56 protein-coding genes and 2 pseudogenes (1 of these 58 only partly in view) are annotated in these 57,671 nt (G+C 38.7%); 14 read left to right on the plus strand and 44 right to left on the minus strand.

Annotation, left to right across the window (positions count from 1 at the left end):
• From IYQ23_RS05005 to truA, 10 genes are all read right to left on the minus strand, one after another.
• Nucleotides 1-1,184, minus strand: partial view of a peptide ABC transporter substrate-binding protein gene (locus IYQ23_RS05005; RefSeq protein ID WP_195674278.1) — the 5' portion only. Its footprint begins 796 nt before the window's first position; only the first 1,184 of its 1,980 coding nucleotides appear in the window; the start codon lies at nt 1,182-1,184; its stop codon lies beyond the left edge, outside the window.
• Between the two features lie 197 nt (nt 1,185-1,381).
• On the minus strand, nt 1,382-3,358 hold the full coding sequence (locus tag IYQ23_RS05010) for a peptide ABC transporter substrate-binding protein (protein ID WP_195674279.1): 1,977 nt from the start codon (nt 3,356-3,358) through the stop codon (nt 1,382-1,384).
• Between the two features lie 164 nt (nt 3,359-3,522).
• Entirely contained in the window at nt 3,523-4,206 is a 684-nt protein-coding gene (locus IYQ23_RS05015; RefSeq protein WP_229311949.1) for a B3/4 domain-containing protein, read from the minus strand.
• Nucleotides 4,207-4,439: 233 nt separating this feature from the next.
• Complete coding sequence (locus IYQ23_RS05020) at nt 4,440-6,050, minus strand: CTP synthase (RefSeq protein ID WP_126467591.1); 1,611 nt, start codon at nt 6,048-6,050, stop codon at nt 4,440-4,442.
• A 182-nt stretch (nt 6,051-6,232) separates the two neighbouring features.
• Nucleotides 6,233-6,820 (minus strand): DNA-directed RNA polymerase subunit delta, encoded by a 588-nt coding sequence (rpoE, locus tag IYQ23_RS05025; RefSeq protein WP_003031757.1) that lies wholly within the window; start codon nt 6,818-6,820, stop codon nt 6,233-6,235.
• A gap of 237 nt (nt 6,821-7,057) precedes the next feature.
• Entirely contained in the window at nt 7,058-8,341 is a 1,284-nt protein-coding gene (tig, locus tag IYQ23_RS05030; protein ID WP_195674281.1) for a trigger factor, read from the minus strand.
• Nucleotides 8,342-8,459: 118 nt separating this feature from the next.
• Complete coding sequence (locus IYQ23_RS05035; protein WP_117644837.1) at nt 8,460-9,023, minus strand: TIGR01440 family protein; 564 nt, start codon at nt 9,021-9,023, stop codon at nt 8,460-8,462.
• A gap of 97 nt (nt 9,024-9,120) precedes the next feature.
• Nucleotides 9,121-9,588 (minus strand): ECF transporter S component, encoded by a 468-nt coding sequence (locus IYQ23_RS05040; RefSeq protein WP_117644836.1) that lies wholly within the window; start codon nt 9,586-9,588, stop codon nt 9,121-9,123.
• A complete protein-coding gene (locus IYQ23_RS05045; RefSeq protein WP_195674282.1) occupies nt 9,566-10,339 on the minus strand; it encodes a bifunctional hydroxymethylpyrimidine kinase/phosphomethylpyrimidine kinase in 774 nt (257 codons plus the stop codon). Before IYQ23_RS05045 ends, IYQ23_RS05040 begins: the two co-directional genes overlap by 23 nt.
• The gene (gene truA / locus IYQ23_RS05050) at nt 10,329-11,078 is read right to left on the minus strand and encodes a tRNA pseudouridine(38-40) synthase TruA (protein ID WP_195674283.1); all 750 of its coding nucleotides are present in this window, start codon (nt 11,076-11,078) and stop codon (nt 10,329-10,331) included. The genes IYQ23_RS05045 and truA overlap by 11 nt, the downstream gene beginning before the upstream one ends.
• A 123-nt stretch (nt 11,079-11,201) precedes the next feature.
• Between truA and IYQ23_RS05055 the strand changes: the two genes are divergently transcribed.
• Nucleotides 11,202-11,681: an NUDIX hydrolase gene (locus tag IYQ23_RS05055; RefSeq protein WP_070241968.1), complete on the plus strand. Its 480-nt coding sequence runs from the start codon at nt 11,202-11,204 to the stop codon at nt 11,679-11,681.
• Nucleotides 11,682-11,693: 12 nt separating this feature from the next.
• On the opposite strand, the gene dnaJ is transcribed toward IYQ23_RS05055, so the two are convergent.
• From dnaJ to IYQ23_RS05105, 10 genes and pseudogenes are all read right to left on the minus strand, one after another.
• Nucleotides 11,694-12,830, minus strand: coding sequence for a molecular chaperone DnaJ (dnaJ, locus tag IYQ23_RS05060; protein ID WP_126467599.1), 1,137 nt, complete (start codon nt 12,828-12,830; stop codon nt 11,694-11,696).
• Between the two features lie 476 nt (nt 12,831-13,306).
• A complete protein-coding gene (dnaK, locus tag IYQ23_RS05065; protein WP_195674284.1) occupies nt 13,307-15,139 on the minus strand; it encodes a molecular chaperone DnaK in 1,833 nt (610 codons plus the stop codon).
• A 211-nt stretch (nt 15,140-15,350) separates the two neighbouring features.
• Nucleotides 15,351-15,881 carry a nucleotide exchange factor GrpE gene (gene grpE / locus IYQ23_RS05070; RefSeq protein ID WP_195674285.1) on the minus strand — a complete coding sequence of 177 codons (531 nt, stop codon included), beginning with the start codon at nt 15,879-15,881 and terminating at the stop codon, nt 15,351-15,353.
• 60 nt (nt 15,882-15,941) lie between these two features.
• Nucleotides 15,942-16,976 carry a heat-inducible transcriptional repressor HrcA gene (gene hrcA, locus IYQ23_RS05075; protein WP_195674286.1) on the minus strand — a complete coding sequence of 345 codons (1,035 nt, stop codon included), beginning with the start codon at nt 16,974-16,976 and terminating at the stop codon, nt 15,942-15,944.
• A 266-nt stretch (nt 16,977-17,242) separates the two neighbouring features.
• Nucleotides 17,243-17,938 carry a histidine phosphatase family protein gene (locus IYQ23_RS05080; protein ID WP_195674287.1) on the minus strand — a complete coding sequence of 232 codons (696 nt, stop codon included), beginning with the start codon at nt 17,936-17,938 and terminating at the stop codon, nt 17,243-17,245.
• A 141-nt stretch (nt 17,939-18,079) separates the two neighbouring features.
• Complete coding sequence (locus IYQ23_RS05085) at nt 18,080-18,769, minus strand: histidine phosphatase family protein (RefSeq protein ID WP_195674288.1); 690 nt, start codon at nt 18,767-18,769, stop codon at nt 18,080-18,082.
• Nucleotides 18,770-18,971: 202 nt separating this feature from the next.
• On the minus strand, nt 18,972-20,309 hold the full coding sequence (locus IYQ23_RS05090; protein ID WP_003026211.1) for a PFL family protein: 1,338 nt from the start codon (nt 20,307-20,309) through the stop codon (nt 18,972-18,974).
• Between the two features lie 12 nt (nt 20,310-20,321).
• Nucleotides 20,322-20,588 (minus strand): ACT domain-containing protein, encoded by a 267-nt coding sequence (locus IYQ23_RS05095; RefSeq protein WP_003026213.1) that lies wholly within the window; start codon nt 20,586-20,588, stop codon nt 20,322-20,324.
• Between the two features lie 111 nt (nt 20,589-20,699).
• A pseudogene (locus tag IYQ23_RS05100) lies at nt 20,700-20,871 on the minus strand (substrate-binding domain-containing protein); the annotation flags it as partial.
• 288 nt (nt 20,872-21,159) lie between these two features.
• A complete protein-coding gene (locus IYQ23_RS05105) occupies nt 21,160-21,474 on the minus strand; it encodes a TfoX/Sxy family protein (protein ID WP_018543583.1) in 315 nt (104 codons plus the stop codon).
• Nucleotides 21,475-22,106: 632 nt separating this feature from the next.
• On the opposite strand from IYQ23_RS05105, the gene IYQ23_RS05110 reads away from it, so the two are divergent.
• Entirely contained in the window at nt 22,107-25,328 is a 3,222-nt protein-coding gene (locus tag IYQ23_RS05110; protein WP_195674289.1) for an LPXTG-anchored zinc carboxypeptidase, read from the plus strand.
• 186 nt (nt 25,329-25,514) lie between these two features.
• On the opposite strand, the gene IYQ23_RS05115 is transcribed toward IYQ23_RS05110, so the two are convergent.
• The 4 genes from IYQ23_RS05115 to wecB form a co-directional block, all read right to left on the minus strand.
• Nucleotides 25,515-26,618 carry a glycosyl hydrolase family 8 gene (locus IYQ23_RS05115; RefSeq protein WP_195674290.1) on the minus strand — a complete coding sequence of 368 codons (1,104 nt, stop codon included), beginning with the start codon at nt 26,616-26,618 and terminating at the stop codon, nt 25,515-25,517.
• An 8-nt stretch (nt 26,619-26,626) separates the two neighbouring features.
• Nucleotides 26,627-27,937 carry a glycosyltransferase family 2 protein gene (locus tag IYQ23_RS05120; protein ID WP_195674291.1) on the minus strand — a complete coding sequence of 437 codons (1,311 nt, stop codon included), beginning with the start codon at nt 27,935-27,937 and terminating at the stop codon, nt 26,627-26,629.
• A 143-nt stretch (nt 27,938-28,080) separates the two neighbouring features.
• Nucleotides 28,081-28,869, minus strand: coding sequence for a hypothetical protein (locus tag IYQ23_RS05125; protein ID WP_106384555.1), 789 nt, complete (start codon nt 28,867-28,869; stop codon nt 28,081-28,083).
• A 1-nt stretch (nt 28,870) separates the two neighbouring features.
• Nucleotides 28,871-30,019 carry a non-hydrolyzing UDP-N-acetylglucosamine 2-epimerase gene (wecB, locus tag IYQ23_RS05130; RefSeq protein WP_324253115.1) on the minus strand — a complete coding sequence of 383 codons (1,149 nt, stop codon included), beginning with the start codon at nt 30,017-30,019 and terminating at the stop codon, nt 28,871-28,873.
• A 332-nt stretch (nt 30,020-30,351) separates the two neighbouring features.
• Between wecB and IYQ23_RS05135 the strand changes: the two genes are divergently transcribed.
• Nucleotides 30,352-30,933, plus strand: coding sequence for a TetR/AcrR family transcriptional regulator (locus IYQ23_RS05135; RefSeq protein ID WP_126467623.1), 582 nt, complete (start codon nt 30,352-30,354; stop codon nt 30,931-30,933).
• A gap of 326 nt (nt 30,934-31,259) precedes the next feature.
• Nucleotides 31,260-31,337 (plus strand): annotated as a pseudogene (locus tag IYQ23_RS09725) (site-specific integrase); the annotation flags it as partial.
• A gap of 378 nt (nt 31,338-31,715) precedes the next feature.
• Here IYQ23_RS09725 and IYQ23_RS05140 read toward each other — a convergent pair.
• The 4 genes from IYQ23_RS05140 to abiGI form a co-directional block, all read right to left on the minus strand.
• Nucleotides 31,716-32,087, minus strand: a complete 372-nt coding sequence (locus IYQ23_RS05140) for a type II toxin-antitoxin system death-on-curing family toxin (RefSeq protein WP_151380598.1) — start codon at nt 32,085-32,087, stop codon at nt 31,716-31,718.
• Nucleotides 32,084-32,341, minus strand: a complete 258-nt coding sequence (locus IYQ23_RS05145; RefSeq protein ID WP_106380241.1) for a type II toxin-antitoxin system Phd/YefM family antitoxin — start codon at nt 32,339-32,341, stop codon at nt 32,084-32,086. The genes IYQ23_RS05140 and IYQ23_RS05145 overlap by 4 nt, the downstream gene beginning before the upstream one ends.
• Before the next feature lie 129 nt (nt 32,342-32,470).
• The gene (locus IYQ23_RS05150; protein ID WP_195674292.1) at nt 32,471-33,676 is read right to left on the minus strand and encodes an abortive infection system toxin AbiGii family protein; all 1,206 of its coding nucleotides are present in this window, start codon (nt 33,674-33,676) and stop codon (nt 32,471-32,473) included.
• A complete protein-coding gene (gene abiGI / locus IYQ23_RS05155; RefSeq protein WP_324253116.1) occupies nt 33,677-34,570 on the minus strand; it encodes an abortive phage resistance protein AbiGI in 894 nt (297 codons plus the stop codon).
• Nucleotides 34,571-34,957: 387 nt separating this feature from the next.
• Here abiGI and IYQ23_RS05160 point away from each other — a divergent pair, with 387 nt between their 5' ends.
• The 4 genes from IYQ23_RS05160 (at nt 34,958) to IYQ23_RS05175 (ending at nt 36,742) form a co-directional block, all read left to right on the plus strand.
• The gene (locus tag IYQ23_RS05160) at nt 34,958-35,146 is read left to right on the plus strand and encodes a hypothetical protein (RefSeq protein WP_014713950.1); all 189 of its coding nucleotides are present in this window, start codon (nt 34,958-34,960) and stop codon (nt 35,144-35,146) included.
• Entirely contained in the window at nt 35,139-35,750 is a 612-nt protein-coding gene (locus IYQ23_RS05165) for a Fic/DOC family protein (protein WP_195674294.1), read from the plus strand. Before IYQ23_RS05160 ends, IYQ23_RS05165 begins: the two co-directional genes overlap by 8 nt.
• 471 nt (nt 35,751-36,221) lie before the next feature.
• The gene (locus IYQ23_RS05170; protein WP_195674295.1) at nt 36,222-36,488 is read left to right on the plus strand and encodes a TetR/AcrR family transcriptional regulator; all 267 of its coding nucleotides are present in this window, start codon (nt 36,222-36,224) and stop codon (nt 36,486-36,488) included.
• A gap of 41 nt (nt 36,489-36,529) precedes the next feature.
• Nucleotides 36,530-36,742, plus strand: coding sequence for a TetR-like C-terminal domain-containing protein (locus IYQ23_RS05175; protein WP_324253121.1), 213 nt, complete (start codon nt 36,530-36,532; stop codon nt 36,740-36,742).
• On the opposite strand, the gene IYQ23_RS05180 is transcribed toward IYQ23_RS05175, so the two are convergent.
• The 3 genes from IYQ23_RS05180 to IYQ23_RS05190 all read right to left on the minus strand — a co-directional run bounded on the left by IYQ23_RS05180 (nt 36,739) and on the right by IYQ23_RS05190 (nt 38,613).
• A complete protein-coding gene (locus IYQ23_RS05180) occupies nt 36,739-37,497 on the minus strand; it encodes an SDR family NAD(P)-dependent oxidoreductase (RefSeq protein WP_195674296.1) in 759 nt (252 codons plus the stop codon). The two genes, IYQ23_RS05175 and IYQ23_RS05180, sit on opposite strands and share 4 nt — an antisense overlap.
• Nucleotides 37,490-37,864, minus strand: a complete 375-nt coding sequence (locus tag IYQ23_RS05185) for a carboxymuconolactone decarboxylase family protein (RefSeq protein WP_195674297.1) — start codon at nt 37,862-37,864, stop codon at nt 37,490-37,492. The genes IYQ23_RS05180 and IYQ23_RS05185 overlap by 8 nt, the downstream gene beginning before the upstream one ends.
• Nucleotides 37,865-38,037: 173 nt before the next feature.
• Entirely contained in the window at nt 38,038-38,613 is a 576-nt protein-coding gene (locus IYQ23_RS05190; RefSeq protein ID WP_195674298.1) for a helix-turn-helix transcriptional regulator, read from the minus strand.
• Between the two features lie 152 nt (nt 38,614-38,765).
• Here IYQ23_RS05190 and IYQ23_RS09575 point away from each other — a divergent pair, with 152 nt between their 5' ends.
• The 5 genes from IYQ23_RS09575 (at nt 38,766) to IYQ23_RS05215 (ending at nt 42,550) form a co-directional block, all read left to right on the plus strand.
• Nucleotides 38,766-38,978 carry a hypothetical protein gene (locus tag IYQ23_RS09575; RefSeq protein WP_229311944.1) on the plus strand — a complete coding sequence of 71 codons (213 nt, stop codon included), beginning with the start codon at nt 38,766-38,768 and terminating at the stop codon, nt 38,976-38,978.
• Nucleotides 38,979-39,488: 510 nt separating this feature from the next.
• Nucleotides 39,489-39,911, plus strand: coding sequence for a hypothetical protein (locus tag IYQ23_RS05200; RefSeq protein ID WP_195674299.1), 423 nt, complete (start codon nt 39,489-39,491; stop codon nt 39,909-39,911).
• 2 nt (nt 39,912-39,913) lie between these two features.
• Nucleotides 39,914-40,942, plus strand: coding sequence for a replication initiation factor domain-containing protein (locus tag IYQ23_RS05205; RefSeq protein WP_195674300.1), 1,029 nt, complete (start codon nt 39,914-39,916; stop codon nt 40,940-40,942).
• A 59-nt stretch (nt 40,943-41,001) separates the two neighbouring features.
• The gene (locus IYQ23_RS05210; protein WP_195674301.1) at nt 41,002-41,262 is read left to right on the plus strand and encodes a helix-turn-helix domain-containing protein; all 261 of its coding nucleotides are present in this window, start codon (nt 41,002-41,004) and stop codon (nt 41,260-41,262) included.
• A gap of 70 nt (nt 41,263-41,332) precedes the next feature.
• Nucleotides 41,333-42,550 (plus strand): site-specific integrase, encoded by a 1,218-nt coding sequence (locus IYQ23_RS05215; RefSeq protein ID WP_195674302.1) that lies wholly within the window; start codon nt 41,333-41,335, stop codon nt 42,548-42,550.
• Between the two features lie 109 nt (nt 42,551-42,659).
• Here the strand turns inward: IYQ23_RS05215 and rpsI are convergent, their stop codons facing one another.
• The 11 genes from rpsI to pnp all read right to left on the minus strand — a co-directional run bounded on the left by rpsI (nt 42,660) and on the right by pnp (nt 52,691).
• Nucleotides 42,660-43,052, minus strand: a complete 393-nt coding sequence (gene rpsI, locus IYQ23_RS05220; RefSeq protein ID WP_003035124.1) for a 30S ribosomal protein S9 — start codon at nt 43,050-43,052, stop codon at nt 42,660-42,662.
• A 19-nt stretch (nt 43,053-43,071) separates the two neighbouring features.
• Nucleotides 43,072-43,518, minus strand: a complete 447-nt coding sequence (gene rplM / locus IYQ23_RS05225; protein ID WP_003026230.1) for a 50S ribosomal protein L13 — start codon at nt 43,516-43,518, stop codon at nt 43,072-43,074.
• A gap of 181 nt (nt 43,519-43,699) precedes the next feature.
• Nucleotides 43,700-44,569, minus strand: a complete 870-nt coding sequence (locus IYQ23_RS05230; protein ID WP_195674303.1) for a DegV family protein — start codon at nt 44,567-44,569, stop codon at nt 43,700-43,702.
• Nucleotides 44,559-45,083 (minus strand): NYN domain-containing protein, encoded by a 525-nt coding sequence (locus tag IYQ23_RS05235; protein WP_126467627.1) that lies wholly within the window; start codon nt 45,081-45,083, stop codon nt 44,559-44,561. Before IYQ23_RS05235 ends, IYQ23_RS05230 begins: the two co-directional genes overlap by 11 nt.
• Nucleotides 45,080-45,808: a 23S rRNA (guanosine(2251)-2'-O)-methyltransferase RlmB gene (gene rlmB, locus IYQ23_RS05240; protein ID WP_195674304.1), complete on the minus strand. Its 729-nt coding sequence runs from the start codon at nt 45,806-45,808 to the stop codon at nt 45,080-45,082. Before rlmB ends, IYQ23_RS05235 begins: the two co-directional genes overlap by 4 nt.
• Nucleotides 45,809-45,963: 155 nt before the next feature.
• Nucleotides 45,964-47,094: an ABC transporter ATP-binding protein gene (locus IYQ23_RS05245; protein ID WP_195674305.1), complete on the minus strand. Its 1,131-nt coding sequence runs from the start codon at nt 47,092-47,094 to the stop codon at nt 45,964-45,966.
• Nucleotides 47,095-47,206: 112 nt separating this feature from the next.
• Nucleotides 47,207-48,079 (minus strand): helix-turn-helix domain-containing protein, encoded by an 873-nt coding sequence (locus tag IYQ23_RS05250; RefSeq protein WP_195674306.1) that lies wholly within the window; start codon nt 48,077-48,079, stop codon nt 47,207-47,209.
• On the minus strand, nt 48,066-48,470 hold the full coding sequence (locus tag IYQ23_RS05255) for a Mini-ribonuclease 3 (RefSeq protein WP_024052737.1): 405 nt from the start codon (nt 48,468-48,470) through the stop codon (nt 48,066-48,068). The genes IYQ23_RS05250 and IYQ23_RS05255 overlap by 14 nt, the downstream gene beginning before the upstream one ends.
• Complete coding sequence (cysS, locus tag IYQ23_RS05260) at nt 48,463-49,806, minus strand: cysteine--tRNA ligase (RefSeq protein WP_195674307.1); 1,344 nt, start codon at nt 49,804-49,806, stop codon at nt 48,463-48,465. The genes IYQ23_RS05255 and cysS overlap by 8 nt, the downstream gene beginning before the upstream one ends.
• Before the next feature lie 70 nt (nt 49,807-49,876).
• Entirely contained in the window at nt 49,877-50,461 is a 585-nt protein-coding gene (gene cysE, locus IYQ23_RS05265; RefSeq protein ID WP_049514575.1) for a serine O-acetyltransferase, read from the minus strand.
• Between the two features lie 49 nt (nt 50,462-50,510).
• Nucleotides 50,511-52,691, minus strand: coding sequence for a polyribonucleotide nucleotidyltransferase (gene pnp / locus IYQ23_RS05270; protein WP_195674308.1), 2,181 nt, complete (start codon nt 52,689-52,691; stop codon nt 50,511-50,513).
• Nucleotides 52,692-53,139: 448 nt separating this feature from the next.
• Between pnp and pepF the strand changes: the two genes are divergently transcribed.
• The gene (gene pepF, locus IYQ23_RS05275) at nt 53,140-54,939 is read left to right on the plus strand and encodes an oligoendopeptidase F (protein WP_195674309.1); all 1,800 of its coding nucleotides are present in this window, start codon (nt 53,140-53,142) and stop codon (nt 54,937-54,939) included.
• A 227-nt stretch (nt 54,940-55,166) separates the two neighbouring features.
• Here pepF and IYQ23_RS05280 read toward each other — a convergent pair whose 3' ends face one another.
• Nucleotides 55,167-56,213 (minus strand): ArsR/SmtB family transcription factor, encoded by a 1,047-nt coding sequence (locus tag IYQ23_RS05280; RefSeq protein WP_195674310.1) that lies wholly within the window; start codon nt 56,211-56,213, stop codon nt 55,167-55,169.
• Between the two features lie 65 nt (nt 56,214-56,278).
• The gene (locus tag IYQ23_RS05285) at nt 56,279-57,547 is read right to left on the minus strand and encodes an MFS transporter (RefSeq protein WP_195674311.1); all 1,269 of its coding nucleotides are present in this window, start codon (nt 57,545-57,547) and stop codon (nt 56,279-56,281) included.
• Nucleotides 57,548-57,671: the final 124 nt, after the last annotated feature.

Below are 57,671 nucleotides of genomic sequence, written 5' to 3' on the forward strand. Positions count from 1 at the left end.
CTTTCATCGTAGCCAATCAATTTTTCTTTGACCATTTCTCCAAAGCTCTTGTCATCTGTTTGAACAAACGTTGGTGGTACAAAGAGATTACGGAGCATCTTCGTCGCACCGTCTTTACCATTCACCTGTGATGCATAAGCAGTGCGGTCAAATGCAAAGGTAATCGCTTGACGGAAATCCTTGTTTAGCAAAGCTTTCTTAGTAGAAGTTTTTTGAGCATCTGTTGTCTTTGAAGTGTGATTGTAAGATTGACGATCAATATTTGTAGCTACTAAGTAAGTTGTTGCATCTTGTGGAGTATAAACGATGTTGTTTTTGTATTTCTTGCTGACAGAAGCATAACTTGGGCTAGTTGGAAATACTTTAGCATTGGTAAATGAGCCATCACTAAATCCTTTAGCAAGTTTGTCTTGGTCTTGACCATCATAGTAAGACAGCTTGATGTTGTCAATGTGCACATTTTTCTTATCCCAGTAGTTTGGATTTTTAGCAAATTCAACAGACGATTTCGCTGTGATAGATTTCAGCAAGTATGGACCATTATAAAGAAGACTAGATGGGTCTGTTGCTTGTGCAAATTTATTGCCTTTTGATTTCAAAAATTCTGCATTAACTGGTGCTAGAACGCCCATTGTTGTTTTAGAATTCCAAAAGCTTTCTGGTCGATTAAGCGTGTATTGAACCGTGTAATCATCAACTGCTTTGATACCGACAGAAGAGAAATCTTTATTTTCACCCTTCATGTAAGCATCCAAGCCTTTAACAGAATCTTGCACCAAGTAAATAGCATCAGATTTATTATCCGCAGCATATTTTAAGCCTGTCACAAAGTCTTGTGCCTTAACTTCTGCATACTCTTCACCCTCTGATGTGTACCATTTCACACCCTTACGAAGTGTATAAGTATAAGTCAAGCCATCCTTGGAGACTGTCCAATCCTTCGCTACAGAAGGAACTAGATTTCCGTAACGGTCATTTTCCAAGAGTCCGTCAATGACATTACTGGTAAGATTTGCAGTAGCTGCTTTCCCAGTTGTCAAATAGTTCAGGTTATCTGGATCTTGCTCATAAATATATGAGAATGTTTTGTTCCCCGAGCTTGTTTTAGAGCTAGAACAAGCTGCTAGAGCTCCTGTTGCAAGCAAGGCTAGCGCTGCAAGGGTAATGATTTTACTTTTCTTCATGAATATTCCTCCCAAAATCATTATTTTTATACATTCTAGCACACAAAATATAAAAAGTAAATAGAATTTTCTAAATTTTATGACATATTTTTTTAGACCTAGTATCAAAGGGATTATATTAATCTTACAATTTTATAGATAGAAAAAAGCAGATGAAACCCACTTTTAAGTGAGTTTTACCTGCTTTTATAAATGTATTATTTTACATGATCAGCTAATTCATCTTGAGCTTTTTTATTAGACTCGGCTTTTTCTTTTTGCCATTTCTTCTTAGCTGCTTCATAGTCTTTCTTAGTGACAGTATCGTTACCGACTTTAATGTATTTGAAGTAGGTTGAGCTACCTTTACTACCTGTTTGCGCAAATGCACCTGAGAACGGTTGAATGCGTGACACAAAAGTTCCGGCACCTGTTGAAGCCATTGTTGGTAAGACAAGTGAACTGTCTGTTAACCAAGCTTGTGCTGCTGCATATTTTTCATAACGTTTTGCAATGTCTGTTGTTTCTGCACCTGCTTCATCGACTAATTTATTATATTCGTCCAAGCCAACTGCTTTAGCACCAGCATTTTCACTACCAGAGTCAAATCCAAACCAAGTTTTCGTATTATCAGAAGCTGTTGATTTCAAAATGTCAAGATAAGTAGATGGATCTTGATAGTCGGGATTCCAACCAACAGCGCCTGAGATATCCCAGTCTTCTCCAGCTGCATTTGGAGCATAGTAAGTGACGTTGTTAAAGTCATCTTCTGACATCATGTTCAAGTCCATGACAACATTTTCTTTACCAAGTACTTTTTCAACAGACTGTTTCAAAGATTGCATACGAGCAACATAGTTCTTAGAAGTTTCTACAGTAGGAACATCTAAATGGATTGGGAATTTCACACCTTGAGCTTGCAAAGCTTCTTTTGCTTTTGCAAATTTTGCTTTTGCTTTTGTTGGATTGTACAAGCCATTTTGTGAATCAGCTAGTTTGACACCCTTCCAGTCATCGCCATAGCTTGCTAATTTTTCTTCTACAACATCACTAAATGATTTTTCACCAACTTGAACAAAATTTGATGGTACAAACATGTTACGGATTGCTGTGGCAGCGCCCTCTTTACCATTGACTTGTGCAGCGTAAGAGTCGCGGTCAAGTGCAAAGTTCAAAGCTTGACGGAAGTCTTTGTTCAACAATGCCTTTTTCGTTGAATTTTTTTCTTCATCTGTTTTCTTAGCCGTATGGTTGTAAGATTGACGGTCAATATTAAGGGCTAAAGCAGCCGTTCCAGAGCCTGCTTCTGCTGTATAGATATTGTCCTTGAATTGTTTTTCAAAAGTTGCAAAGTTTGAACTTGTTGGGAAGAGGCGTGCGTATGAGTATGCCCCATCTTTGAAATTACGAGCCAATGAGTCTTGGTCTTGACCATCATAGTAAGCAAGTTTAATGCTATCAACTTTTACTTTATCTTTATCCCAATAATGTTTGTTTTTAACATATTCTACCGCAGATTTTGCTGTGATAGCTTTCATCAAGAATGGTCCATTATAAAGGATTGAGTTAGGGTCTGTTGATTGGCCAAATTTATTTCCTTTAGATTTCAAAAATTCGGCATTGATTGGCCACATAATGGCAGAGGTTGTCTTAGAATTCCAATATGGTTCTGGCTTGTTCAATGTATACTGAACAGTATAATCATCAACTGCTTTCACACCTACCGTTGAAAAGTCTTTTGTTTGACCATTCACGTAAGCATCTAAACCTTTAATTGAGTTTTGAACCAAATAAAGCGCCTCAGATTTTTTATCGGCAGCATGTTTCAGTCCAGTTACAAAATCTTGCGCCTTGACTTCAGCATATTCTTCACCTTCTGATGTGTACCATTTGGCACCCTTACGAAGTTTATAAGTATAGGTTAAACCATCTTTTGATACAGTCCATGACTTAGCCATTGATGGTACAAGATTTCCATATTTGTCATTTTCTAACAATCCGTCAACTCCATTTGTCACAAGATCGCTAGTGGTTGCTTTTCCTGATGTTACATAATCCAAAGTTTCTGGATCACTAGAATACACATAACCAAATTTTGTTTCAGCTGAGTTCGATTTCGAACCCGAGCAAGCAGCTAAAAGACCAGACGTTAAAAGAGCTAGCCCCGCAACTGCGATGATTTTACTTTTTTTCATAGTTACCTCCGAAAAGTATGATATATTCTAATTATACTATAACTTAACAAAAAGTAAAGAATTTTCAAACAAATCTTTTACTAAAAAATGTGATTGTATTCCAAATGCTTTCAAACAACGGACTCACTTCTCGTATCCTATTGATGGATACATTGCTTTTTAGGTTATTTCCCCTCTGGGTGAATGACATACGTTTCAAAATCCAGATTTGGCATACATTCTGCCAAATCGTTCTCAATGCGCTTCAGTGCTTCTAAACGCATTTCAACAGATGTATGAGCATTTCCTTGAATGATAAAAATAGCATTCTTTGTCTCGTCATCAAATTTATAGTTTTCTCCGTCACGAACATCTAGCCATGCTAAAATTCCTTTTTGATCACGATAAACATAATCAGTCTGTGAAACGTGTTTTTCCGTAGATAAAATCGGTAGAAACACATCTTCTTTTTGACTAACCGTAAATTCAATTTGCCCTGCTATTTTGTCCAAATCATGCCCACCGATGGCTAATAAAGAATGTAAAGATTCAACATTATAAATATCAATAATACTATTAATATGCGGAATAGAACCACGATGTCGAATATTCCGAATAAGCGCTAAAACAGTGGGAGGATTCTTCTTGACACTGCGACCAACACTTTGCAACAAATCTTTGTAGCCCTGAATGACTGCATCATCAGACACCTCTTCCACGTCGCATTTCAAGGCCCACTTTTCCATTTCTTTTTGCTTTTCCAAAAATGAAGCGGATAAAGGCGCATGTGGATCTACATTTTTGGCAATGCCAATTACCACATTTTTAATTCCAAGCGCTACGAGACTTTCATCAAGTATAAACTTCATCATGATCTACCTCCGAATAATAATTTAGGGAATTGATTAACTATTAAATCCTTTGCAAAAAGTCTTATTTTATTGCTAAACCACCGCTTTTTATGACAATCTAGTTGTAGATTTCATTTAAAATCTTGCACCAATTTGTTATACTGATAAGACTTTCTATTTATAAAAGATATTAAAAAGACTAGAATAGGCTCCAGATTGTGATACCAATCATGGAAGCCTGTCCCATTCTATTATTTTTCACTATTTTCAACCGCAGCTGTGACAAAAGCCGTATAAAGTCCTTCTGGACGATTAGGGCGGCTGGATAATTCTGGGTGGTATTGACACGCAACGAAGAATTTATTTTCTGGAATTTCAACAATTTCCACCAGACGATTATCAGGTGAAACTCCTGAGAAGACAAATCCTGCGTCTTCAAATTGTTGACGGAATTCATTGTTAAATTCATAACGGTGGCGGTGACGACGCTGCACAACTTCTTGATTGTCATAAGCTGCAGCGGCTTTGGAACCACGTTTCAACTTAGATGGATACAGTCCTAAGCGAAGCGTTCCTCCCATGTCTTCTACATCAATCTGATCACGCATCAAATCAATAACAGGATGTTTCGTATCAGGATTTAATTCTGAAGAATTAGCATCTTCAAATCCTAACACATGGCGAGCAAACTCAACACAAGTCAACTGCATACCAAGGCAAATTCCAAGCATTGGCACATCATTTTCACGCGCATATTGAATGGTCGCAATCTTTCCTTCGGTTCCGCGATGACCAAATCCACCTGGCACAATAATACCGTCTGCATCTTTCAACAATTCGGCGACATTTTCCGTTGTGACATCATTCGCATTGACCCAATTCAGCTTGATTTCTGCATCATTGGCATAACCAGAGTGCTTGAGAGCTTCTACAACAGAGATATACGCATCTGGCAACTCCACATATTTCCCAACAAGCGCAATTTTCACTTGTTTCTTCAAGTTCATGACTTTATCAACCATAGCAGACCAATCTGTCATATCTGCTTCTGGCACGTCCAACTTCAAGTGATCACAAACGATTTGGTCCATGTTTTGTGCTTGCAAATTCAGCGGAATTTGATACAAATGTTCCACATCTAGCGACTCAATCACTGCTTCTGGTGCTACGTCACAAAATTGCGCCAATTTATTTTTAATATTTTGACCTGCTGGCTTTTCAGTGCGAATGACCAGCATATTCGGTTGAATACCCAGACCACGCAATTCTTTTACAGAATGCTGAGTGGGCTTCGTTTTCATTTCCCCAGCAGCTTTCAGATAAGGAAGCAAGGTCGTGTGAATATACATTACATTATCTGCACCGACATCTGCCTTCATTTGACGAAGCGCTTCTAAGAATGGCAAGCTTTCAATATCTCCAACAGTTCCTCCCACTTCTGTGATAATCACATCCGAATCGGTTGTCGTTGCAGCACGTTTAATCTTTTCTTTTAAAGCGTCTGTAATGTGTGGAATGACCTGGACAGTTGCTCCAAGATACTCACCTTTACGTTCTTTGCGAAGAACTTCACTATAAATCTTACCTGTTGTGACATTTGAATATTTATTTAGGTTAATATCAATAAAGCGTTCATAGTGCCCCAGATCCAAGTCTGTCTCTGCACCGTCGTCCGTCACAAATACTTCCCCGTGTTGGTAAGGACTCATCGTTCCTGGGTCGATATTGATATATGGGTCAAACTTTTGAATGGTTACCTTAAGACCACGGTTTTTCAAGAGACGACCAAGACTTGCTGCCACAATCCCTTTACCGATCGAACTAACTACACCACCTGTAACAAAAATATATTTTGTTGCCATAAATACTCCTTATCTAAAATACAACGTCCATTGCTTTTTAAGACGTGTTCATGAATAGCAAAACAAAAATAGCTCCCTAGAGCTAGGGAGCTTCGACTTCTTAAAAGAAGTGCCCGATATTATAATATCGCAGAATAAAACTTTTGTCAAATAAGAAAATAAGAATATATCATTAAATTTGACTATTCTTCATCTTCTCCATCTACTTCATCGTCAGAATAATCTTCGTCCTCTTCATTGAGTTCGACTTCTTCACCTAAATCATCAGGTGCGATTTCATTGATTTCAGCATCATACGCTTCAACTTCACTCTTCTCGTCGTCCGGATTGTCCTCGTCGTAACTTAGAGCAGGATCAGCTTCGTATGAGTCTTCATCCTCTGGATCATCATCACTGTAATCAATAGCATTTTCATCACCGTCCATAAAGGCGTTCACACGTTTCTTCTTCCGTTTCTTCGGAGTTTCTTCATCGTCTTCTTCAAGTGTGATAATTTCTTCATCCACCTCGTCAATCGCATACCATGAACGCAAGCCCCATTTGTTATCTCCAAGAGGAATGAAACTGCCGTCTACATTTAGCTCTGTATAAAAAAGTGGCAAGGCTTCACGAATATCACTATTTGATTTTTCAAGGTAATTTTGAATTTCATTGACAAGATCATTAAAATACATTTCATGATTGCGACCACGTGTTTCTAAGATAGCACGCGCTACTTCAATCATAGAAAGTTCACTTTTTTCTTGTCCAGCAAATACTTCTAATTCCAAAGTCGATCTCCTTTTAAGTCTGAGGGCTTCTGCCCTGTTGGCTCTCAAATATTTAATTTATTGAATTTTTCGCTACTTTTTATTGTACGATAAAAATCTTCTTTCGTCAAAAGAATTTTATCCTCTATTCAAGAAAATCACCATTTTTACCAAAATGACTTCCGCTTTTATATAAAAAGAAGCAAAAAGGCAATTCAGCCAATTCTCTGACTGAACTTGCCTTATGTTATCGCTCGATTATTTTACTTTTGCAGTACTTGTAATCAATTCAACGGCTTTTTTAATCACAATATCATGTTTCAACATATCTGCTGAAAGAAGTTGACGAACGCGTTCTACTTCCATATTGTAATCAGCGGCAAGAGAAGCAATTTCTGCTTCAATATCTTCATCACTTGCTTCAAATCCTTCTGCTTTCGCAACAGCTTCAATCACAAGGTTTGTCTTAGTACGTTTTTCAGCGTCAGCTTCATGTTGTTTGTGAAGATCTTCTTGCGTTGTACCAGTGATTTGGAAATACATATCTGGTGAAATACCTTGACGTTGCATGTTTCCAAGGAATTCATTTACAGAGCGGTGAACTTCTTCGTGAACCATTTCTTCTGGCAACTCAACGATTTCTGCATTTTCTACTGCAAGATCAAGCGCTGCAGATTCGACTGCGTCATCAAAAGCAATTTCTTTTGATTCAGCTAATTCTTTGCGGTATTTTTCTTTTAATTCGTCAAGTGTTTCAACATCTTCATCAATGTCTTTCGCTAGTTCATCATCTAGTTCTGGAACTTCTTTTTCTTTGACTTCGTGAATCGTAGTCACAAATTTAGCATCTTTACCTGCAAGGTCTGTTGCTTGATAGTCTTCTGGGAATGTCACGTTTACTTCTACTGTTTCACCAGCAGCATGTCCAACTAATTGATCCTCAAAACCTGGAATGAATTGACCGCTTCCAAGTTCAAGTGAGAAGTTATCTCCTTTACCACCATCAAATTCAACACCGTCAACTGTTCCAACAAAGTCAATCACAACTGTGTCGCCATTAGCAGCCTTGTCTTCTTTCAATACAAGCTCTGCTAAATTGTTGCGTTCGCGTTCAACTTTTGCGTCTACATCTGCGTCAGATACTTCTTTAGAGACATCAACAGACACTTCTAGATTTTTATATTCACCTAATTTTACTTCAGGTTTTGTAACCACTTCAGCGGTAATAGTCCAATCTTGACCTTTTTCCATAGAAGCTACGTCAAATTGTGGTTGGGCAACAACTTCAATTTCTGCTTCTTTAACTGCAGCTTCATAAGCAGCTGGGAGAAGGGCGTTCAGTGTGTCTTGGTAAAGAGCTTCTTCCCCAAATTTTTGGTTAAACACCGGACGAGGAAGATGACCTTTACGGAAACCTGGTACATTCAGAGTTTTCTTAACTGAGTTAAACACGCGATCCAATTCTGGCTTGATTTGTTCTTGACTGATTGTAAATGTCAAAACTCCGCGATTTGTTTCTTTGTTTTCAAATGATACAGACATTCTGTCATTTCTCCTTAAAATTTATTGAATACAATCAATTATACCATAAATACACGTTAATTCACAAATTTTCTAATGAAAATTTAATGATTTTCCATCAACTTGTTTATTTTTCTCTTTATGCTTTCCGAATTTTATCTTTTTGGTAAGCAGCTCGCGCTCCACCAATTAGCTTCGGACGACTGGCAAGCGCAGTCACATGCGCTTCTCCTAGTTCTCGTAAAATTGGTCGTACTGGAATTTGGACGTGCTTAATATGCATACCAATTGCTGTATCTCCGATATCCATCCCTGCTTGAGCTGTGATAAATTCCACTTCAACTGGATTATTCATATATTTAAATGCAGCCAATTGACCGCTTCCACCGGCATGCAGAGTCGGTAGGACGTTGACAATTTCTAGGTTTCGTTTTTGCGCCAATTCTTTCTCCACAACCAAAGCGCGATTCACATGTTCGCATCCTTGAACAGCTAAGTAAAGACCACGCTCGGATAACAACTCCAGCATAGTTTTTACAATAACTTCTCCCACTTCTTGGCTGGAATTTTTTCCAATATGTCCTCCAATCACCTCACTGGAAGACAAGCCCAGTACAAAAATATCACCGGAAGAAAGAGCTGATTTTTCTAAAACATCTGTTAAAATGATTTGTGTTTGTTCTCTAAGTTTTTGTAAATTCATGATCTCACCTCGTTTTAATTGTATTATAAATGATTTTTATTGCTTTTACAAACTGAAATTCTTAAAAGTAAAAAGGGCACAACGTCCCTTATTTACTTTATTTTTTCAAAATATCCACCAACAGTTTATTTAAGATTGCCCCGACGACCATTCCTAAGGTATTTTGGCAAAAGTTAGGAAATATTTCTGGAAAAGCTGCTCCCCAACCATGCATGATTGCGGAAGCAAAAGCATAACCTCCTACCATAACAAGCGTCGCCAATACTAAACCAAGATAGCGGCTTTTCCCTTTAAAACCAGCAAAATAGCCTTGCAAACCATGGAAGAACAAGCTAAAAAACATCCACTGTGGATAACCCGAAATCAAATCAATAAGAAATCCGGCTAAACCGCCAACAATTGCTCCTTCTTTTCTGCCAAAATAAAAGGCGGTAAAGAAAATTCCTGCGTCAAGAAAAGTTAAAATTCCTGTTGGGGTTGGAATTTTTAAATAATATCCCAAAACAACTGTCAAAGCAGCAATCATAGATAAAAGGACAAGTTTATGCGTCTGATTCTTTTTCATATTGAACAACTCCATATTGGTCTGAATGTTGGATAGCTTGATAAACAAATTTTTTTGAAATTTGAACAGCTTCAAAAGTTGATTTTCCTAGTAATAGCTGACTGGCAATGCTGGAAGCAAAGGTGCAGCCAGCGCCCGTGTTATTGTTTTCTAAAACAGGTGATTCCAAAATTTGAAATTGTTCGCCGTCATAAAAAACATCTATCGCTTTTTGAGCATCTAAGCGATTTCCTCCTTTGATAACAACGGATTTAGCCCCCAAAGAATGGAGATGTCTAGCTGCTTCTTTGACATCCTCCAATGTTCGCAACTCTTTTTGAGCCAAGAGTTCAGCTTCTGGTAAATTAGGCGTGATAATGTTTGTATAAGGAAAAAACTTGATGAGCTCATCTCGAAGTGCCGAAACCTCCACATCATGGGTTTCCTTGCAAACCAAGACAGGATCTAACACAACAGGAATCTCTGCATGAGCTTTCACAAAATCCAAAGCCAAATCTGCCACTTTTATATTTGGCAAAAGCCCCAGTTTAATGGCTGAGAAAGGCACATTCTTGAGAGAATTGAGCTGCTGAGCAAAGACGGTCGTGTCTACAGGAATAACCTCAAAACCTTGCTCTGTCATAGCGGTCAAGCAAGTCACCGCCACAAAACCATGCAGTTGGTTGACCGTGTAGGTTGCTAAATCAGCATGCAGTCCGCCACCACTAAAAATATCATTTCCTGATATAGCTAAAATAAAGTTATTCTTCATATCGTATCTCCTTTAGATAAAGTCCGTTTGGTGCTGCAGTCGGCCCAGCCAAATGACGATCTTTCTCTGTTAAAATTCTATCAATCTGCTCAACTGGCATTCGACCGTTGCCGATCTTCAGCAACGTTCCGACCATATTGCGGATTTGCTTATATAAAAATCCATTGCCAGAAAAAGTAAACATCAGAAAGTTGCGTTTCTCATCAAAGTCTAAGCGTGCTTCTGTAATCGTCCGAACTTTATTTTCCACACTAGTCCCTGAAGCTGTGAAACCTGTAAAATCGTGGGTTCCTTCTAACTTTGCAATAGCTGCTTCAATCAAACTCAGATCAAGCGGATAAGGATAATGGGTTGCATAATGGCGCATCATAGGATTTTTAGGGCGTCCAACATCTACTATAAATTCATAGGTCTTACTATGTTTCCAATATCTAGAATGAAAATCCTCATCCACCTCTTCTACACTGATAAAATCAATGTCCTCTGGTGTTTGCGTATCGAGTGCAAAACGCAGCTTTTCTTCGTCTCTTTTTTGCGGCAAATCAAAATGAATAACCTGCTCCAAAGCATGAACACCGCTGTCTGTGCGTCCAGCTCCATGAACGATGACAGGCTTTCCTCTATTGATTTTAGTTAAAGTCTTTTCAATCTCTTCTTGGACGCTGCGAGCATGAGGTTGCCGCTGAAAACCAGCAAAATCATGACCGTCATAAGAAATAATCGCTTTATATCGTGTCATGTGTTTATTGTAACAAGAAAAAAAGCCCCTCGCAAGACTGTAAAAACAAAACTGTCTGGGTACAGATTGGGTTTGACAAGACTGACAAAAGACTATACACTTAATTAGCTAAGGAGGAGCCAAATGGCAGAAGATATTAGTTACACAAACGGGCATCAACGCTTTCGCTATCGAGCAGCCGCTATCATTATTGAAGAGGGAGCTATTTGCTTCATGAGCAGTCCTTCCGAAGACTATCATTACTCCGTTGGTGGAGCTGTTCAATTTGGCGAAACAACCGAAGAAGCTGTTCTTCGAGAGGTTATAGAAGAAACTGGACAGCAATATGAAATTGACCGCTTGGTCTGCTTTCACGAAAATTTCTTTTCAAATTCAAACGGTGTCTTAAGAGGGTTAGATTGCCATGAAATTTGCCTATACTATCTTATGAAACCAAAAGGAAAACAATTCCAAAGTCAAATAGAGGACGAAACAGTTCACTGGATTCCTATTCAAGAATTAGAAAACCACAGGGTATTTCCAACCTTCATTCCACAGATTTTAAAAGGATTAGATATGGGAATACAGCATATCATTACAAAAAATGGAGAACAGAAAAACTGATCCCCATTTATTTTATTCTCCTTCAAAGGCATCTTTCATTTTATCAAAGAAGCCTTTCTTTTTAGGAGTAACGGTTATATTTCCAGCAGCAGCGAAATCTTTCAATGCTGCTTTTTGTTTGTCATTAAGTCCTGTCGGTGTCACAACGTTGACCGTGACATATTGGTCTCCCATGCTACCACCACGAAGGCTTGGCGCTCCTTTTCCACGAAGACGGAATCGTTTGCCTGTTTGCGTTCCTTCTGGAATGGTTAATTCCACATCTCCGTGAACAGTCGGAATTTCAACGCTATCACCTAAGGCTGCTTGAACAAAGTTGAGGTTCAGTTTGTAATAAATGGTAGAGCCATCCCGCTCAAATTTATCACTTGACTCCACCTGAACGACAACATATAGATCTCCGTACGGTCCACCATTGAAACCAGCCTCACCTTGACCAGACAAACGAACTTGTTGACCAGTTTCAACACCTGCAGGGATTTTCACATGAACACTATGGGCTTGTTTTTCATGCCCTGTCCCATGGCAGGTTTGACAAGGGTCTTTGATTTCTTGTCCGCGCCCATGGCAGACATCACAAGTGACTTGACGACGCATCATGCCAAGTGGAGTTTGCGTGTCCACATTGATGACACCAGATCCGTGACAACGACTACAAGTTATTGGGTTAGTTCCTGGTTTCGCACCCGAACCGTGACAAGTATGGCAAGTCGCCTCACGATTGTATTTAATTTCTTTATCTGTACCAAAAATCGCTTCTTCAAACTTAAGGTTGACCCGATATTGAAGGTCATCTCCTTGACGAGGTGCATTGGGATTGCGACTTGCACCACCCCCACCAAAGAAGCTAGAGAAAATATCTTCAAAGCCACCAAAGCTAGAACCATCAAAGCCACCGAAACCGCCAGCTCCACCGCCAAAGCCTCCATTAGCACCCGCAGCACCATATTGATCATAGGCTGCCCGTTTTTGCTCATCACTCAAGGTTTCATAAGCCTCTTGGACTTCTTTGTATTTCTCTTCAGCACCCGGTTCTTTATTGATGTCTGGATGATATTTTTTTGATAATTTCCGATAGGCTTTCTTAATCTCATCCTGAGATGCATTTTTAGAAACGCCTAAACGGTCGTAAAATTCTGTATTGTTCATAATATAAGATACAAAGGGCGTTAAGCGGGCACAGCCAAAATAGGAGTTTTGACGAAGAATCCAGAGATTCTAGGAAAAACTATCTTTTTGGCACAGTCCGTAGCCCGTGTTCAGTTACGAACACTCTTTGTTCCTTTCTGTTATTGTTACGAAACGAACCAATATTTATGTCGGGTTCAGTTCCTCTTTATCCAAAAACAGAGGTTGGTTTATCAACCCCTGAATTTATCTGTTACAAATCGGCTACAAGTAAGATTGAGCAAGCACTAAATTATAATCCGCAATCGTTCTTTCCAAGATGTGACAAAGGAGGTTTTAGGATTTTCCTGAGGCACTCCCATCTCATCGTTACGACGGGAGAAGACAAAGACGATTTTTTCTTTGTTTTCGAGCTAGTAAGCCGCCTAGCTCGACCGCCTTATAGTGGCAAGCGTTAGCAGATGAACTGCTTCGAGTAGCCATTTTGCTTTGGCGTCTTATTTCTCAGTAAACTCACCGTCTACGACATCATCACCTTTGTTGTCGCCTGTATTTGTTTGACTGGCTCCTTCTGCTCCTGCTTGAGCTTGTTGGGCTGCAGCCGCTTGTTCGTAAAGTTTCACAGCGAGGGCTTGAGCTTTTTCATTGAGGGCTTCAAGTTTTGATTTCATGTCATCCAAGTTGTTGTTTTCTTGGGCTTTTTTCAATTCATCAAGAGCAACTTGAGCAGCGTCACGTTCTGCATCAAAGCCTTTGCCTTCTGTTTCTTTGATTGTTTTTTCAGTTGCAAAGATAGCTTGATCCACTTCGTTACGAAGATCTACTTCTTCTTTACGTTTTTTATCTGCTTCGGCGTTTGCTTCTGCATCTTTCATCATACGGTCAATTTCTTCATCTGTCAAACCTGAATTCGATTGAATGACGATATGTTGTTCTTTTTGCGTACCAAGGTCTTTAGCCTTAACAGACACGATACCGTTTTTGTCAATATCAAATGTTACTTCAATTTGAGGGATACCACGAGGTGCAGCAGGAATGTCTGTCAATTGGAAACGTCCAAGAGTCTTGTTATCTGCTGCCATTGGGCGTTCCCCTTGAAGAACGTGGATATCCACAGCTGGTTGGTTGTCTGCTGCAGTTGAGAAGACTTGTGATTTAGATGTTGGAATCGTTGTGTTGCGGTCAATCAGTTTAGTGAAGACACCACCCATTGTTTCAATACCAAGTGACAATGGTGTTACGTCAAGCAGGACAACGTCTTTGACATCACCAGTAATGACACCACCTTGAATAGCTGCACCCATAGCAACTACTTCGTCAGGGTTTACAGATTTATTTGGTTCTTTACCAGTTTCAGCTTTTACTGCTTCCACAACGGCTGGGATACGTGTTGAACCACCAACAAGAATAACTTCATCAATTTCTGACAAGCTAAGACCAGCGTCAGACAATGCACGACGAACAGGTTCTTTTGTGCGATCCACAAGCTCACGAGTCAAGTCATCAAATTTCGCACGTGTCAAGGTCATTTCTAAGTGGAGAGGTCCAGCTTCTCCCGCAGTGATGAATGGCAAGCTGATTTGAGTAGAAGTTACACCAGAAAGGTCTTTCTTAGCTTTTTCAGCCGCATCCTTCAAACGTTGAAGAGCCATCTTGTCAGTTGACAAATCAATACCGTTTTCTTTCTTGAACTCTGCTACCATATAGTCGATAATCTTTTGGTCAAAGTCATCACCACCGAGTTTATTGTCCCCTGCAGTTGCTAGCACATCAAAGACACCGTCGCCTAATTCAAGGATTGACACGTCAAATGTACCACCACCAAGGTCAAATACAAGGATTTTTTCTTCTTTATCTGTCTTATCCAAACCATAAGCAAGAGCCGCTGCTGTTGGTTCGTTGACAATCCGTTCTACTTCAAGGCCAGCGATTTTACCAGCGTCTTTGGTTGCTTGACGTTGCGCATCGTTGAAGTAAGCAGGAACTGTGATAACTGCTTTGGTTACTTTTTCACCAAGGTAATCTTCAGCATAGCCTTTCAAGTATTGAAGAATCATAGCTGAGATTTCTTGTGGAGTATATTCTTTTCCATTTGCTGAAACTTTTTCAGAAGTTCCCATTTTTGATTTAATGGAGATAATCGTATCAGGGTTTGTCACTGCTTGACGTTTTGCTGCGTCACCAACGATGATTTCACCGTTTTTGAAAGACACAACTGACGGTGTTGTACGGTTACCTTCTGGATTTGCGATAATTTTGCTTTCAGTTCCTTCAAGAACTGCAACTGCTGAATTTGTTGTACCTAAGTCAATACCAATAATTTTGCTCATTATTTTTTCCTCTTTATTTAGAATTTCTTTTTTGATACTCTTCTTAAGTGGCGACGCCATCAGAGCTTGACTAAGTCAATCTCTTTATTAAAGTTTGTGCAGAGAGCGCCACGGCGAAGAGTATCGCCAATTGTTCGCTTCGCTCACGGTTTAGCAGAGCGAAAATATATTTTCTTTCTTCATAGTTTACCGTCGTTTCGGACGAGATTTTTTATTCTGCTACTACTACCATAGCTGGTCTTAGGAGACGTTCATGGAGTTTGTAGCCCTTTTGGAAGACTTGTGCGATGCTTCCAGCTGGGTGATCATCATCTGCCGGCACCGTCTGAATAGCCATATGGAAGTTGTGATCAAACTCACCGTCTGTCGGAACTTCTTCAATTCCTTCATCTTTAAGAGCGGCAATCAAGCTTTCTTGAACCATTTCCAGGCCTTTTTTGACATCCTCAGTCAATCCCTCAACAGCCAAGGCGCGTTCTAAGTTGTCCAACGAAGGAAGGATTGCTTTCCCTAAGTCTTGGCTACGATATTTCTGCAATTGCTGACGCTCTTCATTTGCTCGGCGCTGAATATTTTGCATTTCAGCAGCTGCACGAAGATATTTGTTTTCAAATTCGTCTGCGCGCTCATTCGCCAAGTCCAATTCGGACTTCTCAGGAGCTACCTCTGTTATTTCTTCAGACATTTCTTCTACCGAAACGTCCTCTTTTTTTGCTTCTTCTTGCTGTTTTTCTTCTGCCACTAGGCACCTCCTTATGGTATTTTAAGTATTTTTCTATCTATAACTATCAGCTCTGTCGCCTTAATGCACTTCATAATGATTGCTACTCAGATATCTATAAAAATCTGTGAGCTTCATCGTTAAAACGCGATTGACAACATTGAGTTGACTGACAACTCGCTGATAATCTAAATTGACTGGTCCAATGACCGCTAGCATGCCAAATCCTCGGTAAGGAATGAGAAATTTGCTAGAGATGAGCGTCAAATTCGCCAGACTGCTTTCTCTGCTGTCTGCCACGCGCACCGTCTGCATTTGATCTTCAGCTAAACTATCTCGAATTTCAAAAGCCACTTTTTGCAGTTGATCAAAGAATTGATAACTCTTTAGATCTGAAAAATTCAGCAACTTCACCTTACCAGATACAATGACATTTTCTTTGAAAATATCACTAAAGATATGCTCGAAAAGATCCATAACATTATCGGTCGTTGTAAAATAACGCTGGATAATTTGTGGAATCTCTGTCCGAATCTTATAGTGAATATCAAGAACTGTCTGTCCTAAGAAACGCTCTTGTATCAATTCCTTCAGCTGAATCAAATCAGCTCGCAAGAAATTACGGGGAATCATGAATTGACTGGTAATCGTATTGGACTCATCCAAAGTAAAGACTGCTAAAGCTGTATGCTGGCTGAGAATCACAATGTCAAAAGCCGTCAAGCGTTGTTGACTTGGTTCTACATCAAGTGCTACCACCGTACATCCACTTAGCGTTGAAAGAACGTCTGCTGCCTGTTGAAGAACATCCTCTAATTTGAAGAATTCATGGTCAAATGCCTTAATTACTTCGTAGAGTTCATTTTCAGCAAGACGATCAAAGGAAAGGGAATGTTTGACAAAGTATTGAAAACCTGCCACACTGGGTTTGCGCCCGCTTGATGTATGTGCTTTTTCTAAAAGACCTTGTTTTTCAAGAACAGCCATGTCATTACGAATCGTCGCGCTGCTAGACTGGATTGATTCTTGTAGGGATTTGGAGCCGACTGGCTCATGGGTCTTTGTAAAGATGTCAATGATCAAGTTTAAAATCTCATTCTGACGTTCCGTTACCATGACATCACCCCTTTCAGCTTTCAGCTGGAATATGAGATTTTCTTTTTAGCACTCTAAACACCTGAGTGCTAACTCATGATTCTATTATACACGGTTCATTTTTAAAGTCAAGGCAAAAACTCAAAAAATTAGCACTCTTTTTAATAGAGTGCTAAAAATCAGTCTGAGGACCTACAAAATATCTTATAGAAGATGTTATAAATCTTAAGCTTTCCTCAATGTTAAATAAAACCGTAGCAAATTCACACGAATTGCACTACTAAAAACTACTCTTGCTCACCGTCATCCAGTATTTTCTTGCCAACCTCACGATAAGACATATCTCCAATGCAGTCAACTGTAAACTGACCATTCTCGTATTCAATGACGGTCACACTACCATTGTCTAAACCATGCGGTCTTGTTTGGTCAATGAGGTACACAAATGTTCCAATGGTCATACCGTGGCTAACAATCAGTGCATTGCCACCACCAGCAGCTTCGATTTCTTTGGCAATATCTGAAAATCCTGCCCAAATGCGGCTGCTCAATTTTTCCCAGCTCTCAGCCCAACCAGCTGTATCAACCTCTACCAGACCCTCAGCCAACTCAGGATAACTCAATTGATGAACATGCTCTACATTGAAAACACGGGGCATCACTCCCATAAACAGCTCACCGTCGTAAGCTCCATCGAAACTACCAAAACACCATTCGCGAAGTCGTTTGTCTGTGCGATAAGGAATGCGTCCGGTTAATCCGAGTTCCTCTAGCATAATTCCCATGGTTTGAATCGTCCGCCCGCTATCGCTAGAAAAAGCTTTTGCAAATTGCAGCCCCGACTCGCGAAGTCCAATTCCTAGCTCACGAATTCCACGTTCTCCCACAGCGGTCAAAGGCGTATCAGACCACCCTTGTGCCCGACCGATGGTATTAAACATGGTTTTCCCATGGCGAACAATGTATAATCTTGTTTTTGCCATATTTTACCTCCGTTTTTCTTACTATATTATATCATTTTTTTGCAGAGAAGCATTTGAGAATGAAAGAAAAATCGGGAGTAAGACAAAAGTCACCATTCGTAAAAAATAACTTTTCTCACATTCCTGTTTTTGCGATTATTTCTATTCTTCCAATATCTTAGCACCCACTTGGCGATAAGCCATGTCTCCTAACGCTTCAATGGTGAATTTCCCATTTTCATATTCCACAACCGTTACACTGCCATTTTGCACACCAGGATTTAAAATGATAGACGGATCAATCAAACAAGCAAAGGCACCGATTGTCATACTGTGGCTGACGACAAGAGCATTGCCCCCACCAGAAGCCTCTACATCTTTTGCAATGGCTGTAAAACCTTCTAAAATACGTCCACTCAGCTTTTCCCAAGGCTCTGCCCAGCCAGCTGTATCCACTTCGACTAGACCGTCTGCCAATTCCTGCAAGGTTAGTTTCTTATAGTCTTCTACATCCAGCACTCGTGGAATCACGCCATGAAACAGATCGCCACCATAAGCACCGTCAAAACTGCCAAAACACCATTCACGAATCCGTTTGTCAAAGGTATAAGGAATTTTGCCGGTTAAGCCGAGCTCTTCAAGGACAATCCCCATGGTCTGAATCGTCCGCCCAGAATCGCTAGAAAAAGCTCTTGTAAATGCAAGTCCTGATTCTCGCAAACCAATTCCTAATTCATGAATGCCACGTTCCCCTTCAGCCGTAAGCGGCGTATCACTCCAACCTTGCGCCCGACCAATTGTATTAAACATCGTTTTTCCATGACGAATAATGTATAATTTCGTTTTTGCCATTTCAATCCCCCTTTTCAAAAGAAGAAGCTGGGACAAAAGTGCTCAGCTTCCTTTGCTTATATAGTCATAATTATAAGACGCAGTGGCTGAGTGGACTCTAATACGTTGATAAATCAACTTTTACAACCCTACTCAACCGTGCAGAGGTGGGACGATGAAATCAAGTTTCTACGAAACTACTGATTTCTGTCCCACTCTCATTTTAATTTTTAAAACTATGAATCGGTGCTGGAATTTGTCCACCACGCGCAATAAAATCAGCTGATGAAGCTTTATTGACTCTCATCACTGGCGCAGTCCCTAAAAGACCTCCAAACTCAATCATGTCGCCTTCTTTTCCTTTAGGAATAATCCGTACCGCTGTTGTTTTCTGATTGATAACCCCAATAGCGGCTTCGTCTGCAATCATAGCTGCAATCGTTTCAGAAGGCGTGTCAGCCGGAATGGCAATCATATCCAATCCAACCGAGCAAATCGCGGTCATGGCTTCTAATTTTTCTAAATTGAGAGATCCGTTTTGAACCGCTGCAATCATACCTTCGTCTTCTGAAACTGGAATGAAAGCACCAGATAAACCGCCAACTTGATTACAAGCCATAACACCGCCTTTTTTCACTTGGTCATTGAGTAGAGCCAAGGCTGCCGTTGTGCCATGCGTACCGACTGTTTCCAAGCCCATTTCTTCCAGAACACGGGCAACAGAGTCGCCGACAGCAGGTGTTGGCGCCAAGCTTAAATCAACAATCCCGAATTTAACACCCAGCCGCTCACTAGCCATCTGTCCGACAAGCTGACCGATCCGAGTGATTTTAAAGGCTGTTTTCTTGACTGTTTCCGCCACTACATCAAAACTTTCGCCACGAACTTTTTCAAGGGCACGTTTGACGACACCAGGACCAGAAACGCCTACATTGATGACGACATCAGCTTCGCCAACGCCATGAAAAGCACCCGCCATAAAAGGATTATCCTCGACCGCATTGGCAAAAACAACTAATTTCGCTGCCCCCATGTCAGAAAGTTCTGCAGTTTCCTTGATGACACGTCCCATATCTGCAACTGCTGTCATATTGATTCCTGACTTGGTGGATCCAATATTAACAGATGAGCAAACCTTATCAGTCTCCGCTAAAGCTCGCGGAATGGAGCGGATGAGGATTTCGTCCCCTTTTTGATAGCCCTTTTGCACCAGTGCAGAAAAACCACCGATAAAATCAACACCGATTTCTTTTGCTGCTCGATCCAGCGCTTTTGCTAGAAGCACATAGTTATCACTATCTGTCGCAGCACCAATCAAGGAAATCGGGGTCACCGATACACGTTTGTTCACGATGGGAATACCCAGCTCCGCAGCTATTTCATCACCAACTGCCACCAAATTTTTAGCTTTCCTTGTGATCTTTTGATAAATTTTTTCTGCTGCTCGCTCAATATCCGTATCAATACAGTCGAGAAGTGAAATCCCCATGGTAATCGTCCGAATATCAAAATTTTGCTCCTCAATCATGGAAATGGTTTCAGTAACTTGCTTTATATCCATTTTTCACCTCTATTAGATATTGTACATAGCGTCAAAAATTGCTGCACTTTGAATGTTAATTTTAACATTGAGTGTATTGCCAAAGGCTTCAAATTCATTGCGCAATTCTGTAAAATCTTTCTTCTCTTCACTAGAAACAACCGCCATCATAGTGAAAAATTCATCTAAAACAGTCTGTGATATATCATCAATATTCAAACCAAGCTCTGCAATTTTGCTCGAAACTCCTGCCACAATCCCCGTTCTATCCTTGCCAACAACCGTAATAATTGCTTTCATTTTTTACTCCAATCAACATGCTTTTCCCTATTGTAGCATAAGTAAAGGAAATTTGCATAAACTGAAAGAGAAAAATACGACTTTTATCCCTTAAGCTCTGCCTAATCGTTATCAATTGATTGTTGATTCTTTCCAATGAACACTACAATCCAGCACTTGTTGTTTTTCTTCTTGATGACGCCCCTCAATCTGGTCAATCAAAATCTTGGTCGCTTGCTGGCCTTCTTCAAAAGCTGGTTGGCCTTGTCGTGATACTCGGCGAAGATAAGCTCGTCATCTCGGTCAACGGACTGAACGAAAACTCGTTTACTTCGTCTGAGGGTCGGACAGTCTGACTGAAAACTGGTTTGCTTCGTCTGAGGGTCGGACAACTTGACTGAAAACTGATGTGCTCTGTCCTAAAGCGTTTTGTCAAGTATCTTTTTGATTTATTGATGCTTTTTCTTTTGACCTCATTCCCATTTTGAGCAACAAAAAAACAGCAAACCTATTTTGATTTACTGTTTTGTAATTTGCTATATTATTATTTTTATTTAATTATTTAATTTCAACAAACTGAAGTTTGTCAATCTCATTTGGCTTTCTTAGGTTTCTTCTCGGGCAGTTCCGTATACATTCCTCCCAGTAATCCTACAATCAAATTCGCATCCTCAAATTTGTCGAATACGTGCATCAGGGTCTTTGACCCTTCATACGGATAACGCAGTTCTGAATCTGCAAGAAGTCTGTCCGATGTCGGCGTTCTCTTTAAAAACAGTTCATTATTACAAATGTCACCTATCAGCTTACCATTAAAATATACAAGGTATCCGCCCATCATGGATTTTATGGCAATATCACCAACTGTAGAAAAACATTCACGTACATATTCGTTAAATTCATTCACTATGATTCCTCCCACAAATTCTAATTTATTTACGCCGCTTCACTATTACTTCTTTATTGATTGCTGTCAACTCTAAAATCGAGAGTCATACCATACTATTTTTTCACATAGTGAATTTCTCATGATATTCAACCTTCCTAAAATCTTTAATATATGATATCATACCACTTTTAAGACAATTTCCCCATCGTCAAATTTCCTACTCACTCCCAGAAATCGATACAAAAACAACCTACTTTTTCTTCATTCTTTTCAAAATATCTTACCTTTAACAACTTGTCTTAAAAGGTTTCCTTTCTCTAGGGATTAAAGAATATTTCAGTTGCAAAAGTCTTACCTCTAACCTTCTTCGTTAGAACATTGTCAGACTTTCGAGGTGAAGTTTATTCTTTGATAGTCTTTAGTGTGTGCTTTGAGATTTTCTGCCATTCAATTCCCACCAAAATTCATTACATATCTATTTATTTTGATATATTTCTATTTTTTGTCTACACTTTTGATTGAAACCGTTTACACTTTCTGGTATACTATCTTTGTATACTTCAAATAATAAGGGGAGAAAAATAACAGAGAATAACTAAGAGCTATTTTCGTTATTTTTGCTGCCCTCAATTTCATAAAGGAGGTTTCTTATGAAAAATTCATATAAGAAACGATTGTACACAAATGTTCTCAGCTTGTCAGCTGCCGTTCTTGTTGCAGTTTTAACGCAAGGAAATGCTGCTGCAGATACGCAAGATGGCACGGAGACACAGCCTATTACTAACAAGACAGAAACGGTAGTCCCTGCCGAAAAGTCAAGTGCGAAAACAAACGCAACAGAAGCAACAGAAGCGACAGCAACGCCAGATTCTTCACCAGCTGAAGTTCAGCTTCCCACAACAACCAATCAAGAAGAAGCACAAAAATCAGAAAGCGCTCCTTCAATAGACAGTTCGACTTCTACTACAAACGAATCCGAAACAGTGACTCCTGCAACACCTGCAAAAACAGAAACACGAGCAGCTGGAACAGAAGAAAAGAAGGTTCAATTAGCTGATAGTACAGTCCATATGTCTGAAAAAGCTACCATTACTGAGACTGTACAGGAACAAGGAGCCGCTGCTGGCAAGGTGACTTGGAAATTAGATAATAAGCCAATCGCTGAATGGAAAACTTGGAATATGGAAAAAGGAGACTTTTCAGGAGATTCCTTTGTCACCATTGAGGAAACAACTAATGGTTCTGACCTCAAACTTTCTCTCAAATTTAATGAATTATTTGGAAAGGATTTAAGTCTTCGGACGCCAAATAATATCCGCAGAACTTATCGGCAATTTATCGGAAACCATGAACTCGTTGGAACAAACGAAAAATCCGGTCTGACGATTCGAAAAACACTTGTTTTCCGACCGTATGAAAACTTCCATACCCATGATGAAATGCTGGCAGCTATCGAAAAGAGCCGGCAGGATGCTAAAACGGATCGTCTTGTCAAAATCGAAACGACTGGTAAAAGCGCTCAAGGACGCGATGTTAAACTTGGTATCATCAGTTCCGATCAAAAGAGCATTGACGACTATCTCAATACAACCAATCGACTCGCTCTCACTAAACCAGATGAAATGTTAGCAGCTCTGAAAAATGGCACACTGGACTATAAACTGCCAGTCCTTATCAACAATACCCACGCCGATGAACAACCTGCTATCGACATCATCACTGGACTCTTCAATACTTTTGCGACCAAAGATCAAATTTCTTTCCAAACCACCGATGCCAATGGCAATGCTAAGACTGTCACACTCAGTGTCAAAGAACTCCTCAAGAAATTCATTTTCCTCTTTGACTTTACTGAAAATCCTGACGGAGATGTTGCCAATACCCGTGCCCTAGCTAACGGAATCGATCCAAACCGCGATACTAGCTATCAGGCCAACCCAGAAACCCGGACTGTTGCTGGACTCATCAACAAATGGAATCCAATTGCACTTTACGACATCCACGGCTTTGTCAAGGACTTCCTGATTGAGCCAGCTACTCCACCGCACGATCCAAACTTTGAATATGACCTTTTGGCAAAAAATATGTTGGAAAATGCCCACCACATGGGCCGTGCTGGTGTTGCCAATTCCAAGTATGACCACTACATCATTCCTAAACTAGACTGGGGCGATGGCTGGGATGACTCCTTCTCTGGCTACACTGGTGTCTATGCTATGTACCACGGAATATTAGGACATACCGTTGAAATCCCTGAGGGCAATCAAGAATCCTATAAAGCTGGTTATCACGCTGTCCTTGGAGGTGTCTCTTACCTGTCCCAAGATCCTGATAAACTCATGGAAATGCGCCTCAACTTCTATCTTCGCGGTATAAACAAAGTAGAAGATCCAAAAGCTGAAAATGAATTAGTTGGACCAGATGGTAAAGTGGTCGGTCGTATCAAACATGGACAAAAGAAATTCTTCCCCGATTATTATGTGATTCCAATGGGACTTGATAAGAGCAATGACTCCCAACAGGCCTATAATATGATTGAATACTTCAAGAGAAACGGCGTTGTCGTTCAAGAATTGAAGGAAGACACTGGCGGTTATAAGAAGGGTGATTTGGTTGTTGATATGGCACAAGCTAAACGTGGCTATGCCAACCATATCCTCTACAAGGGCTCCAACGAATCTGCTTGGGCCGCTATGTATGCAGAATTGCTGGTTAATTTCCCAGATATGAGGGGATTCAAAGCAGTAGCAGTCTTTAAAGAAAAACTCTTTGACGGTAAACTCGGTGAAGTAACTGCTCTTCGTGCTACTCGGACTAGCGAAATTGACCACAAAGCACCATATTATGTCATTGCCAATACTTCAGAAAGTGCCGTTCGCGCTGTCAATCGTGCAATCCGAGACGGTAAGAAAGTTTATTTGACAGACGATGGCTACATCGTGGATACACCTACTTTTGCCAACCTGCTGAAAAACTATGCAATCTATGGAGATGCCCTTTATAAAACTCCTCAAGGGCAAACCTTAAAAGCTCTAAAAGTTTATGCACCGCCTCATCAATACTATTGGGCTGGTGTGGATACTCCTGCTCATACCGCTCTTGCTTTGAAGAATTTAGGATTTGACATTGTCAATACCCCTGAAGAAGCTGATGTGATTGTTTTAGAAAGTGACAACTTTGACAAGTCTCTCCTTGGTCTGAAGCCAACCATTGTAGTTGGCGGAACTGCTATGCAACGCCTTGAAGAACTCGGTGCGGTTGACGGCTTTGACGCAGAACAACTCAAAAATGGTAGTGATTATGAAGGCCTGATGAAAGCTATCATTGATGACAAAGATCCGTTGACTAGTGGTTACAATAAGAATGATCTTTTCTATTCTAATTCTGGAAACTGGATTGCTAAGGTACCTGCAAATTTCAAGACATTAGCTTCGATTGCTGGCAGTGATTATTATATCGCTGGTTGGTGGCCAGGTAATGAACAGTTAGCCAATAAGATTGTAGCTATTTCTGGTAGCTACAAAGAACAACCACTCTTTATTTATGCTGGCAACCCAACAAACCGTCTTCACACGATTCATTTCTACCGTTGGGTATCCAATGCTATCTTTGGCAGTCAATTAGCTCAACTGAAAGATCTTGAGAAAGAACAAAAACCTTCTACTGAAGTTGTTGAAATCATCAATCAAAAACCTCAGGCTGGTCAAGCTACAACCCTACGCTACACTCCTCAACCTCAAATCATGAACGCTACTCGAAAAGCTCAACTTCCACAAACAGGAAGCAAAGAAAATCAAAGCAGCTTGGTTATTGCTAGCATGTTCATTCTTGTCAGTGGCTACTTGCTCCATTTAAAGAAAAAAGAAGAATAGAATACTCTACTAGTAAAAACGAGTCTGAGACAAAAATGTCCCAGACTCGTTTACTTTCTTCTAAAATAAAACTCAATATGCAGTAGTTAAGTAATCCCTAACTAATACCACCAACTCAACCCTACAGGGTGGGGCGACAAAATCAATTTCTTACGAAATACCAATTTGTGTCCACTTCTATTTAGTTTATAAAGCATCTAGTGCAACAAGGGTAATCATGGCTGCTTCGTAATAATTTTCCTTTGACAAATCTTGCATAAAAATATATTTATTTTGCTGAACCAGTTTTCGATATGCTGAATTTCGGCTGGCTGCATAGAAAATCGGAGCGCCAAAACTAGCAGACTGATAATGACTTAGAGCCTTGCCTTTTAACGTATAACCAGCATAAAGCACTTCTTGTTTCATAAAGAAATTCATCATTTTATTCAATATCTTTCGGCTTTGTTTATCCCGACTTTGCGCTAAATTATATGGCAAGCGACAAGCATTATAATAATAATCACCGTCATACTTAGAAGCAACAGCTTTTTTCTCAGCTGCCCGAACTGTATCTGCTTCCACCCAAAGGAAATCAGGAAGTAGACCTGTTTTTGATTTAGCACTCATCATTTCCAATTTAGATAGCATGTTTGATTTGATATTTAACCATTGCCTATTACCTGTCAACTTGTAAAAAGCTTGGAATTGAGCTGGAAGAACATCTGATGTTCGCATTAAACGATAGTATTTTGAGTCTGATGTTGCCCAGTTCCCAACTGTCAACACTCCTGTTGTACTATTGTAATTATAAGTCAAAATATCCTTTAAGATTGCCCTAGCCTGTGTATGATATGCATCAGCCTTCTGTGGCCATAATTTAGCTGCTTGAATCAGAGCATACGCAATATAAAGATCGCCATCTGTTGCATTATTGGTTTCGGCTGTAACGACACCATTCTTGACTGTTTGTCGCCATGACATCAGCTGCGTATTTTTCATACGATGTGCCAAATAATAATTGTACAAACGTTCAAAATCTTTCTGGCTGGCATACCCTTGCTTTGCCGCTTCAACCGCAGTCACCATTCCATAGCCCTGCGATTCAGACAGCACAACATTTTTTTTCTTATCGTTCGTTGTTTTGACGTAGGCCTTGTCTTTTTGCTGAACTACATAATTTTTTGACCATTGTTGGTAAATCTGATTCTTCAAATGACCTGTACTATTGAATCTAACATAAGTAAAAATAGTAATGATTGCCAATAAAATAGCAACTAACCAAACATATCTTAAATTTGTTCTTTTCACGTTTCCTCCTATCCTGCAAATCGCTTTGTTTTAACCCATTTGGTTCCGTCACGATGGAAGAGTTTGTCCAAGGTCACAGAAGTTACAGCATCAATTGAAACAATGATGAATAGCTGCGAATAAGTAAAGTAAGAAATCAAAGCTAACCAAATCTGCTTAGAAATCGCTTGACCAAATTGGGAGGCTAGAGCGATATTGATTTGTAAGAGATATAGCATAATCATCAAAAGCCAATTAAACAACATCAATTGCGCAATGTAAATATTACTTGAATCAAATGTAAAAGGAATATGAACACTTGGAACAAATAGATGAACAATAATAGCAATCACATTTGACAAAAGGACAATATCTGATAAAATTATTGCTGCATTAAACCAGAAGAAAACACAGGAATAATATGCAACTTCTAATTTCACACGCCAATTGCTCTTGTCAAACAAATGCTTGAAATTTGAAATAACAACTTCATAATTTCCTTTAGCCCAACGTTTCCGCTGCATATAATAGCTTTTAACTGTCTCTGGTTCTTGTTGGAAAGCTTCAGAATTATAAGCCAAAGCAATCAATTTCCCACTTTGCATAATTTTAAAAGAAATATCCGTATCTTCTGTCAAGGCGCCATTTCGCCACCCACCAATGCTTTTTACAAATTCAGTGTTGATAATAAAGTTTGTGCCAGGAATGCGACCAATTTTAAACATATGCCACATACCAACATGCTGAATTCGTTGCGTCACGACAATCTCTTGATTGATACAACGTGTTAAGAAATTTTGATTCGCATTTCGCGTCTTATTTCGCCCAAAAGATGCCACGTGGCGTTCTGGATCTTCCAGAACTTTCTTAACCAGAAAATAAAGAGCATTTTTCTCTGGCATAGCATCTGCATCATAAACGCAGATATATTCACCCTTCGCCATTTTCAGAGCATCATTTAAAACGCCTGCTTTTCCGCCAGTCCCCTTCCGGTCTGTAATGGTAATATCTCGTGTAGCATATTCTGGCATCGCTTTTACTTTTAACATTTCTTGATAAGTAGTATCTTCACAATTGTCCGCAAATAAAAGCAATTCCACTTTGTCATGTGGGTAATTCATATCCAAAATAGCTCTTGTTGTTTGCGCAATGACCACATCTTCATTATGGGCTGGTACCACAATTGTAACCATCGGATAGCTCTCTAAAGGACTAGTATCTACTTTAAAGTCGCTATGTTTTAGCCAAAAATGAACACCTGAACTCAAAGTAACTAAACTCCAAACCAAGGATAACCAAATGGATACCAGAGTGATAATCATAATCAACTGACTAATCATGTTTCACCGCCTTAAAGTTTTTATTCACTCTGTTATAAATGACTAAATAACAAATAAACAGCACAACAAAGCATACAGCAAAAAAGATACTAATTGCCAATGCTACTCCAAAAAATATATTGGTTATGATCACAGATTCCCTCCTAGTATTCTACAATAATGTCTGTCTCAAGCTGTCTTTCTAGATTTTTCATAAAGTCATCAACATCAGAAAACTTTTCATAACTCTCTGAATCAATCAGCAAATAGCCTGATTTGTATTGAACTTCTTGCACACTCTTACTGGTTTTAAAACGCAACAGTAACAATTTAGCAAGCATGCTGTGCTGAAATAATTCTACTAGAGACTGTCCTTCTCCTGAAGATAAAATGAGAAAATTTCCATTTGAAAGATAATAAACTGTTCCTGTTTCTTGCATGCATTTCTTTAAAGTTGCATAGAGGCGCACCAACATCCAACGAAATTCTTTTGGATAAATTTGTTGAAAATAATCATTATGCGCCCAATGAACTAATAAGGCTTGAAAGCTTTCTTCCCGTCCATCTCGAACCGCCTGTAAATGGCTTTCATACAATTCTTTTGCTTGCTCACTATAGTCTTTGACAATAGAAAGATAGGTTCGTCGATGAATATTAACTTGCTTGGCTATTCTCAGAACTACTGGAAAAGTAATCAATAATAAGAAACGCTGATTTGCTGGTATATACACAACACCTGCCACTAAAAACAAAGTTGCTAATACAACGCTAAAAATTAACAGCCAAGTCAGCAACATATCTGGTAAGACAAATACACTCAAGATGGCAAGAACAATCAAAATAATTTCAACATAAAAAATACTACTCGCAAAATAGAAACTATAACCAACAATTGCTAAAATTACGATAATTAGTAAAGCAATTGTCCATTCCAGTTCTTTTTTTCGATACATCTTATTCTCCTATCACAAAATTTTTTGGTCTGGCTGCATAACCAAAGTAATGCGCAATCGCCTCTACAATTCGCTCAGACGCTCTGCCATCACCATACGGATTGCCAGCTTGAGACATTTGATGATAAACAGTCTCATCTGTCAACAATGTCTCCATAGCCTCGCGAATATTCTCACTTTCTGTTCCAACTAACTTCAATGTCCCAGCAGTCACGCCTTCTGGTCTCTCTGTCGTATCACGCAATACAAGTACCGATTTTCCTAAAGAAGGGGCTTCCTCTTGGACACCTCCAGAATCAGACATAATGAAATAACTTCTCGCTGCAATATTATGAAAATCCACAACATCTAAAGGCTCAATTAGATGAATCTGCGGATGATTGCTAAGAATTTCCTTTGCTGCCTCTTGAACGGCTGGACTTAAATGAACAGGATAAATGACCTCAACATCATCATGCGCTTCGACCACTTGCCGCAAGGTTCTAAACACACGACGCATTGGTTCTCCTTGATTTTCACGACGGTGCATGGTAACAAGAATCAGCCGATGATTTGATGGTATTTGCTCCAAAACATCATGATGATAATTCTCTTGAACAGTCAATTTTAAAGCGTCAATCGCTGTATTCCCTGTAACAAATATGTTTTTTTCATCATGATTTTCCTTAATGAGATTTTCTTTACTTTGCATCGTTGGAGCAAAATAAAGATCTGTTACAGCATCTGTCATTTGACGATTCATTTCTTCTGGAAATGGAGAATACTTTTCCCATGTCCTCAAACCAGCTTCCACATGTCCAATTCGAACTTGATTATAAAAAGCTGCCAAACTTGTTGCAAATGTTGTCGTTGTATCTCCATGTACCAAAATGATGTCAGGTTTCACTTCTTTTAAAAGTTTGTCCAGTTGGTTTAAAATTTTTACCGTAATATCCGTTAATGTTTGACTCCTTCCCATGATGTCCAAATCAATATCTGGTTCAATGTTAAAGTTTTGCAATACCTGATCTAACATTTGTCGATGTTGGGCAGTCACAACTGTCATGGTTTCAAATTTTTCTGATTGTTTTTTCAATTGAAGAACAAGTGGAGCCATTTTAATCGCTTCGGGTCTTGTTCCAAAAACGACCATTACTTTGATTTTCCTCACGACTTCCTCCTTAAAATGAAATACTGTAGGCAAAATAAAAGTGTACAACTACAATAAGAAAACCACTTTTATTATACATCAATATTTTATAGCCCCAAATTTATAATGTCAATATTTTAGCATACATTCTCTATGATTTTGTCCTATTATTTATGTAAAATTTATCCTCTTATTCAGAACTATTTTATAATAATAAAATTATTATGCATTAAAAATAGTGCACTTTTACTATTACATCATAATTAGACTATTCTATCAATATTTTTGTTTATCCTATTCTTGCAATCTTTTTCTCTTTTCATTATACTAAAAAGAGAGAGGAGTTGTTTTATATGGTAAAAGGTAATCAACAAAAGATTTTGGATGCTTTCTATGACTTAGCAATGCAAAATCCCAATGAAGCCAATCTCTCAATGAGTGACCTTGCCAAAAAAGCTGGCATTTCACGTCAAGCAATTTACAAACATCATTTCAATAGTGTTGACGACATCATTGAATCCATTCATGAGAGCATTGATAAACCTGTTTATGAGGCTTTTTTAGAATACAATACACTAACAAATAAAGACCCATTTCTTTTCATTGCAGATAACATTTTCCCTATTCTTTATGAAAATCGAAAATGGCTAAAAATGCTGTATTCTAGCTCAACAGATCCTTATTGGACCAATTATTTAAAAAAGATTTACACAAAATGGGCACTTGAAAATATCAAACCGAATCAATCACTTGTTGATTTGCCAGATGACTTTATCATCTCTTTACTGGTGCATTATGTGATTGCCAACATTGAAGTATGGATAGCCCAAGAAAAGCCACTCCCACCACAAGTCTTCAAAGAAAAATTTTTAACCCTTGTTCATTCTTCTCTTGACCAATACATCTCACTAGACGAAGATGATCATATAGACTAGAAAAAAGAACCCGAAAAATCGAGCTTTTAGAATATAGCTATTTTTCCTAGCTGGTAATTTTTGACAGAATAGCCCATACAATCAATATGTTTGTAGAGGCTGTTTTTGTATCTCTTTTTCCTTGGTTTGTAACAGCAACATTTAAACAGTGCTCTGACTTTCATATAATTTAGAATTCAACAAAGAAAGAAATGATTTATCTACTTTTGAAGTAATCATCAGACTACAATTTACTACTTATATGACTGATGATGACAAACATTAGCGTAAAAATAGTGTGTAAAATAGGAAGCACTCTGGTAAAACTTCATAAATACAACTGCATAACTAAAAACTACATCAATACCTCTAACATCGTTCCAATGGCTGTTGGAGAGATTGCTTACCGTAACTTGAAGAAATGATGGTGGGAGAATGGTGGGAATTTTTCTCAAGGAACATTAAAAAAACACCCCTTGGTGGGAACCAAGAGATGTTCGAAACGTTGATATAATCGTATTAATTAACGTTTTGAGAATTGTGATGCTTTACGAGCCTTTTTAAGACCTGGTTTTATAAATATGTATTTGAATAAATTTCAAAAAGCCTTTAAAATCAACGTTTTCAATAGTTTTCAATACTTGAAATTTCATTAAATTTCAACTAATTTCATCTGAATGGTGTGAATTTTACCCCAAAATTACAAAGAATTGAGCTAAAAATACCAAAAGTTCACACCATTATTATCTTCGAATAATTAAAAAATAAAGCAAGTGATTTTTAGTAGTCACTTGCTTTTTGTATCAATGATTTTTTACAAAATCTAAAATATCTTCGTAGGTTAATTCTGATGCTGCTACACCTAATCCAAGATGAACTAACTCTTCATCAGTACAATCAAGCACAATATCGTTAATTTCTAGTAGCACAAGCATCGCAAAAATACCAATGCGCTTGTTCCCGTCTAAAAAAGCATGGTTCTTAATCAAAGAATAACAAAGTCTAGCTGCCTTCTCTTCAATAGTTGGATATTGATCAACTCCAAAATAAGTATCAAAAACATTAGAAAGCGAGGACTCAACTAACCCCTTATCTCGTACACCACCCATTCCTCCAGAAGCTATAATCAATTGACTATGTAAGGCAACAACCTGTTCAACGGTTAATCGCTTCATTTGGCTAATTCCTTAAAGGCTTCTAGGTGGCGTGACAAGATAGAACTTGCCACCTCGTCAACACTAGCTTGATCAGCAACAACAGCTTCTGTCTGTTCTTCTTGAACCAAGGTATTATAGTCAACTAAAACATATTTCGGTTTATTGTTTTTCAAAATAACAGCTGTACCTTTACTATCAACCATACGAGCAACTTTAGAGAAATTCTGATTTGCCTCCGTGATTGGAACTAAATTTTCAAGATTAATTTGCATTGTCATCGCCTCCTTTTGTTTATCATACCATTTTGAAGCAATAAAAGCAATAAAATAGGATGGATTTATCCTATGTTTGTAATAGAATAATTCCAGAAAACTTTCTTCAGGTAGAAATATACAAGTCCATTATTTTTCACTTAATGACTGAAAATCAATCTTTTCAATATCAATCGCAGCATCAGTTAATTCAAATAATTTTTGACCAGCAGTTGTCATGTCAAAATTTTCTATTGAATCTAATGAGTCTAAAATAAAATGATTACTCTCCTCGGGTAATTTAAATATCAACTTAATTTCATCTTGATCGTTATCTATTGAGTTTTCAAAAATTATTCGCGGATAGATGCTATACTCTAAAAATCGTAATTCAACCCCAAATATCTGTAGTGTTACTTCTCTTGGGATGACTACACCTAATGTCTCTCCTTTCTTTAAAACATGTTCTGATGGATCAAATTTCTCTTTTTCAAATGAAAAACTTATCTGACTTTTATTGTTAATTGCCACCATCCTACTATTTATAAAGGATTCAAATAATATCTTTGTAAAATAGACGTCATCCTTGTTTATTTTCTGAGGAAAATTAAATTTGACAGAAAAATAATCTTGCAGTTTATTAAGTGCATTTAAAAACTTATGGTTTTGCTCAAATACCTCAATTTGATTTTTGTCAGGTTTTATAATCTTATTGAATATTTTTATTCTACCCTTAAAAAAAGAACGGATAATATATAAGTTCTTAAAATAGTTGTCTAAGGTCACTAAATTATCATAGTTAAGTTTCATCATCAGGTTGGCATTGCCTGATTTCTCGTTTAATATTAGTTCTAAATCAATCAAATGATTTCTATCAGAGACAATTTTTATTTCAGTTAAACTTGGATATGCGATTCTCTTAATAGGTAAATAAACTTGCTGTTTATCTACTTCAATTTCCAAAGGTTGCAAATCGGGAAATTTTTCCATAGAACCTATAAATTGATTAATTATGCCAGAACTCCCTAAATGTATAATTGTAGGCGGATCATTTTGTAACGATTGATCCAATTTAAATACTTTTTGCGTTCTATACATAGCCTCAAGCAATTCATCAAGGTTATGAATTTCCATTCCTTCAAACTTCAATGGAAACTTAATTCTGACTTGAAAACTATTTTCCTTACGATTTTTTTTTGATCGCAAGACATACATATCTTCAGTCCCTTCCATCAATTCATAAGAATAGCCTTTAGGAGCCTTCAAATTCAATTTTTTTCTTAACGCACTTGGTGCCTTAATCGTTTTAGTGTTGTTCTTTTTAGAAAAGACTGAGTTAAACTTTGAATTAACCACTCACCAATCCTCCTTTAATTCATCATACACCATTATTTTAGAAATTAGGATATCTTTATCTTGACGGGAAAGTCGTTTCCCCTTTCGCTTCCCTCTAATAAATTTTATTAGCTTATCTCTATTTTGAACAGTGTCAACAAATATATATCTTACATCATCAACATTGAAACTCAGCACTCCCTCAGCTGTCCACGGTATACTATCTGTATAGATCTTATTTACTTCTTCTGCAAGAATATCCTCTTCATTAATCAACATTAATGGAAGCTCATCCGAATCTAGTTTTGGTATATATCTCCATTCATGCTCATCTTGAAAATTCTTTCTTACTACTTGGATATTATTATCTTTATCCCTACGTTTCATATTACCATAGTAAGGTTTTATAATTCTAATATATTCAAAAATAAAATTTGTTAGAATATCATTAGTTTCTGAAACTTCATTTGTTAAATCAGTAAATTGATTCAACAACAAATTCATTGTATTTGTTAGTTCTTTAACATTGATAGATTTTTCATTTAGATAGTGAATTGGTTGAATTCCTTTTTTGATACCAAAACTTTTATGAAATGCTATTGAAAATTTACCATAACCTTTATCATCAGGAGATGATAGATTCCCCTCTGCATGATAACTAATTTGATGTAATGGTATATCGCAGAAACAAGTCATTGGAATATACCACTCAGTTAAATCTTTCGAATTATATCTTAATTTTAAATAACTTATATCCTCAGGATAATATCTAGGAAATATAGACATATTTAACAAAATCTTTTCTAAAAAAGAATATTCTTTCATAAAATTAAATAGTGCATTAGCTGTTATTTTTGAGTGATTAGTTTCAACATTATCTAATGTTTCTTTAGCTTGATAATTTCTTTTTTCCACTGATTTCTCCTTGAAAGCATTGGCATCCTTTTTTATTATACCATGATGATGATTCTGAATTAAGATAAAGAATTGCAGCTTTACCATAATTATTTTGATTTTCATGTCGAAATCGAACAATCAAAGTCGGTTGTATTTCATCAAAACTGTACTTTATTCTTAACACCTATTTGTTGTAATATTCAGATTTTGGATAAATCCCCACTGCTCTTACTAAAGCTTCTGTAATATATGGCTCTATGCTACACCTCTGTTATTTCTTTTTATAATAAAACTATTTTATCATAAATCTACATTTAATATGATATATCTTTTGGTCTCTATCCTTTAGGTGAAAATACCGATTTTATGGTATAATGGAGATAACGTTGTACAAGGAGGTACGCCATGACTCTTGATGTAAATAAAGAAGAATTAACAATTTTAGGGATTCCCTTTGATAACTTTTCAGATTTTGATACCGTCTGGTATGCTATTGGGTCATCAATGATTGAAAATTATGAACCTACTGTTCAAGATGTGATTGATTTAAAAACTTATGTTATCAACAGACGAAAGGAATTGAATATTGGTTAAAAATCAATACGAAGGCTACGAGTACATTGACCCTAATCACCAATATACCTATCCAAATTCTACAGTCTTAATCAACAAACAAAATATTACAAATATTGAAGAAGCCTACCGGAATGAGCATTTATTTGTTACTAGAAGGCTTGCAGACTTGCGCTTGAAAACTATTGAAGTCTGTTCTATTAATGATATTTTAGCCATTCATAAATATTTGTTTCAAGATGTCTATGCTTGGGCGGGACAATATCGCAAGGTGAATATCTCGAAAAGTGGTAATTCTTTTATGCCAATACAATCTTTCAGTACTGCCCAAGCCTATATAAACCGCCTTATTCATACCTATTATCAAACTGCTAATTCAAAAGATGAGATTATTAAACAATTAGCCAAAATTCTTGATAATCTTAATTACTTCCATCCTTTCCGAGAAGGGAATGGACGAACTCAACGAGAAGTCATTCGTTCCTTAGCATTATCAAAAGGGTATTCTGCACAAATACGAGTGGAACAAGATGATGAAGTTTACAACCTTTATATGGATGGAACAGTCTATGGAGATTTAGGAAAATTAGAAGAATTATTTGATAAAATATTAAAAGAATTATAGAGCATAATTTTAATAATTACCAAAATGAAGTAGATATTCAATACACGTCGGTTGAAGCGAAAAGCCTTGATTTTGCACCTATTTGGGTATTCCCCCTTGCTATGCTTTGTGCAGCTAGCCTAATTATTGGTCACCGCTTCAAAAAGAAATAACCTTAAAACGATACAGTTTCCGCTAACGTGATAAGCCATGCTTATCTTTGGTTTTCAATCTTTCTGTTTCTTTTTTTGTTTACCTTGATTAATATGATTTTTCAAGAGTAAATTTATTAAATATAGTGGATTAAAATAGGAATAAGACAATAAAATTTCCAACATTTTATTGTAAATGGTTAATCTTCCTGCAAACTAAGGTGTACTATTGTTGTTTCAATCAACTATATATCACCATTTGTAATGCTGTTTTTTAGTATAGTATATTTCTATTTTCAAAGAGTAAAAGGTCATTTGACTAGAATTAGAGGTTATACCCATGAATGATATCGTCAAAAATCAAAAAGAAACGCTAGCCACGAAAAAAATTACAAGTGCTCTCCTGCACTTGTTAAAGACCAAAGATATAGCAAATATCTCTGTGACTTTATTGTGCAAAGAGGCACAAATCAATCGCTCTACCTTCTATGACCATTATTATGATATAGTAGATTTGACAGAAACGATTAAAGTGGAGTTGGAAAATCGTTTTGACCTTGTCTATCAGGAACAGCTACACAATAAAAACTCCGAGCATGTTTTTTAGATTTATTCTACCACATCAAGAAACATCAAAAACTTTATCAGATTTATTTCCATTTACATGGAGACTTAGATTTGGATTTTACTTTTTACGATAGCAAGGGAACATTGATTGCCTATGATGAGGAGATGTATCAATACGATACCGCCTTTTTTAGAGCAGGGCTTTTAGCAGTTGTCAAAGAATGGTTAAAAGAGGGGTGTTTGACCCCTCCTGAAAGATTATATCATTTTGTAATGACAAAATATAAGACTTAATAGGCATTCCAACCACCATCAACAGAGATAGTAGCACCGTTTATAAAGCTAGCATCATCACTGGCTAAGAAAGCCATTATCCCTGCAAATTCAGTTGGCATGCCAACACGTGGCATGAGACTCATACCTTTGTGGAAGATTTCATTACCTTCAGGATCAACCTGTGGTGATGTTTTCATGATATTAGTTGCGACACCACCAGGAGCGATAACATTAACTCGAATACCTTTGTCAGCATAGGAGAAAGCGACATTTTCTGCTAGACCAATGACAGCACGTTTTGAGGCAGTGTAGCCTACACCAGAGCGCCCACCACCTAAACCAGCTGCTGAGGCAACGACAATGATACTGCCTCCCTTACCTTTTTGAAATTCAGTAACGGCACGTTTCATTTGGAGCATAGGAGCTTTGACATTAATCGCAAAAGTATTTTCCCACAAATCCTCATTCATATTTTCAAGTAAGGTAAAGCCGTCAATAACACCTGCATTACAGATAAGGACATCAACTTGTCCATAGGTACTTAGTGCAACATCAAACATTTTATCATTATCTTGGGCATTTCTTACATCAACCAAGGCACCTGTTACTTCCCCTAGTTTTTTCAGCTCTTGAACACTTGTTTCAAGAGCTTCTTTGTTAAAATCAGCAATAACCACCTTAGCTCCGTCTGTCAGATAGCGCTTAGCAGTCTCTTTTCCGATACCTGAGGCACCTCCTGTGATAATAGCTACTTTGTTAGTAAGGTTAGTCATGTTTTTCCTCCTTTTTCAGTACAGTTTTTGCGACATTGGCAGCCTCTGATGCTGCTGGAAAACCTGCATAGGCAGTCGCATGATAGATAACTTCATCAATTTCTTCCTTGCTTAGCCCATTAGTCATAGCGATTGGGAAATGAAAGGATAATTCCTTAGAGGCTCTAAGAGCAATCAAAATCCCTAAGGTTACCAAACTACGAGACCGTCTGTCTAGCCCCTCTCTACTCCATAGTGTTCCAAAAGCGTATTCTAGACTAAGATTACCTAGCTCAGGAGCTATGCTATCAGGGGATTGTTGACCAACATTTTGTACATCGGGCAACAATTCATGAAAAATATCTAAACCAATTTGTTGTCTATCCATATATAGTCCTCCTCTTGCTTGATAATTCTAGTATAAAACAATCAATACTAAGAAACAACCAACACTTTTACTTGAAGTGTTGGTTATATAGTTATTTCATTTTATACTCATCAAACATCAAAAATAGAAAACTATAAATAGTTGGTACTATAGCGTTTTCTTTCATTAATTCTTTATAAACTTGTCTTTTCAAATCGAATTACATCAAGTTCTTTATTTGATTGGTCTTTATACAACGAGATGAGATTGTCGGTTTTCTTCTGAATGTCTTTTTCATATTTAAGTTTGATGAGGTCTATTTTATTCTCATCAGACATGGCATTGTTGCTTTCCAATTCCAACGCTTGATTGAGTTGCTCTTTCGTATAAGTTTTTTGTTCCACTTCTCGCTGAAATTTTGAGTAATTAAAAAGACTTTGTAACAGCAATTCTTCTTCTGCCATACGAGCATACTGAAAGTTATTTGCCAAACGTTCCAAATGTTCTGCCCACTTTAAATCCCCCTTTTTTTCTCCAAGTTCACTATAAGGAAAAAGATCATCTATATCAATTTTCAAGGCTTTCGCTATATCTTCAAGGCGCTCCCAACTTGGTTCGGTAGTGCCTTTTTCGTAGTTAATAATCGTCTGTTTGGTTACACCAAGAATTTTTCCCAATTCTTTTTGGGTCATTCCTGCTTTTAAGCGAGCAGATTTAATATCCAACTCTCCAGCTCTTAGAACAGCCGTATAATTATATAAAGGAGCCATTAGTATCTCACTTTCTAGGTAAAACCTATTTTTACTTTTTGGTTGACGAGTAAAATTTTATTTTGTATAATAAAGATAATTAAAGGTAAAATAATTATTTACCTCTTAATTATATAATATTTTACCCTAAAAGTAAATGAAAGAAGGTAGCTATGACTCTCTTTTACGATTATTCCCAAACGATTGAGCTTGTCTCTGGTTTGAACTCTGTCTCAACCTTAAAGAAGTGGCGCTTAAAAATTGAACAGTTAACAGGACATACCTTTCAAGAAGATAGGATACAAACAGGGAAACGTTCCTATAGTAAAATATTTCTCTTTACAGCTGATGATATTGAAAAGCTCCAACGAATTGCAGATACCTAAAGAAGTCTTGGACTTGATAAGGCAATCCTAAAGGCTTATGCACCGACTAGAGCATCTCCACTATCCATTAACCAAAAAATTAATCGCTTAACTGTTCAACTAAAAGGATTAACCAAAAAAGTAACTGACTTAACACAGCAGGAACAGCTATTAGCTATTCGTATAGAGCAGTTAAGCAAGCAGATTGAAGATTTGGAAAAACCAAAGAAGAAAAAGTTATTTGGGAAGTGAGCACGGTTAGAAGCACAACGCCATGGGCGAGTGTGTGGAAACACGGTAGCCCATAATGGCGTGCCCGTGCTTGGACGGGCGAACTTCCCTTAAATCGATACCCCATTACTAATAGGGGGTACGAATGTACATGAAAAGTGGGCTGAACCCTTGATACGTATGGGATTAAAACCAATCAGTTGAAGTCTTCGCTGAAATCCCTTGGGGGAGTAAGGTTCAAAGCTAATTCTGCGTACATTTAGAAAAGATGACTATTTAAAAAACACAAAGGAGAATACTATGACAAACTTAACACTAACTGACACAACACTTAAACTTGGCGAATTGAACCTTGATAAAAGTCAATTCATGCTACCTAAAAAGGTGGTGGTGCTCTCTGCTCGTATGAGTTATAAGTATCAAGAGGTAAATGGCGAACAAGTCCGAACAGACGAATCATCCAAACTAGTTTGTAGCGTTCAAGATGCGGATAAAATCAAAGTGTTAAAAGAAATGAACATTGCCATTGAGGAACTCAAAGTGATTACGCTTGAAATTCATGACAACCTCAACAAAATCACGAAACTGGCAGAAAACGACGGTTTACTTGATAAGACCGTTGAACTCGTCAATCCTCAAGTCCGTCTCATGTGGAACATGTCTCGTAGTAACTGGTCTGGAGTAAAACTGGTAGCCAATGACCTTAAAATCATTGGGGATTAAACATGGAAAACAGCGTAAGAATTGACTACTTCGCTGTAACCGTTAAAGATGTCCCACCAGAAGAGGTATTAGAAGATATATTGCTCATTCCCAAAGATAAGTTTGCTCTTAATGCTTGGGGAATAAACAAGTATCAACGTCACTATGCCTGTTCAGACATCAAGGTTTACTTTAACCAAGCTCTAGATAGTATGGGGGTCTATTTAGAACTAAAAGGTCAAGGTTGTCGACAATATGAGGAATTTATGGCGGGTAACGCTAACAACTGGGTAGCTCTGGTCACACGCCTTTACTGCTATCAGGTCAACTTTACCCGAATTGATATTGCCAACGACATCTACGATAACGCCTTATCGGTTCAAACTCTCTATGCTTACTGTAAACGGGGCTTGTGTATCACCAGAGCCCAACACATGGACTATCACGAGCGTTCAATCCTTGAAACAGGGGAACGGGTTGGCGAGACCGTCACCATAGGCGCACGAGGAAGCCAACAATGGTGTGTTTACAACAAACTCATGGAACAAACAGGCAAAGGTAAGATTATTGATAAGACAAGCGCTTGGGTCAGGGCGGAGCTACGTTGTTGGCAAGGCAAAGCCAATATTATCGCCCAGCAAATGGTTCTTAAAAGACCTCTGACAGCCATTTACTTTGAGGCTATTAATGGACACTACCGCTTTGTCAGACCTAATGACAGGGATACCAACAAACGCAGACGTCAATCTGTTAAATGGTGGCTGGATTACCTCCAGACGGAAATCAAAACACAATTGAGTGTTGAACGCACCAAGCCAACGCTTAGACAATCGGAACAATGGACGGAAAAACAAGTCTCAAAGACCTTAGCAAAACTCTATGTGGCTAAGTACGAAACAAGCACACTTGAGGGAGCTGACCAATTTCTCCAAGACCTCTTGAAATTGGGACTATCGAAATTTACTAACAGCGATGAAAAGGAGATTGACCAATATGTCCGTGAACATCAGAGTTCCGACACTTGGGGCATACAAAAAGACGACTTGCCTTAAACAAATCGCCTTAGAAATAATAACTACTAGTAGTATATCATGAAAGGACAAAAAAGGCTATGCAAGTGACTTTACCAGACGAACAAATTCATCAGCTACAACTGTTAATTAGCCGGCTTATAGAAAATGAAATAAAAAATAAATTGGATAGTAACAACATTGAAAGTCCATTCTTGAATAAGCAACAAGCTTGTAAGTATCTAAGAATTGCCAATAATACGCTTGATTCTTGGATAAAAAAGGGGTTACCAGTTATTCGAGTTGGAAAAACTGTCCGCTTTGATAAAGCCGAACTCAATCACTGGTTACAAAATCAGTAGCATTCTAACCGTGGTTTGATATAATGAAGCCACGGTATTTTTCTAGCTCAATTCAAAAAAGGAGAATACTATGTCAATTACAAAAACTAAAAACGGAACTTATCGCTTACGTATCTATGTCCCAGAAGAAGTCAAATCCTCATTGGGAATTAATAAAAAAATGATTGAAAAACGTTTCAAATTAAGGAATGAGGCTAAAAAATACGAACTTGAATTACAAAACAGGATTGATAAAATTTTAAGCGGAGATGCAACCTCATTGGAAACAAATGGTTCAATCCTCTTTTCCGATTTTTATCACAATGTTTGGTGGGAATCCTATAAAGCAGGTCAAACAACATCTACCACAAAACCACCTTCACAAGCTACTATTGGCGGTACAGAAATTGTCTTTAGAAAACATATCCTACCCTTGCTTGGAAATTATTCTATTGATTTTCTCAATCAAAATAAGCAAGTTGTTTTGAACCTATTGACCCAAAAAGCAGAAGAATATGCCAACTTCAAAGTCATCAGAAGTTATGTTAGCTCTATTTTTGATTGGGCTGAGGAATTAGAATATATCGAAACTAATCGTCTCTCTAAAACCATTAGCCGTATTAAGGCAACTAAAAAAATTAAACTACAAGAGGGTAAAAATGATGAAGATTTGTATCTGTCACAATCAGAACTTCAAGCATGGTTCACCGCTTTTGAAGAAGATTTAGAAAACGACAAGCTCCTATTCAAAGATTATGTGTTATTCTATACAACTTTTTTCTTAGGAGATAGAAAATCCGAAAGTTACGCTTTGCAATGGAAACACATTAACCTAAAGAAACAGGAAATTCAGTTAGTGAAAGCCTTGGACAAGTATAAAAATCCAAAATCAACCAAGGGAAATAAAAGGACAACTTTCCATATTCCTATTGAACTAACTGATTTACTCCGTGCTTGGAAAAAACAACAAAAATTGGAATTGGCAAAATTCAATATTATCCAATCTGATGAACAGTATGTTTTTACTTATATTGATACAAAAGGGAATGTTAATAGTCCCTTACACGCTGATTATCTTAATAATAAGATGAAGTCAGTCGAACGCCGTCATAAGGAACTAACACACGCCACACCTCATAAATTACGTCATACGGGTGCAACTCTTGCCAAACAATTTGGCACATCACTAGAGGACATTTCAGAAGCTCTAACGCATAGCGACACTCTCACAACTAAGACCTATGTCAATACTTCAAATGTCATACCAATGGCTGTTGGTGAAATTGCTTACCGTAACCTTAAAAAGTAATGGTGTGAATTTGGTGTGAAAAGTGGTGTGAATTTTGCTAAAAATCACTAAAAAAACACCCCATGGTGTGAACCATGAAGTGCTGTAAAGTCTGTATTGTAGCTGGTTCTTAACGTTTTGAGAACTGGCTAGCTTTACGTGCTTTCTTAAGACCTGGTTTCTTACGTTCTACCATACGGGCATCACGTGTAAGAAGACCAGCGCGTTTGAGTGAGTCGCGGAAGTCTGGGTCTACTTGAAGAAGGGCACGGGCGATACCGTGACGGATAGCTCCTGCTTGACCAGCGTAGCCACCACCGAGAACGTTTACGAGAACATCGTATTGACCAACAGTTGAAGTAACTGCGAATGGTTGGTTGATGACAAGGCGAAGATCAGCATGTGGGATGTATTCTTCAACATCTTTTTTGTTTACAGTAATTTTACCAGTTCCTGGAACAAGGCGAACGCGTGCAACAGCGTTTTTACGACGTCCAGTACCTGCATATTGTGCTTGTGACATAGCTTATTTGTTCCTTTCCTTAGATAAGTCCTGAAATATCAAGAACTTCTGGTTGTTGTGCAGCATGAGTGTGCTCAGCACCTACAAATACTTTCAATTTCATACCTTGAGCACGGCCAAGAGTATTATGTGGAAGCATACCTTTAACTGATTTTTCGATCAAACGAACAGCGTTCTTAGAACGGAGTTCACCAGCAGTAATAGATTTCAATCCACCTGGGTACATTGAGTGAGTGTAGTAAACTTTATCAGTTGCCTTTTTACCAGTTAATTTTACTTTTTCAGCATTGATAACAATCACAAAGTCACCTGTATCAGTATGAGGTGTGAAAGTTGGTTTATTTTTTCCACGAAGTACGCTTGCTACAACAGCAGAAAGGCGTCCAAGAGGTACATCAGTAGCGTCTACTACATACCATTTACGTTCAACTTCACCTGGCTTAGCCATGTATGTTGTTTTGTTCATGATTTCTCCTATATGAATATCGTTTTTGTTTACAAGGCGGATGTTCCGGTCCGCAAGTTATTTGGAAGGTTCCGGGGCCTTACAAATGGGGTAAACAATACCGTTTACTATCATACCAAATTTTAGGGGTAAAAGTCAATATATTTGATAAATTATTTATGAAAGAACGGTTTCATTTCGCTTAATCTTGATTTTCATAGGCAATACTGAATAGGCCCAAAGTTCCAGGACCCGTGTGAGTGGAAATGACTGGTCCTAATGGTAAAATTAAAACTTCATTGACTTGCTCAGAGGCAAGAAGCTGATTTTTTAAGACTTGAGCCACCTCTTGGCTGTCTGCTCCTGCATAGGCAATTACCACGCGCGGATCGGCAATATCTTCCAAGGTCATGCGCACCACCTCAGTTTGAGCCTTTTTCTTCCCACGGACTTTAGCCACAGAATCCAGCCTTCCATCTCCCTTAACTGCAATTACTGGCTTAATATTGACTAAACTTCCCATAAGAGCTGCGGTCTTTGAAATTCGTCCGCCCCGCATGAGGTGATTTAAGTCATCTACTAGAAAATACGTTTTCACTTTTGGCACTAAAGATTTTATTAAGGCTACTACTTGTTCCAAACTTTGACCGACAGCTTTCGCTTCCACCGCTTTCATCACCAGAATACCTTCTCCCATAGACGCCGCCTTGGTATCAATAATCTGAATAACCGCTTCTGGAAAATCTTCTAAAACCATATCCCGTGCCATGACCGCACTCTGATAAGTTCCTGACAAGACTGAAGCAAAAGCAATATAAAGGACTGGCATGCCGATCTCAGCATAGTGACGAAAGATAGCTTCAAACTGACCGACATTGATTTGGCTGGTTGTTGGCTGGCTCCCTGCTTCCATTTTAGAGAGGAGCTGCTCACTCGTCAGTTTCTTATCCCCGACCGTTTCATAAGTTATTCCGTCCAACTGAATAGTCAAACCAAGGATTTGAACATCATTTTTCAAAGCCCAGCTTTCTGGAAGGTCTGCGGTTGAATCAGTTAAAATTTTAAAAGTCATCTTTCTTTTTCTCCATCATTTTCTGTAAATCGCGCAAGGTTGGATTGTCCATAGGACGCAAAGGTGGTTTTCCCATTTGAAGCTGTTGACTCATTTGATTCAGATCCGACTTTGTAACAGCTACTCGTTTTTCTAGTTCACGAGCCGAAACACGCAAAGCCCCTTGAGCAAAGACAGTCCACTGCTCATTTAAGTCGCTCGTTGCCACAGATACCTGATTTCTAGGATTGTTGAGATCAGTTGCCAAACGCTCAATGTAATCGTCTGCTGTTTCTTCTTCCTCAGTGAACACAACCGTAACATTGAATTCATCATAAGTCTGGCGAACTCCCGGCATATACTGCGCATCAAACACACAGATAATTTCCAACTGTTCAAAACTGGCGTAATTACTGAGTTTGTTAAGCAGAATGGTTCGTGCTGTATCTAATTCCCCTTTGTTAAATAAAGAACGAGTCTCCTGCCAAAATGCTACCATATTGTAGCCATCTACTAATAAAATTTTCCGTTTCATAGGCGATTTCTAAACACTTCATACATGAGAATAGCTGCTGCTACACTAGCATTCAAGCTCTGCACATGTCCATTCATAGGAATGGCGATCATCTCATCCACCTGCTTTTTAATATTAGCAGAAATACCCCTGCCTTCGTTGCCGATAATCAGAACCAGTTTACCTGCCGTATTCCACTTAGTCGAAGGGGTGCCATTCATATCTGTGCCAAAAATCCAAAAACCTGCATGTTTTAGTTTATCCAGAGCTTGGCTGAGATTGGTCACACGAGCAATGGGAATATGCTCCACTGCACCAGTAGAGGTCTTTGCGACGACCGGCGTGACACCAACCGCTCGATGCTTAGGAATAATGACGCCTGTTACATTTGTCGCATCAGCTGTTCGCAGAATCGAGCCCAGATTATGCGGATCTGTTAGACCGTCTAAAATGAGCAACAGAGGATTGTCTTCCCGGTCCGCCATTTTCAACATCGCCTCAAAATCCGTATAAGCAAATTCTGAAACACGCAAGACAAAACCTTGATGAACGGCACCGTCTGTCATTTCCTGTAGTGTTTTTTTACTAGTCCAAGAAATAGAAACCTTTTTTTCTGTTGCCAAATCTTTCATCTTAGCAACATTTTTTCCACGTAGGTCATCTTGAATATAGAGTTTATTTCCAGTATTAGCCATGAGAGCTTCCGTCACAGCATGTACGCCGTAAACAATATCATTATTTTCCATAGCTTTAGTATAACATAAAATTTAAAATGCTTCTTCTTATTTATAAATCACTTTACAGTTAAATCCAAATTTTCTTCTATAAAAAAATGCAGGAGTCTTGCATCAAACAAGGCATCCTGCATTTTCTTATTAATTTATTCTAGAGGCGTTGTAAATTAGTAAACTGTCTTTTCTGTTTCTGGATCAAAGAAGTGTGCTTTGTTCAAGTCAAAGCCAAGGTCAATACCTGCTCCAGCTTTGAGGTAATCACGAGCGTCTACTTTGGCAATAAATTCATTATCTGCAATTTGGCAATACAAATGAGATTCAGAACCAAGTAATTCAGATACAGAAATTTTAGCATGTACAACTGAATCTGGGAAGGTTTCAAGGAAAGCAGCTTCTGTATTGATGTCTTCTGGACGAATACCAAAAATGAGTTTCTTGCCTTCATAGCCTTTTTCACGAAGTACCTTCAAGGCACCTTCTGGTACTTTCAGAGAAAGGTCTTGTGCTACAATTTCATCACCTTTCAAAGTTACATTGATGAAGTTCATCGCTGGGCTTCCGATAAAGCCTGCAACAAATTTATTGACTGGGGTTTTGTAAACTTCTTGTGGGGTACCGATTTGTTCTATACGTCCAATTGTCCCCGTTCCTGAAGGATTCTTTGTTGCAGACATGATAACGATACGATCAGCCAAAGTCATTGCTTCTGTTTGGTCATGGGTAACATAGATAGTGGTTGCCCCAATACGACGGTGGATTTTAGCGATTTCTGCACGCATAGATACCCGCAATTTCGCATCCAAGTTAGAAAGTGGTTCGTCCATAAGGAATACTTTTGCATCACGAACAATAGCACGTCCCATGGCTACACGTTGACGTTGACCACCTGAAAGGTCAGCTGGTTTACGATCCAAGAATTCTTTCAAACCAAGAATGTCCGCTGCTTCATTTACACGTTTTTCAATATCATCCTTGCTGTATTTACGAAGCTTCAAACCAAAAGCCATATTGTCGTGCACGGTCATATGTGGATACAAAGCATAGTTTTGGAAAACCATAGCAATATCACGGTCTTTTGGCGCTACGTCGTTCACCACGCGCCCGTCAATTGAACATTCACCTTCTGTAATATCTTCAAGACCAGCAATCATACGAAGTGTAGTAGATTTCCCACAGCCTGAAGGTCCTACGAAAACGATAAATTCTTTATCTTTAATATTCAAGTTGAAATCTTCTACAGAGTAGTGTTCGCTGTTTGGATATTTTTTGTAAATGTTTTTTAAATTTAATTCTACCATAAGATGGAACTCCTTTGTTGTTATGATTTTATTCTATATGAAAACGCTTTATTCTTCTATGGCAATGTGAACAAATTTAAAAGAAAATGTCTTGTGCAGGGTGCACAAAACATTAGAATAAATCAGTTAAAATAACATGATAACATAGCGTCAAATCTGTTAGGTCTTTTAGCTGTAAACCCGTCAATTCTTCCCATTTATCAATGTGATATTGTAAAGTGTTCCGATGAATATACAACTGCTGGGCAGCTTTTGTCACAACCGCCGTATTTTCCCACAAAGCTGCAATAATATCAACGAGCTGATCCTGTTTTTCAATCAATTGATGAAGTTTCTTCGTTAAAATTGGCAATATGAAATCCTTTTGACCAATCCCCCACAAAAAGAGTTGGGAAAAAGAATGCACATTGGGATGTTGAACCTGCTCCCACCATTTGACAAAAAGAGCATTTTCCGCTTGAAAAAGTTCTGGATAACTTTCTTCAAAAATTAGAGGCCAAATTTGCCCGATTTGAATCGTCAGAGTTAAACTGAAGTCATATTCGATAGCCGATAAAGTATCACGAAGAACATCTTTTACAGGGACTAACTGCGTTTGATCCAGCACAAAGATGTAATCCTGATAGGATAGCTGAAAATCTGCTATTCTATTGGGCAGTATGGTTCGCATCATTTCCAACCAAGACCCAATCGTTTCATTTTCATAATGGAATAAATGACAATGAACGAACTGTATCTTTTGAATGTTTTGAGGCAATTTGCCATGATTATGAACCAAATAATCATACCAAGGTCCACCATCAAATGCAGACTCTTTCTCAAGCAGCAAAGAAATAAGTTCTTGCTCTCGCTCTGTCAGACTGCTCTTTTTTAATAACAACCATTGCTTACTTGAAATGGGAATTGCCACTTCATTTTCGTTTGCATTTGGATTGGATTGAAGCCTCCCTTGAGGGAACCATTCTAAAAGATTAGTTTTTACCATGCTGTGCGCCCTCCACTCTCACAATACACCAATCAATCAGCTCTTCTAAACGCTTGATTTGATCGGTCATGTGTAAATATCCCAGAACAGCTTCAAAACCTGTCGACATGCGATAGGTCACAATATCAGCATTTTTAGCCTTTGTATGGCTGTTGGCATTGCGCCCGCGCTTGTAGATTTCTTCTTCCTTTTCTGTCAGAATTTTTTCTTCCAACATTTGAGAAATGAGGTTAGCTTGCGCACGAGCTGACACATACTTGGTTGCTTCTCTGTGAAGCTGGTTCGGTTTTGTCAAGCCTTGGAAAATCAAGTGACGACGAATATAAGTTGAGTAGATAGCATCGCCTTCAAAAGCCAAGGCAATACCATTTATAAGATTGACATCAATCACGGATCCACCTCACTCCGTCCTTGGTATCTAAAAGCTTGATCCCTTTAGCTGCCAATTCATCACGGATTTTATCAGCAGTTGCAAAGTCCTTAGCAACACGCGCAGCTTGGCGCTGCTCAATCAAGGCTTCAATATCCGCATCCAGTACCTCTTCTGTAAAGACAATACCAAAAACTTGCAGAAGCTCAGCAAAAGCGCTTTTCACCTCTTGATTGTAATGACCGGAATTAATCCACTTAGCTAGTTCGAAAACGACTGTAATGCCATTTGCTGCATTGAAATCTTCATCCATAGCAGTGGTGAATTTATCCAGAAAAACCTGCAATTCTGTCAAATTGACCGTTCCCGTAAAGGGTTGCTCGTAAGTATTTTTCAGATATTTTAGATTCACTTCCGCATCGTGGACGGCTTTTTCTGTGAAATTGATAGGCTTGCGGTAATGCTGAGTCGCAAAAAAGAAACGCAGTACCTGTCCGTCAATGGTTTTAAGGGCATCGTGAACGGTAATGAAATTCCCCAGAGACTTAGACATCTTGACATCATCAATATTGACAAAGCCATTGTGCATCCAGTAGTTGGCAAAAGTCTTTCCAGTTTTAGCTTCTGATTGAGCGATTTCATTGGTATGGTGCGGAAATTCTAAATCAGCTCCGCCACCGTGAATATCAATCGTATCTCCCAGAATTTCTGTCGCCATGACGGAGCATTCGATATGCCAGCCTGGACGACCAGGTCCCCATGGGCTGTCCCAGAAGATTTCACCGGGCTTAGCAGCCTTCCAAAGAGCAAAGTCCACTGGATTTTCCTTGCGGGTGGTCTCCTCATCTGTCCGACCAGAAGCTCCAAGCTCTAAGTCTGCTAGGGTTTTATTGGCTAACTTAGCGTAATTAGAGGACTTTTCAACCCGAAAGTAAACATCCCCCTCTGACTCATAGGCAAATCCTTTATCCACCAAGACCTGCACAAAATCAATGATGTCCATCATGTAGTCCACTACGCGCGGGTGCTGGGTAGCTGGTTGAACCCCCAGCGTCGTCACATCTTCCCGAAAAGCCGCAATGTACTTGTCTGCCACTTCCTGAGGTGTGATCCCCTCTTCCTTAGCTCGATTGATAATTTTATCATCCACATCGGTGAAATTGGAAATATAAGCCACCTCATACCCACGATACTCAAAATAGCGCCGAATCGTGTCAAAAGCAACGGTGGAGCGAGCATTGCCGACATGGATATAGTTATAAACGGTCGGCCCGCAGACATACATCTTGACCTTGCCCTCTTCCAGAGGGACAAATTTACGCAGACTGCGGGTCATAGTATCATAAATTTTGATCATATTCTAACTTCATTCTTTCTGTTAAGTGGAAACTAACTTTTGGTTCAAGTGCTATTTTTGAGAATAGTATCTACAACTTAGATGAATAATAACTTTCTTCGCGGATTTCTTCTAAATTCTTAATCGTTGGAGCATCTTTTTGCCCGTGAACTCGGACAATTTTAGCTGGAATCCCAACAACAGTCACATCACTTGGCACATCTGCTACCACAACCGCACCCGCTCCGACTTTGGCATTTTCACCAATTTCAATCGGACCAATTAGCTGCGCATGAGCTGAAATAAGCGCACCTTGACGAACCGTCGGATGACGTTTCCCACAATCTTTCCCTGTGCCTCCAAGAGTGACACCATGATAGAGCATCACTCCTTTTTCTACAATGGCCGTCTCGCCAATCACTAAACCACTCCCGTGGTCAATAAAGACACCTGAAGCAATCTGTGCCCCCGGATGAATCTCAATCTGAGTCCAAAAGCGCCAAAATTGGCTATGCATCCGAGCTAAAAGTTTACATCCATGATTCCACAAAAAGTGAGAAAGTCGGTGAGCAGCCAAAGCCTTAATCCCAGGATAAGTCAACAGCACCTCAAGTGAGGAGCGAGCTGCCGGATCATTTTCTTTTACAATATCTATCGTCTCTTTCCACCAACCCATGATGACTCCTTTCTAGCTTTAGACTGAAGGCAAACACTTAGCAACCTGTCTAGTCTTGCGACTTTTCTTCTTGAACAGCTTTATGCTCTTTATGCGTTTTATGATGATGTTTTTTCTCCTTATCCTCTTTAGGAGGGCGCGGAAGCAATGCTTTCATAGAAGCATCCACACGACCTTTTTCATCAATCTTGATGATTTTGACATCTACTTCATCACCAAGTTGTACCAAATCTTCAACCTTATTAGTACGCGTCCAAGCCATTTCTGAGATGTGCACCAAGGCATCTGTCTTGTCAAAGAGATTGACAAAAGCACCGAATTTCTCAATCCGAACCACTTTGGCATGATAAACTTCATCTACTTTTGCTTCACGCACAAGAGCTGCAATGATTTCTTTGGCACGGTTAATCGCATCTTGATCGCTAGAGTAAATAGAAACATTTCCTTCTTCGTCAATGTCAATCTTGACACCTGTTTCTGCGATAATCTTGTCAATCGTTTCACCGCCTTTACCGATGACAATCTTAATTTTATCAACATCAATCTTGATTGTATCAATTTTTGGAGCGGTTGGAGCGAGTTCTGGACGAGGAGCTGGAATTGTACGTTCAATCAAATCTAAAATTTCAAAACGTGCTTTTTTAGCTTGAGCCAATGCTTCTTGCAAGATTTCAGCAGTAATTCCTTCAATCTTGATATCCATTTGAAGAGCAGTAATTCCTTCACGTGTACCGGCCACCTTGAAATCCATATCTCCGAAATGGTCTTCTAAGCCTTGAATATCTGTTAAAATCGTGTAGTTGCTACCATCTGAAATGAGCCCCATAGCAATTCCGGCTACAGGTGCTTTAATTGGTACCCCACCGGCCATGAGAGCAAGTGTCCCAGCACAAATCGAGGCCTGTGAAGAGGAACCATTTGACTCAAGAACTTCTGCTACCAAACGGATTGCATAAGGGAAATCTTCTAGACTAGGGAGAACTTGCGCAAGTGCACGTTCACCAAGAGCTCCATGACCGATTTCACGACGACCTGGTGCACCATAACGACCCGTTTCTCCTACAGAGTATTGTGGAAAGTTGTAGTGGTGCATAAAGCGTTTCTTGTATTCTGGATCCAAACCGTCAACGATTTGTGTTTCGCCCATTGGTGCCAAGGTCAAAACAGATAAAGCCTGAGTTTGCCCACGAGTAAAGAGACCAGAACCATGCACACGTGGTAGGTAGTCAATTTCAGCATCTAGTGGACGAATTTCATCTACCTTACGACCATCTGGACGAATCTTGTCCTCAGTAATTAAACGCCGTACTTCTGCATGTTCCATTTGTTCTAAAATTTCAGCCACATCACGCATGATACGGTCAAATTCTTCATGCTCAGCATATTTTTCTTCGTAAAGGGCTATAACTTCGTCTTTAACAGCTTGCGTTGCGGCTTCACGAGCTAATTTTTCTTCTACCTGAACGGCTTTTTGAAGATCGGCATTATAGCCTGCTACAATTTCTGTTTGCAATTCTTCATCCACACGAAGAAGCTCAACTTCTGCTTTTTCTTTTCCAACTACTGCCACGATTTCTTCTTGGAAAGCAATCAATTCCTTAACTGCTTCGTGACCTTTCAGAAGGGCTTCCAACATCAGCTCTTCTGATAATTCTTTGGCACCAGACTCCACCATGTTAATCGCTTCTTTAGTTCCTGCAACAGTTAATTCCAATAACGAAGCTTCTTTTTGTTCTTGACTTGGATTGATAACCAATTCTCCATTAATATAGCCAACTTGTACACCAGCAATTGGTCCGTTAAAAGGAATATCTGAGATTGATAACGCAAGAGATGAACCAAACATAGCTGCCATAGGGGCTGAAGCATCCGCATCATAAGAAAGAACGGTATTGATAACCTGAACTTCATTGCGGAAACCTTCCGCAAACATGGGACGAATGGGACGGTCGATTAAGCGAGCTGTCAAAGTTGCATCTGTCGAAGGACGACCTTCACGTTTGTTAAATCCACCAGGGTATTTCCCAGCTGCATACATCTTTTCTTCATAATTGACTTGAAGCGGGAAGAAATCACCAATCGCCATTTTCTTTGACATAACGGCTGCTGTCAGAACAGTACTTTCACCATAACGAACTACTACGCTACCGTTTGCCTGTTTCGCCACTTGACCTGTTTCAACTACCAAGTCTTTACCAGCAAAAGTAATTTTAAATACTTGCTTTGTCATATATATTCCTCGTTGAGCTTATGCTCAATTTCTAATTTTTTTATACGTCTTGCCTACAAAGATCAAGATACAAAGCATTAAAATTGATTGGTACTTAGTACCTAATCAGTTTACGCTAATCGCTAAATGCCTTGCTAAGTCAAAGCCTCTTGCCAAATAATACCGATTTAACAAGTTCCTGTCGCAAATCTCGTTAAACGCTCACAATATTCATCTGCTGTACTTTTGAAATAAACAAGGATTGTCCCTAATAAGCCTTTAAATCCTCATCTTTGTATCAAGCACGTATAAACCCTATTTTATCATATTTTCAACTAAAAGAAAAAGCCTTAAAACAGCTTTTTACCAAGAATTTTTGAGAATTTAGCGATAATTTTTGAAATGCCGTCTATTTATTGCGTTTTTCTGCTATACTAGAAGAAAGTTAATGACAAGGAGAAATAGATTTATGGTTGAACAAAAACAACGTTCTGAATTTCCAGAAAATGAACTGTGGGACTTAACAGCCCTCTATCAAGACCGAGAGGATTTCTTGCGGGCGATTGAAAAAACGCGTGAGGACATTAACCAATTCACACGTGATTATAAGGATAACCTCCATACTTTTGAGGATTTTGAAAAGGCTTTTGCTGAATTGGAGCAAATCTACATTCAAAGAAGCCATATTGGCAACTACAGCTTTATGCCGCAAACAACGGACTACGGTGATGAAAGCTTTGCACAGATTGCGCAAGCTGGTACAGATTTTGAAACAGAAGCCAGCGTTGCGCTTAGCTTCTTTGACGCAGCTTTGGTAAATGCCGATGAAAAAGTACTCGACCGTCTCGGACAACTACCGCATTTGACTGCTGCAATTCGTCAAGCAAAAATTCAAAAAGCTCACTATGTAGGTGCTGATGTCGAAAAGGCTCTGACAAATCTTAGTGAAGTTTTTTACAGCCCACAAGACATTTACACCAAAATGAGGGCAGGTGATTTTGCCATGGAGGATTTTGAAGTAGACGGAAAAGTTTATAAGAATAGCTTTATCAGCTACGAAAATTTCTACCAAAATCACGAAAATGCTCAAGTCCGCGAAAAGTCTTTCCGTTCTTTCTCAGCTGGACTTCGCAAACATCAACATACTGCTGCTGCAGCTTATCTGGCTCAAGTGAAATCTGAAAAACTGATTGCTGATATGCGGGGGTATGACTCTGTTTTTGACTATCTTTTGGCTGAGCAAGAGGTAGACCGTTCTATGTTTGACCGGCAAATTGACCTCATCATGACAGAATTCGCCCCTGTTGCACAAAAGTTCCTCAAGCACGTTGCTAAGATCAACGGCCTCGAAAAAATGACCTTTGCAGATTGGAAATTGGACTTGGACAGCGCACTCAATCCTGATGTCACTATTGACGACGCTTACGAACTAGTAATGAAATCCGTTGCTCCGCTTGGAGAAGAATACACGCGCGAAATTGCCAATTATCAAAAAGAGCGCTGGGTGGATTTTGCAGCTAATGCCGGCAAGGACTCCGGAGGTTATGCGACTGACCCTTATCGTGTGCACCCTTATGTGCTCATGAGCTGGACGGGTCGTATGAGTGATGTATATACTCTGATTCACGAAATTGGTCACTCTGGTCAATTTATCTTCTCAGACAATAGTCAAAGCTATTTCAATACCCACATGTCGACCTATCACGTAGAGGCTCCTTCTACCTTCAACGAACTCTTACTTAGCGACTATTTGGAACATCAATTTGACAATCCACGCCAAAAACGCTTTGCTCTTGCGCATCGCTTAACTGACACCTACTTCCATAACTTCATCACTCACCTCCTAGAAGCGGCTTTCCAACGCCGTGTTTACAATCTGATTGAAGCAGGCGAAACTTTTGGTGCGGCTAAACTGAACAGTATTATGAAAGAAATTCTGACCGAATTCTGGGGTGATGCGGTGGAAATTGATGACGATGCTGCACTTACTTGGATGCGCCAAAGTCACTATTACATGGGACTGTACAGTTATACCTATTCAGCAGGTCTCGTCATCTCGACTGCTGGCTATCTCCATTTAAAAAACGATGAAAATGGAGCCCGAGATTGGCTCAACTTCCTCAAATCCGGCGGAAGCAAAACGCCTCTTGAGTCAGCTCGCATCATCGGTGCAGATATTTCTACTGATAAACCACTCCGCGATACCATCCAATTCTTGTCAGACACGGTTGATCAGATTATTGCATACAGCGAAGAATTGGAAGAATAACAGAAACTATTCAAAAGGGAGTGGGACAAAAATCGGTAATTTCGAAGAAATTTGATTTTGTCGTCCCACCCCCGCACAGTTGAGTAGGGCTGTAAAGGTTGATTTATCAACCGCATAGAGCCCACTCAACCACTGCGACTTGCAAGAAACTCATAAAAATCGACGAGGTTAAGGACTTTTGTCCCAGCCTCTTTTTTCGTCTGTAACTAATCCAAAGATCTTTATCTTCACTTTTCTTCCAAGCCAAAGTCACTCGTCAGCTTGGCAATGATTTCTCTAAGTAAACTTTTATTTACATCATATTTCACATCTTTATGGTCACGGTTAAAAAGCAGGAGTTTTGCATTGATGAGCTTTTGAGTATGAAAAGAAACTGCTGCTCCAGTAATATCTAACTCTTCAGCAATTCGTTTGCTCTTTGCATACGGTTTAGCTAATTCTACCATAACATTATAGCGTGTGCTATCACTAAGTACCTTGAGAACTGCGGCAAACGTATCCATATCCAGTTCTTTTCCACTTTTAAGTAGTTGATCAATGCGACAAGAAACGATAAAATAATGACTCTCTTTCGGTTCTGTTTCACTGAAGTAAGATGCAAACTGCACCACCCATGGACTGACAACATAAAGCCTAATAAATTGATTTTCTTTAAAATTCCAATCAAAATGAGATAGACTAGCAGACTCTGCAATGGTATCCTCCAATGAAAAGGATGCCACATAAGCTCTACGTTCGGCAGCACTTTTTTCCAAGTAAGGCTGGTAAAGCGGAATAAGTTCCCGAGACAGCTCTATTAACTCTTTCATAGCTTCAAGTGGTTTCCGATAAAATTGACTGAAATACCACTTAGTTTCTGATTTAATAGATGATGCTTCTAAATAATCCCAAAAATCTCCACTTTTAGCCATGTGCTCAGGACCTGTGTTTAAGAGATCTTTTAGCTGTTCTCTTATCGCTTCGGCATCTAGCTGCAAACAGTAGGCATGTACCGCTTCAACCGATTTGGGCGTCAGCCCCTTATCTACCATCTCCAAATAGCAACTTTGCAGCAAGGTGATTCCATAACCAGTCAAATAATAGGTTTCCATTTTTTCCTTATAAGGTTGAAACAAAAGGCGAAGCTCTTCCATTACAGGAAAAACATCTTTAAAAAGCTCACGCTCTTTGCCACTAAAACTTTCGATAGTCTCTCTTCTATCCTGTATCAGAGTAGATAGAGAAAACTGCTCCATTAAATCACTTGCTTGTTCTGAATACTGTACTTCCACCATTATCTTTACTCCTTCTTTAGTGTTATCTTATCAAATTCACCCTAACAAGTAAACTGTTTGGAAAGCTATTGCATCACTTGTTTAGCATTTTTTCTGGGCACTTTCAGTGTATAAAAGAATAAAATTGATGATAATATTAAAAATAAGAAAGCAATTTGGGCTGATGACAAGAACGTTACCAAAACTGCTACTAGCATTTGACAAAGAACTAAGCCTAATGTGCAAAAACTACTAATCCCCGCACTGATTGTCGCCAAATGCTCCTCAGGAAGCGATGAAATGATAAAAGCATTCATCTTTGGCTGAAAAATGCCTACGATAACCATTGTCAAAAAATTAACCAAGAAAATAATATAAATACTGTGGAGTAAAAAACCAATAAAGAGAGCAGGGGGCATGAATACGGAAATCTTCAGTAAAAATTCCATACTTACTTTTTTTAATAAGGTCGTTACCAAAACACTCCCCAAAATATTTCCTATCAAAGTTACAACTGTAACGGTTGCTATAGTTGTGGCTGGATTGATAAATGCAAAACTGGAATTTTCTTTCATATTTAGGAGGAGCAGTGCATTCTCTGCTGCAAACACAGCATTTAAACCAGCAATGGTAAAAATAGAAGTCTTTAAGATGGAGATATTCTGAACAGTTTGATAAGATTGCTGCAAACTATTCCATGTATTTTTAATAAAATGCCTCTCTCCCTCACGATTCTCAACAGAAGAATGAATTGGTTTGTCTTTGAGCAACTTGTTTAAACTAGGACGAAGTATCATCATTATCAAAGCACTAACTACAAAAGTTCCAGCATTAAAAAATGCGAGGTGTTGATAACTCATCAGCCCAGCTAAAATTGCTCCACTGGATTGAAAGAGAACCTTTAGGATAGAGCTTGCTCCTTGACGAAAGGCATACATGGCTTCACGATCTTCCATTGGAATAATACGAAGGCTGAGTGGTATGTGCAAAGCATCTTCATATTGACCAGCTAGGTCAGATAAAAGATTGACCAATACAGCTAAAATCACTACCCATAAAGCTGGCTGAAAGCCCATAGCCAGACCAATGAGCAGATACAGCCCTGTCCGAAACAAAAGCGTCACCAAAATCGTATCTACTTTCTTCTTAGTACGATCGCCCCACATACCCATGAAAATCATCGTTAGAAAAGGCAAACTTTCAGATAAAGTCACTAAAGAGATCGCAAATTTTGCTTCTGGCAATAGCAAAACGTAATTCATTAAAGCCAAATAATAGAGTACATCTCCAAAATTAGACAGCATATCCGAGATAAAAGTTCCCATAAACAGTTTATTTTGCAATACTCGTTTCATTTTATATCCACTTTCTTTTTATTAAGCGATTACTTAATTTTTATTAAATATAATTATACGCTTAATTTCAAATAAGTCAATACTTTATTTTTGGTTTTATTATGGCTCCTCAAGAATCTCTTTT

It is taken from the genome of Streptococcus sp. HF-100, assembly GCF_015594635.1.
GTDB classification, from domain to species: domain Bacteria; phylum Bacillota; class Bacilli; order Lactobacillales; family Streptococcaceae; genus Streptococcus; species Streptococcus vaginalis.

Bases quoted from the DNA above. Each gene is read 5' to 3' on its own strand.
- IYQ23_RS05010 (WP_195674279.1), bottom strand. From the start codon at position 3,358: ATGAAAAAAAGTAAAATCATCGCAGTTGCGGGGCTAGCTCTTTTAACG.
- IYQ23_RS05015 (WP_229311949.1), bottom strand. From the start codon at position 4,206: ATGAAGTTTATACTTGATGAAAGTCTCGTAGCGCTTGGAATTAAAAAT.
- IYQ23_RS05020 (WP_126467591.1), bottom strand. From the start codon at position 6,050: ATGGCAACAAAATATATTTTTGTTACAGGTGGTGTAGTTAGTTCGATC.
- tig (WP_195674281.1), bottom strand. From the start codon at position 8,341: ATGTCTGTATCATTTGAAAACAAAGAAACAAATCGCGGAGTTTTGACA.
- IYQ23_RS05035 (WP_117644837.1), bottom strand. From the start codon at position 9,023: ATGAATTTACAAAAACTTAGAGAACAAACACAAATCATTTTAACAGAT.
- IYQ23_RS05040 (WP_117644836.1), bottom strand. From the start codon at position 9,588: ATGAAAAAGAATCAGACGCATAAACTTGTCCTTTTATCTATGATTGCT.
- IYQ23_RS05045 (WP_195674282.1), bottom strand. From the start codon at position 10,339: ATGAAGAATAACTTTATTTTAGCTATATCAGGAAATGATATTTTTAGT.
- truA (WP_195674283.1), bottom strand. From the start codon at position 11,078: ATGACACGATATAAAGCGATTATTTCTTATGACGGTCATGATTTTGCT.
- IYQ23_RS05055 (WP_070241968.1), top strand. From the start codon at position 11,202: ATGGCAGAAGATATTAGTTACACAAACGGGCATCAACGCTTTCGCTAT.
- dnaJ (WP_126467599.1), bottom strand. From the start codon at position 12,830: ATGAACAATACAGAATTTTACGACCGTTTAGGCGTTTCTAAAAATGCA.
- dnaK (WP_195674284.1), bottom strand. From the start codon at position 15,139: ATGAGCAAAATTATTGGTATTGACTTAGGTACAACAAATTCAGCAGTT.
- hrcA (WP_195674286.1), bottom strand. From the start codon at position 16,976: ATGGTAACGGAACGTCAGAATGAGATTTTAAACTTGATCATTGACATC.
- IYQ23_RS05080 (WP_195674287.1), bottom strand. From the start codon at position 17,938: ATGGCAAAAACAAGATTATACATTGTTCGCCATGGGAAAACCATGTTT.
- IYQ23_RS05085 (WP_195674288.1), bottom strand. From the start codon at position 18,769: ATGGCAAAAACGAAATTATACATTATTCGTCATGGAAAAACGATGTTT.
- IYQ23_RS05090 (WP_003026211.1), bottom strand. From the start codon at position 20,309: ATGGATATAAAGCAAGTTACTGAAACCATTTCCATGATTGAGGAGCAA.
- IYQ23_RS05095 (WP_003026213.1), bottom strand. From the start codon at position 20,588: ATGAAAGCAATTATTACGGTTGTTGGCAAGGATAGAACGGGGATTGTG.
- IYQ23_RS05110 (WP_195674289.1), top strand. From the start codon at position 22,107: ATGAAAAATTCATATAAGAAACGATTGTACACAAATGTTCTCAGCTTG.
- IYQ23_RS05120 (WP_195674291.1), bottom strand. From the start codon at position 27,937: ATGATTAGTCAGTTGATTATGATTATCACTCTGGTATCCATTTGGTTA.
- IYQ23_RS05125 (WP_106384555.1), bottom strand. From the start codon at position 28,869: ATGTATCGAAAAAAAGAACTGGAATGGACAATTGCTTTACTAATTATC.
- IYQ23_RS05135 (WP_126467623.1), top strand. From the start codon at position 30,352: ATGGTAAAAGGTAATCAACAAAAGATTTTGGATGCTTTCTATGACTTA.
- IYQ23_RS05140 (WP_151380598.1), bottom strand. From the start codon at position 32,087: ATGAAGCGATTAACCGTTGAACAGGTTGTTGCCTTACATAGTCAATTG.
- IYQ23_RS05145 (WP_106380241.1), bottom strand. From the start codon at position 32,341: ATGCAAATTAATCTTGAAAATTTAGTTCCAATCACGGAGGCAAATCAG.
- IYQ23_RS05160 (WP_014713950.1), top strand. From the start codon at position 34,958: ATGACTCTTGATGTAAATAAAGAAGAATTAACAATTTTAGGGATTCCC.
- IYQ23_RS05170 (WP_195674295.1), top strand. From the start codon at position 36,222: ATGAATGATATCGTCAAAAATCAAAAAGAAACGCTAGCCACGAAAAAA.
- IYQ23_RS05180 (WP_195674296.1), bottom strand. From the start codon at position 37,497: ATGACTAACCTTACTAACAAAGTAGCTATTATCACAGGAGGTGCCTCA.
- IYQ23_RS05185 (WP_195674297.1), bottom strand. From the start codon at position 37,864: ATGGATAGACAACAAATTGGTTTAGATATTTTTCATGAATTGTTGCCC.
- IYQ23_RS05190 (WP_195674298.1), bottom strand. From the start codon at position 38,613: ATGGCTCCTTTATATAATTATACGGCTGTTCTAAGAGCTGGAGAGTTG.
- IYQ23_RS09575 (WP_229311944.1), top strand. From the start codon at position 38,766: ATGACTCTCTTTTACGATTATTCCCAAACGATTGAGCTTGTCTCTGGT.
- IYQ23_RS05200 (WP_195674299.1), top strand. From the start codon at position 39,489: ATGACAAACTTAACACTAACTGACACAACACTTAAACTTGGCGAATTG.
- IYQ23_RS05205 (WP_195674300.1), top strand. From the start codon at position 39,914: ATGGAAAACAGCGTAAGAATTGACTACTTCGCTGTAACCGTTAAAGAT.
- IYQ23_RS05210 (WP_195674301.1), top strand. From the start codon at position 41,002: ATGCAAGTGACTTTACCAGACGAACAAATTCATCAGCTACAACTGTTA.
- IYQ23_RS05215 (WP_195674302.1), top strand. From the start codon at position 41,333: ATGTCAATTACAAAAACTAAAAACGGAACTTATCGCTTACGTATCTAT.
- rpsI (WP_003035124.1), bottom strand. From the start codon at position 43,052: ATGTCACAAGCACAATATGCAGGTACTGGACGTCGTAAAAACGCTGTT.
- rplM (WP_003026230.1), bottom strand. From the start codon at position 43,518: ATGAACAAAACAACATACATGGCTAAGCCAGGTGAAGTTGAACGTAAA.
- IYQ23_RS05230 (WP_195674303.1), bottom strand. From the start codon at position 44,569: ATGACTTTTAAAATTTTAACTGATTCAACCGCAGACCTTCCAGAAAGC.
- IYQ23_RS05235 (WP_126467627.1), bottom strand. From the start codon at position 45,083: ATGAAACGGAAAATTTTATTAGTAGATGGCTACAATATGGTAGCATTT.
- rlmB (WP_195674304.1), bottom strand. From the start codon at position 45,808: ATGGAAAATAATGATATTGTTTACGGCGTACATGCTGTGACGGAAGCT.
- IYQ23_RS05245 (WP_195674305.1), bottom strand. From the start codon at position 47,094: ATGGTAGAATTAAATTTAAAAAACATTTACAAAAAATATCCAAACAGC.
- IYQ23_RS05250 (WP_195674306.1), bottom strand. From the start codon at position 48,079: ATGGTAAAAACTAATCTTTTAGAATGGTTCCCTCAAGGGAGGCTTCAA.
- cysS (WP_195674307.1), bottom strand. From the start codon at position 49,806: ATGATCAAAATTTATGATACTATGACCCGCAGTCTGCGTAAATTTGTC.
- cysE (WP_049514575.1), bottom strand. From the start codon at position 50,461: ATGGGTTGGTGGAAAGAGACGATAGATATTGTAAAAGAAAATGATCCG.
- pnp (WP_195674308.1), bottom strand. From the start codon at position 52,691: ATGACAAAGCAAGTATTTAAAATTACTTTTGCTGGTAAAGACTTGGTA.
- pepF (WP_195674309.1), top strand. From the start codon at position 53,140: ATGGTTGAACAAAAACAACGTTCTGAATTTCCAGAAAATGAACTGTGG.
- IYQ23_RS05280 (WP_195674310.1), bottom strand. From the start codon at position 56,213: ATGGTGGAAGTACAGTATTCAGAACAAGCAAGTGATTTAATGGAGCAG.
- IYQ23_RS05285 (WP_195674311.1), bottom strand. From the start codon at position 57,547: ATGAAACGAGTATTGCAAAATAAACTGTTTATGGGAACTTTTATCTCG.